General features: G+C 52.7%; 53 protein-coding genes, 2 tRNA genes and 1 pseudogene (1 of these 56 running past the window's edge). 22 read left to right on the top strand and 34 right to left on the bottom strand.

Annotated features, from left to right (window positions below; translation table 11 throughout):
* On the bottom strand, positions 1 to 1,044 hold the 5' portion of the coding sequence (gene trhO / locus ABD035_RS03270) for an oxygen-dependent tRNA uridine(34) hydroxylase TrhO (protein WP_212712247.1). 15 nt of this gene lie to the left of the window's left edge; only the first 1,044 of its 1,059 coding nucleotides appear in the window; it begins with the start codon at positions 1,042 to 1,044; the stop codon falls past the left edge of the window.
* A 235-nt stretch (positions 1,045 to 1,279) separates the two neighbouring features.
* Between trhO and ABD035_RS03265 the strand changes: the two genes are divergently transcribed.
* Both ABD035_RS03265 and ABD035_RS03260 read left to right on the top strand, forming a co-directional pair.
* Entirely contained in the window at positions 1,280 to 2,203 is a 924-nt protein-coding gene (locus ABD035_RS03265; protein ID WP_343868191.1) for a Kdo(2)-lipid IV(A) acyltransferase, read from the top strand.
* A gap of 123 nt (positions 2,204 to 2,326) precedes the next feature.
* Positions 2,327 to 2,722 (top strand): MysB family protein, encoded by a 396-nt coding sequence (locus ABD035_RS03260; protein WP_212712246.1) that lies wholly within the window; start codon positions 2,327 to 2,329, stop codon positions 2,720 to 2,722.
* A gap of 17 nt (positions 2,723 to 2,739) precedes the next feature.
* Here ABD035_RS03260 and ABD035_RS03255 read toward each other — a convergent pair whose 3' ends face one another.
* The 3 genes from ABD035_RS03255 to ABD035_RS03245 form a co-directional block, all read right to left on the bottom strand.
* Positions 2,740 to 2,967, bottom strand: coding sequence for a YceK/YidQ family lipoprotein (locus tag ABD035_RS03255; protein WP_212712245.1), 228 nt, complete (start codon positions 2,965 to 2,967; stop codon positions 2,740 to 2,742).
* 426 nt (positions 2,968 to 3,393) lie between these two features.
* Positions 3,394 to 5,946, bottom strand: coding sequence for a glucans biosynthesis glucosyltransferase MdoH (mdoH, locus tag ABD035_RS03250; protein WP_212712244.1), 2,553 nt, complete (start codon positions 5,944 to 5,946; stop codon positions 3,394 to 3,396).
* On the bottom strand, positions 5,939 to 7,474 hold the full coding sequence (locus tag ABD035_RS03245) for a glucan biosynthesis protein G (protein WP_343868189.1): 1,536 nt from the start codon (positions 7,472 to 7,474) through the stop codon (positions 5,939 to 5,941). Before ABD035_RS03245 ends, mdoH begins: the two co-directional genes overlap by 8 nt.
* 255 nt (positions 7,475 to 7,729) lie before the next feature.
* Here ABD035_RS03245 and mdoC point away from each other — a divergent pair, with 255 nt between their 5' ends.
* The 5 genes from mdoC (at position 7,730) to ABD035_RS03220 (ending at position 14,927) form a co-directional block, all read left to right on the top strand.
* Positions 7,730 to 8,845 (top strand): glucans biosynthesis protein MdoC, encoded by a 1,116-nt coding sequence (gene mdoC / locus ABD035_RS03240; RefSeq protein WP_343867669.1) that lies wholly within the window; start codon positions 7,730 to 7,732, stop codon positions 8,843 to 8,845.
* A 146-nt stretch (positions 8,846 to 8,991) separates the two neighbouring features.
* A complete protein-coding gene (locus tag ABD035_RS03235; RefSeq protein ID WP_343867667.1) occupies positions 8,992 to 10,500 on the top strand; it encodes a SulP family inorganic anion transporter in 1,509 nt (502 codons plus the stop codon).
* Positions 10,501 to 11,249: 749 nt separating this feature from the next.
* The gene (locus ABD035_RS03230) at positions 11,250 to 11,819 is read left to right on the top strand and encodes a sugar dehydrogenase complex small subunit (RefSeq protein WP_343867665.1); all 570 of its coding nucleotides are present in this window, start codon (positions 11,250 to 11,252) and stop codon (positions 11,817 to 11,819) included.
* A gap of 31 nt (positions 11,820 to 11,850) precedes the next feature.
* A complete protein-coding gene (locus ABD035_RS03225; protein WP_212712240.1) occupies positions 11,851 to 13,506 on the top strand; it encodes a GMC family oxidoreductase in 1,656 nt (551 codons plus the stop codon).
* A gap of 20 nt (positions 13,507 to 13,526) precedes the next feature.
* A complete protein-coding gene (locus ABD035_RS03220) occupies positions 13,527 to 14,927 on the top strand; it encodes a c-type cytochrome (protein ID WP_425579707.1) in 1,401 nt (466 codons plus the stop codon).
* A 38-nt stretch (positions 14,928 to 14,965) separates the two neighbouring features.
* On the opposite strand, the gene ABD035_RS03215 is transcribed toward ABD035_RS03220, so the two are convergent.
* From ABD035_RS03215 to ABD035_RS03200, 4 genes are all read right to left on the bottom strand, one after another.
* On the bottom strand, positions 14,966 to 15,520 hold the full coding sequence (locus ABD035_RS03215; protein ID WP_343867661.1) for a P-loop NTPase family protein: 555 nt from the start codon (positions 15,518 to 15,520) through the stop codon (positions 14,966 to 14,968).
* A gap of 294 nt (positions 15,521 to 15,814) precedes the next feature.
* Complete coding sequence (locus ABD035_RS03210) at positions 15,815 to 16,513, bottom strand: NADPH-dependent F420 reductase (RefSeq protein WP_343867659.1); 699 nt, start codon at positions 16,511 to 16,513, stop codon at positions 15,815 to 15,817.
* Between the two features lie 22 nt (positions 16,514 to 16,535).
* Positions 16,536 to 17,141, bottom strand: coding sequence for a cupin (locus ABD035_RS03205; protein WP_212712237.1), 606 nt, complete (start codon positions 17,139 to 17,141; stop codon positions 16,536 to 16,538).
* A 203-nt stretch (positions 17,142 to 17,344) separates the two neighbouring features.
* Entirely contained in the window at positions 17,345 to 18,511 is a 1,167-nt protein-coding gene (locus ABD035_RS03200) for an MFS transporter (RefSeq protein WP_343867657.1), read from the bottom strand.
* 125 nt (positions 18,512 to 18,636) lie between these two features.
* On the opposite strand from ABD035_RS03200, the gene ABD035_RS03195 reads away from it, so the two are divergent.
* Positions 18,637 to 20,064 (top strand): MFS transporter, encoded by a 1,428-nt coding sequence (locus tag ABD035_RS03195; RefSeq protein ID WP_343867655.1) that lies wholly within the window; start codon positions 18,637 to 18,639, stop codon positions 20,062 to 20,064.
* A 373-nt stretch (positions 20,065 to 20,437) separates the two neighbouring features.
* Here the strand turns inward: ABD035_RS03195 and ABD035_RS03190 are convergent, their stop codons facing one another.
* Together ABD035_RS03190 and ABD035_RS03185 are read right to left on the bottom strand one after the other, a co-directional pair.
* A complete protein-coding gene (locus ABD035_RS03190; protein ID WP_212712235.1) occupies positions 20,438 to 21,040 on the bottom strand; it encodes a 2OG-Fe(II) oxygenase in 603 nt (200 codons plus the stop codon).
* A 229-nt stretch (positions 21,041 to 21,269) separates the two neighbouring features.
* Positions 21,270 to 22,751, bottom strand: a complete 1,482-nt coding sequence (locus tag ABD035_RS03185; protein WP_343867652.1) for an NCS1 family nucleobase:cation symporter-1 — start codon at positions 22,749 to 22,751, stop codon at positions 21,270 to 21,272.
* Positions 22,752 to 22,886: 135 nt separating this feature from the next.
* Between ABD035_RS03185 and ABD035_RS03180 the strand changes: the two genes are divergently transcribed.
* The 7 genes from ABD035_RS03180 to ulaA all read left to right on the top strand — a co-directional run bounded on the left by ABD035_RS03180 (position 22,887) and on the right by ulaA (position 29,635).
* Positions 22,887 to 23,591 carry a GntR family transcriptional regulator gene (locus ABD035_RS03180; protein ID WP_343867650.1) on the top strand — a complete coding sequence of 235 codons (705 nt, stop codon included), beginning with the start codon at positions 22,887 to 22,889 and terminating at the stop codon, positions 23,589 to 23,591.
* A 17-nt stretch (positions 23,592 to 23,608) separates the two neighbouring features.
* A complete protein-coding gene (locus ABD035_RS03175) occupies positions 23,609 to 24,352 on the top strand; it encodes an aspartate/glutamate racemase family protein (RefSeq protein ID WP_343867648.1) in 744 nt (247 codons plus the stop codon).
* Between the two features lie 140 nt (positions 24,353 to 24,492).
* Positions 24,493 to 25,053, top strand: a complete 561-nt coding sequence (locus tag ABD035_RS03170; protein WP_425579700.1) for a DsbA family protein — start codon at positions 24,493 to 24,495, stop codon at positions 25,051 to 25,053.
* Between the two features lie 275 nt (positions 25,054 to 25,328).
* Positions 25,329 to 27,293, top strand: coding sequence for an FUSC family protein (locus tag ABD035_RS03165; protein WP_343867646.1), 1,965 nt, complete (start codon positions 25,329 to 25,331; stop codon positions 27,291 to 27,293).
* Between the two features lie 162 nt (positions 27,294 to 27,455).
* Complete coding sequence (locus ABD035_RS03160; protein ID WP_343867644.1) at positions 27,456 to 27,896, top strand: PTS sugar transporter subunit IIA; 441 nt, start codon at positions 27,456 to 27,458, stop codon at positions 27,894 to 27,896.
* A 71-nt stretch (positions 27,897 to 27,967) separates the two neighbouring features.
* A complete protein-coding gene (locus ABD035_RS03155) occupies positions 27,968 to 28,249 on the top strand; it encodes a PTS sugar transporter subunit IIB (RefSeq protein WP_212712228.1) in 282 nt (93 codons plus the stop codon).
* Positions 28,250 to 28,285: 36 nt separating this feature from the next.
* Positions 28,286 to 29,635: a PTS ascorbate transporter subunit IIC gene (gene ulaA / locus ABD035_RS03150; RefSeq protein ID WP_343867641.1), complete on the top strand. Its 1,350-nt coding sequence runs from the start codon at positions 28,286 to 28,288 to the stop codon at positions 29,633 to 29,635.
* 27 nt (positions 29,636 to 29,662) lie between these two features.
* Here the strand turns inward: ulaA and ABD035_RS03145 are convergent, their stop codons facing one another.
* Positions 29,663 to 29,812, bottom strand: coding sequence for a hypothetical protein (locus ABD035_RS03145; RefSeq protein ID WP_486388818.1), 150 nt, complete (start codon positions 29,810 to 29,812; stop codon positions 29,663 to 29,665).
* Positions 29,809 to 30,489, bottom strand: a complete 681-nt coding sequence (locus tag ABD035_RS03140) for an aldo/keto reductase (protein ID WP_343867637.1) — start codon at positions 30,487 to 30,489, stop codon at positions 29,809 to 29,811. Before ABD035_RS03140 ends, ABD035_RS03145 begins: the two co-directional genes overlap by 4 nt.
* A gap of 147 nt (positions 30,490 to 30,636) precedes the next feature.
* Between ABD035_RS03140 and ABD035_RS03135 the strand changes: the two genes are divergently transcribed.
* Positions 30,637 to 31,782, top strand: a complete 1,146-nt coding sequence (locus ABD035_RS03135; protein WP_343868183.1) for an iron-containing alcohol dehydrogenase — start codon at positions 30,637 to 30,639, stop codon at positions 31,780 to 31,782.
* An 11-nt stretch (positions 31,783 to 31,793) separates the two neighbouring features.
* Here ABD035_RS03135 and ABD035_RS03130 read toward each other — a convergent pair whose 3' ends face one another.
* From ABD035_RS03130 to ABD035_RS03120, 3 genes are read right to left on the bottom strand one after another with little or no spacing between them, the layout of a single operon-like run.
* Complete coding sequence (locus ABD035_RS03130; RefSeq protein WP_212712225.1) at positions 31,794 to 32,948, bottom strand: ABC transporter permease; 1,155 nt, start codon at positions 32,946 to 32,948, stop codon at positions 31,794 to 31,796.
* Positions 32,945 to 34,096 carry an ABC transporter permease gene (locus ABD035_RS03125; protein ID WP_343867635.1) on the bottom strand — a complete coding sequence of 384 codons (1,152 nt, stop codon included), beginning with the start codon at positions 34,094 to 34,096 and terminating at the stop codon, positions 32,945 to 32,947. Before ABD035_RS03125 ends, ABD035_RS03130 begins: the two co-directional genes overlap by 4 nt.
* Positions 34,081 to 35,049, bottom strand: a complete 969-nt coding sequence (locus ABD035_RS03120; RefSeq protein ID WP_212712223.1) for an HlyD family secretion protein — start codon at positions 35,047 to 35,049, stop codon at positions 34,081 to 34,083. The genes ABD035_RS03125 and ABD035_RS03120 overlap by 16 nt, the downstream gene beginning before the upstream one ends.
* A gap of 747 nt (positions 35,050 to 35,796) precedes the next feature.
* Between ABD035_RS03120 and ABD035_RS03115 the strand changes: the two genes are divergently transcribed.
* Complete coding sequence (locus ABD035_RS03115; protein ID WP_212712222.1) at positions 35,797 to 35,985, top strand: hypothetical protein; 189 nt, start codon at positions 35,797 to 35,799, stop codon at positions 35,983 to 35,985.
* A gap of 190 nt (positions 35,986 to 36,175) precedes the next feature.
* On the opposite strand, the gene ABD035_RS03110 is transcribed toward ABD035_RS03115, so the two are convergent.
* A complete protein-coding gene (locus ABD035_RS03110; RefSeq protein WP_343867631.1) occupies positions 36,176 to 36,883 on the bottom strand; it encodes an alpha/beta hydrolase in 708 nt (235 codons plus the stop codon).
* 36 nt (positions 36,884 to 36,919) lie between these two features.
* Positions 36,920 to 39,001, bottom strand: a complete 2,082-nt coding sequence (locus ABD035_RS03105) for an FUSC family protein (RefSeq protein ID WP_343867629.1) — start codon at positions 38,999 to 39,001, stop codon at positions 36,920 to 36,922.
* 940 nt (positions 39,002 to 39,941) lie between these two features.
* On the opposite strand from ABD035_RS03105, the gene ABD035_RS03100 reads away from it, so the two are divergent.
* Positions 39,942 to 40,277, top strand: a complete 336-nt coding sequence (locus tag ABD035_RS03100; protein ID WP_343867627.1) for a DMT family transporter — start codon at positions 39,942 to 39,944, stop codon at positions 40,275 to 40,277.
* A gap of 224 nt (positions 40,278 to 40,501) precedes the next feature.
* On the opposite strand, the gene ABD035_RS03095 is transcribed toward ABD035_RS03100, so the two are convergent.
* From ABD035_RS03095 to ABD035_RS03035, 13 genes are all read right to left on the bottom strand, one after another.
* Positions 40,502 to 41,107, bottom strand: coding sequence for a hypothetical protein (locus ABD035_RS03095; RefSeq protein WP_343867625.1), 606 nt, complete (start codon positions 41,105 to 41,107; stop codon positions 40,502 to 40,504).
* 15 nt (positions 41,108 to 41,122) lie between these two features.
* Positions 41,123 to 41,641: a hypothetical protein gene (locus ABD035_RS03090; RefSeq protein ID WP_343867623.1), complete on the bottom strand. Its 519-nt coding sequence runs from the start codon at positions 41,639 to 41,641 to the stop codon at positions 41,123 to 41,125.
* 80 nt (positions 41,642 to 41,721) lie between these two features.
* On the bottom strand, positions 41,722 to 43,137 hold the full coding sequence (gene pilV, locus ABD035_RS03085) for a shufflon system plasmid conjugative transfer pilus tip adhesin PilV (protein WP_343867621.1): 1,416 nt from the start codon (positions 43,135 to 43,137) through the stop codon (positions 41,722 to 41,724).
* A 13-nt stretch (positions 43,138 to 43,150) separates the two neighbouring features.
* Positions 43,151 to 43,762, bottom strand: a complete 612-nt coding sequence (locus tag ABD035_RS03080) for an A24 family peptidase (RefSeq protein WP_343867619.1) — start codon at positions 43,760 to 43,762, stop codon at positions 43,151 to 43,153.
* A complete protein-coding gene (locus ABD035_RS03075) occupies positions 43,759 to 44,226 on the bottom strand; it encodes a lytic transglycosylase domain-containing protein (RefSeq protein WP_343867617.1) in 468 nt (155 codons plus the stop codon). The genes ABD035_RS03080 and ABD035_RS03075 overlap by 4 nt, the downstream gene beginning before the upstream one ends.
* Before the next feature lie 4 nt (positions 44,227 to 44,230).
* Positions 44,231 to 44,812: a type 4 pilus major pilin gene (locus ABD035_RS03070; RefSeq protein WP_343867615.1), complete on the bottom strand. Its 582-nt coding sequence runs from the start codon at positions 44,810 to 44,812 to the stop codon at positions 44,231 to 44,233.
* 13 nt (positions 44,813 to 44,825) lie between these two features.
* The gene (locus ABD035_RS03065) at positions 44,826 to 45,908 is read right to left on the bottom strand and encodes a type II secretion system F family protein (RefSeq protein WP_343867613.1); all 1,083 of its coding nucleotides are present in this window, start codon (positions 45,906 to 45,908) and stop codon (positions 44,826 to 44,828) included.
* On the bottom strand, positions 45,905 to 47,398 hold the full coding sequence (locus ABD035_RS03060) for a GspE/PulE family protein (protein WP_343867611.1): 1,494 nt from the start codon (positions 47,396 to 47,398) through the stop codon (positions 45,905 to 45,907). The genes ABD035_RS03065 and ABD035_RS03060 overlap by 4 nt, the downstream gene beginning before the upstream one ends.
* Positions 47,391 to 47,891: a type IV pilus biogenesis protein PilP gene (pilP, locus tag ABD035_RS03055; protein ID WP_343867609.1), complete on the bottom strand. Its 501-nt coding sequence runs from the start codon at positions 47,889 to 47,891 to the stop codon at positions 47,391 to 47,393. The genes ABD035_RS03060 and pilP overlap by 8 nt, the downstream gene beginning before the upstream one ends.
* A 19-nt stretch (positions 47,892 to 47,910) precedes the next feature.
* Entirely contained in the window at positions 47,911 to 49,197 is a 1,287-nt protein-coding gene (pilO2, locus tag ABD035_RS03050) for a type 4b pilus protein PilO2 (protein WP_343867607.1), read from the bottom strand.
* Positions 49,197 to 50,819 (bottom strand): PilN family type IVB pilus formation outer membrane protein, encoded by a 1,623-nt coding sequence (gene pilN, locus ABD035_RS03045; protein ID WP_343867605.1) that lies wholly within the window; start codon positions 50,817 to 50,819, stop codon positions 49,197 to 49,199. Before pilN ends, pilO2 begins: the two co-directional genes overlap by 1 nt.
* 8 nt (positions 50,820 to 50,827) lie before the next feature.
* Positions 50,828 to 51,229, bottom strand: coding sequence for a type IV pilus biogenesis protein PilM (locus tag ABD035_RS03040; protein ID WP_212712207.1), 402 nt, complete (start codon positions 51,227 to 51,229; stop codon positions 50,828 to 50,830).
* 10 nt (positions 51,230 to 51,239) lie between these two features.
* Entirely contained in the window at positions 51,240 to 51,623 is a 384-nt protein-coding gene (locus ABD035_RS03035; RefSeq protein ID WP_343867600.1) for a toxin co-regulated pilus biosynthesis Q family protein, read from the bottom strand.
* 725 nt (positions 51,624 to 52,348) lie between these two features.
* Here ABD035_RS03035 and ABD035_RS17620 point away from each other — a divergent pair.
* Positions 52,349 to 52,756: a DUF4406 domain-containing protein gene (locus ABD035_RS17620; RefSeq protein ID WP_425579706.1), complete on the top strand. Its 408-nt coding sequence runs from the start codon at positions 52,349 to 52,351 to the stop codon at positions 52,754 to 52,756.
* On the opposite strand, the gene ABD035_RS03030 is transcribed toward ABD035_RS17620, so the two are convergent.
* Together ABD035_RS03030 and ABD035_RS03025 are read right to left on the bottom strand one after the other, a co-directional pair.
* Complete coding sequence (locus tag ABD035_RS03030) at positions 52,667 to 52,930, bottom strand: hypothetical protein (RefSeq protein ID WP_343867598.1); 264 nt, start codon at positions 52,928 to 52,930, stop codon at positions 52,667 to 52,669. The two genes, ABD035_RS17620 and ABD035_RS03030, sit on opposite strands and share 90 nt — an antisense overlap.
* Positions 52,899 to 53,375, bottom strand: a complete 477-nt coding sequence (locus tag ABD035_RS03025; RefSeq protein WP_343868181.1) for a DUF2778 domain-containing protein — start codon at positions 53,373 to 53,375, stop codon at positions 52,899 to 52,901. The genes ABD035_RS03030 and ABD035_RS03025 overlap by 32 nt, the downstream gene beginning before the upstream one ends.
* Before the next feature lie 276 nt (positions 53,376 to 53,651).
* Between ABD035_RS03025 and ABD035_RS03020 the strand changes: the two genes are divergently transcribed.
* The 3 genes and pseudogenes from ABD035_RS03020 (at position 53,652) to ABD035_RS03010 (ending at position 55,112) form a co-directional block, all read left to right on the top strand.
* Entirely contained in the window at positions 53,652 to 53,924 is a 273-nt protein-coding gene (locus ABD035_RS03020) for a hypothetical protein (RefSeq protein ID WP_343867596.1), read from the top strand.
* Between the two features lie 576 nt (positions 53,925 to 54,500).
* Positions 54,501 to 54,813 (top strand): annotated as a pseudogene (locus ABD035_RS03015) (type II toxin-antitoxin system RelE/ParE family toxin).
* Positions 54,813 to 55,112, top strand: a complete 300-nt coding sequence (locus tag ABD035_RS03010; protein ID WP_343867594.1) for a helix-turn-helix domain-containing protein — start codon at positions 54,813 to 54,815, stop codon at positions 55,110 to 55,112. The pseudogene ABD035_RS03015 and the gene ABD035_RS03010 overlap by 1 nt, the downstream one beginning before the upstream one ends.
* Before the next feature lie 569 nt (positions 55,113 to 55,681).
* On the opposite strand, the gene ABD035_RS03005 is transcribed toward ABD035_RS03010, so the two are convergent.
* Positions 55,682 to 55,768: transfer RNA gene (locus ABD035_RS03005), tRNA-Leu, on the bottom strand.
* 5 nt (positions 55,769 to 55,773) lie between these two features.
* Positions 55,774 to 55,847, bottom strand: a tRNA-Cys gene (locus ABD035_RS03000).
* Positions 55,848 to 57,671: the final 1,824 nt, after the last annotated feature.

Raw genomic sequence — 57,671 nt, 5'->3', positions numbered from 1 at the left:
TTTCACCGGCTGCGGGATGGTCATCCGTAACACGCCACGGGATTTATTAAAGATTTTGTTGCTGGTTTCACGGCCGGCACGGCGTAACCGCTGTTCTTCCGGCGGAAGCTGCGACTCTTCCATACACATCGGGCTGCAACAGCCATGATATTTTTCAGCACAGGCCGGACACTGGATAAATAGCAGGTGGCACCCGTCATTGATACAGTTCACATGAGTATCGCAGGACGTCCCGCACTGATGGCAATGCGCTAAAACATCGTCAGAGATCCGCTCGCCCATCCGTTCATCAAAGACGAAGTTTTTACCTTTAAAACGAACCGGTAAACCTTGCTCCCGTGCGCGACGGGTGTATTCGATGATCCCGCCTTCGATATGATAGACATTATCGAACCCACTGTGGCGCATCCAGGCACTGGCTTTTTCGCAGCGGATCCCGCCAGTGCAATACATCACAATTTTTTTGTCTTTCTGTTGCTCCAGCATTTCGACGGCCATCGGTAACTGGTCACGGAAGGTATCTGCAGGAATTTCCAGTGCATTGTCGAAGTGGCCGACTTCATACTCATAATGGTTACGCATATCCACGAAAACCGCATCCGGATCATCCAGCATCTGGTTGACCTCATCCGCTTTCAGATATTCGCCGACATCGGCGGCATCGAAGGTTTCATCTTCGATACCATCCGCCACAATGCGTTCCCGCACTTTAAGGCGTAACACCCAGAAGGATTTACCGTCATCATCCAGAGCAATATTCATGCGTAACTGATCCAGGGCCGGATCAAAATCATACAGTGCCTGCTTCATCGCTTCATAACGACTTTGCGGAACGCTGATTTGGGCATTAATCCCTTCACGGGCAACATAAATACGCCCGAAAACATTCATCGCTGTCAGCGTCTGGTACAGCTTATCGCGAAAGGCCTGCGGATCTTCAATTCGGAAATATTTATAAAATGAGACGGTGGTACGTGGCTCAGTTTCAGCGAGCATGCGCTCTTTGAGCTCTTTATTGGAAACAAGGTTGTGTAACACTGGCATGGTGTTCATTCCTGTGAGTTATACGAAATTCTGAAGGGGCAATATCATACCCGAATTATCCGCCCGGCAAAACGATAGCTCCGCAGTGTTTTCACTTTGCAGCATAAAAAGCAGAGTAAAATCACCGCAAACAGGATATAACATTTTAGATAATGTTAAAAAATGGCACAATAACAGGAAAATTGTAGAGAGGAACCTTCTCTGCCCGGGAAATGGAATGTGGGAAAACAATAAAATGACACAATTGCCTGAATTTAATCGCAGCCTTCTTCATCCCCGTTATTGGATCACATGGCTGGGTATCGGAATACTCTACCTGGTGGTTCTGTTGCCCTATCCGGTGCTTAATTTTCTGGGCACGAATCTGGGCCGGCTGTCGATGCGTTTTCTGAGAAGCCGCGTTGATATTGCACGTCGTAACCTTGAACTCTGTTTTCCTGACATGCCGGAGGCTGATCGTCAGGCGCTGTTAGTGCATAATTTTGAATCTGTCGGCATGGGACTGATGGAGACCGGTATGGCCTGGTTCTGGCCGGACTGGCGGATTAAAAAATGGTTTGCGGTGTCCGGACTTGAACATATAGATAAGGCGCTTCACGATAAGCGTGGCGTGTTACTGATCGGTATTCATTTTCTGACGCTTGAACTGGGTGCGCGTATTTTTGGGATCTACAACCCGGGTATCGGGGTTTACCGTCCTAATGATAACCGGCTGCTTGACTGGCTGCAGACCTACGGACGGATGCGCTCCAATAAATCGATGCTGGATCGTAAAGATATCAAAGGGATGATCCGTGCCCTGAAGAATAACGACATTATCTGGTATGCCCCGGATCATGATTACGGTCCGCGCGCCAGTGTGTTTGCCCCCCTGTTTGCCGTGGATAACGCGGCCACCACCCGTGGCAGCTATATGCTGATCCGCACCAGTCACCCTGCGGTGATCCCGTTTGTTCCGCGCCGTCTGCCCAACAGACGGGGGTATGAAATGGTGATTTTACCCGATGCCAGCGACAATATACCGCTGAGTGATGAGCTGGCGACGGCTGCCCGTATGAACCAGATCGTTGAAGAAGGTATTCTGCTGGCTCCCGACCAGTATATGTGGCTGCACCGCCGCTTTAAGACCCGCCCTGAAGGGGAACCTTCGCTCTACTAAGTGCCCACAGCCCCGGCGTTTTTTCTGTTCGCCGGGGCCAGTATTAATTTTTTCCCTCCCCTTTATCCCTGACTGATTTGATCTATGCTTTAGGTTCCTGCACACCTAACCGGAGCACTTATTATGGATCTTTACAGCACCTTGTCGGAAGCAATTGAAGCCGCCCGCGAAACATTTCTGGCAAACTTTCCGGACTCTGACAGCGAACCGGATATCCGGCAGTTTTCACTACAAAAATACGTGATGCAGGAAGGCGAAACCCGCTGGCAGGCAGAGTTTTCGGGTGAAGAAGAGACAGAAACCGGCGAATGTCTGCCATTGCTGTTCGACGAAGCGGCACAGTCCGTCTGGTCCGGGGATTTTGACCCGCAGGAGCTGCTGCAGGAGTGGTCAGAGGAAGATACGCTGCATGAATGGGACGATGGCGAATTCCAGCTAAGCCCGCCGACCGATACTGAAGAAGGGCTACGTGCTGCCGAAGAGTGGACGGATGATGACAGTGAAGCTGAACGCTGGTAACCCCGGCGTTACCTTACTTAGTCATAACTGCCGTGTTTGGCGTCCACCGGCAACAATAGCGTGTCGACGATGAGGGATAACGGCAGGTCAAGTACCGTCAGATAACGCCACGCCCCCTCACGCATATCCCACTGAACGCCGGGATAATACTGGTGACCGTTTCCCTGACCGGGAACCGTCCGGCTGATAATGCTGCCGCATCCCGTCAGCATTATCATGCTGACGGTTAAGATTAAAAATTTCATTATTTCTGTCACCTGTACACGTTAACGGACCGATGCCTGGTCTGGCCTGTTTTGGGCCCTTTTATGGAAAAGGAACCCGCCGTTTTTGCCCTGTTTTTATTAACTCCCTGCCGACGGTCAAAATCTCCCCTGAAACTGACCCTTCCGACCGGTTCTCTCTGACTACCCGGGGATTTTCGTGCCAGCAGATCTGTTGGCCTCCTCGCTTCGCCTGCGGACAGAATACTCACCTGCCGGCATCGGAGGCTACAAACATCGGTGGCCACAAAGTAATACGAATTAACGGCAATAACAGCCACTGTCTGTCTGTCTTCCTGTGTTGCCGCAGATTCCGGGCAGGGTTACCACGAGCGCCGGGAATTGCCGTGAGATAAAAAAACCTCCGTCATGATGAGGGAGGTTTTTCAGCAGGGTCGCAGTCAGCGGTTACCGTTGCGGCAACACCTCCGGGGAGAGTGCCATTTTCTGGTAACTGCTCAGCCACTGATGATATTTCTCACCGGACTGCCACAGACGACTATGCACACGGGCCAGCACGACCGGGTCACTGATTATCTGTAAACGTTGTTCACGTCCCAGTTTTTCAGGGGCCTCGCTCAGTGCCTGATCGACCTGACGGTCACGGGCATGGTCAAGTAACTGACTCTGTTTATGCCGTGACGTTGCCAGGGCTGTCGCCAGCGCATTGAAGGCCGGGTTAAACACCGCATGCATAAAGCCATCAGACAATGCGCGGCGATGGTTCAGTGTCAGATATTTATCCGTATCCACCAGTTCCTGTGGCGGCGCATATTCTTCCGGGATCAGGAACAGTTTTGCCCGCCGGGATTTCAGGCCCAGGGTAGCCCTGCTGGAGAATGCCGAGACAAAAGGCGACAGGATCAGCGAGAAGACGATCGGTGCCAGCCACCACAGGAAGTTGAGGTTCAGCCAGCCCATTCCGGTCGCCCAGACAATACCCAGTACCATCTGCATGCCATGGCGGGCAAAGGCTTCGCTCCACGGGGTCGCATCATCATCACGCTGTGGTGAGTTCCAGACGGCTTTCAGACCGAGGAAGGCACTGACGACGAAGACCGTATGGAAAAGCATACGGACCGGGGCCAGAAGTACCGAAAACAGCATTTCCAGCATCAGAGAAATAAAGACGCGGAAAGCTCCCCCGTAAGGTTTTGAGCCTTTACACCAGATTAAGATGACACTTAACAGCTTCGGTAAAAACAGCAACACCAGCGTGGTCGAGAACAGAGCGATGGCCAGTTCCGGACGCCACTGCGGCCAGACCGGGAACAACTGCCGGGGCTGCAGGAAGTACTGCGGTTCCATCAGGGTATGAACGACCTGAAGTGCCGTGGACAACGCCAGGAACATAAACCATAGCGGAGCCGACAGGTAGGACATCACCCCGGTCAGGAAGACGGCACGGTGTACCGGGTGCATCCCTTTCACCAGGAATAACCGGAAGTTCATCAGGTTACCGTGACACCAGCGACGGTCGCGTTTCAGCTCATCCAGCAGGTTAGGTGGCAGTTCTTCATAAGAACCGGGCAGATCATACGCAATCCACACGCCCCAGCCGGCACGACGCATCAGTGCCGCTTCCACAAAGTCATGGGAGAGGATGGAGCCGGCAAACGACCCTTCCCCTGGCAGCGGTGCCAGTGCGCAGTGCTCGATAAAGGGTTTCACGCGGATAATCGCATTGTGTCCCCAGTAATGGGATTCCCCCAGTTGCCAGAAGTGCAGACCTGCGGTAAAGAGCGGTCCGTACACACGGGTAGCAAACTGCTGACAACGGGCGTAGAGCGTATCCATCCCCGAGGCTTTCGGCGATGACTGAATGATGCCGGCATTCGGATTAGCGTCCATCATGCGGACAAGTCCGGTGAGACATTCACCGCTCATCACACTGTCGGCATCCAGTACCACCATATAGCTGTACTGGCTGCCCCAGCGACGGCAGAAATCATCGATGTTACCGCTTTTACGTTTTACGCGACGACGACGACGACGGTAGAAAATTTTTCCGGCGCCACCCACATCCCTGACCAGCTCCATCCAGGCTTTCTGTTCAGCGACCGCGATATCGGCATCATAACTGTCACTCAGAATGTAAACATCAAAGTGTTCTGCGTTACCGGTACGCACCACCGATTCCCAGGTTGCCCGCAGCCCCGCATAGACGCGCTCCACATCCTCATTACAGATAGGCATGATCAGTGCAGTACGGTGCTCCGGATTCAGGGGCTCATCACCGGTGGTGGAGTAAGAGATACTGTATTTATCTTTACCCATCATCAGCTGTACGAAGCCCATCAGTGCGGTCCAGAACCCGGCAGAAACCCAGCAGAAAAGGATAGCGAACAGGATCAGTATTCCGGTTTGCAGCACATAGGGCAGTAACTGCAGAACCGATTGCTGCCAGTTCTGGCTCATCAGCTCTGAAGGATCGATCAGCGCCCAGCCCTGGTAAGGCAGAATAGTTTTCATATACCAGGTCGCGACCACTGTCTGCGCAAGTGTCAGGAACAGCAGAATATAACGACGCACAGATCCGACAAAACGCCACTTTTCTTCGGCGATGCGGGCATCGATGCTTTCCTGATCACGCGGATGGTGTGCCTTCGAGCGACCCAGCAGCTTGTTCCACAACCGGGTCACCGGGTTGGTTTCCCACGCGTCCGGGTACATGCCGGCACGTTTCACCGGCGGCATCGCCTTCAGCGTGGTGCGCCCGAGGTCATCCTTTCCGAACTGTTTGCCTTCATCCAGCGCATCCGGCCAGGCCATCTCAATACGGGAAGAGACCGAGGTTAGAGGGGCATCATCCTCACGACTGCTGGCCGCAGTGTCGTGACCCAACTGGTGCTGGAAACCGGCAAAATCTGTTCCGGCGGATGCACGAAGCGTCGCCTGCTCCGCCGCGGGAAGCGGCAGAGCGTCGACATATTTTTCGGGGGTAAAAGTTGATTTATTCATTGGCTGGTAACTGATAGCTCCATGTTTCCGTCAACGTTTTATCGCCACTGACTAAAGCAGCGCGCATTTCGGTGGTCTTTTTCGGGTCTTTAACCCGCAGACGCAACACCAGGCGCCAGCCTTTGGTGACCGGATTGTACCGGACGCTTTGTTCCACCACCTCACCGTTGTCACCGATACTGACCTGAGGCGCGATCTGAGTATCCTGTGGCAGTTTACTCATGGCTTTGCCGGCAAAATCGACGATAAAGGCAATAGAGCCGTCCGGCTGACGCACCAGATTAGATTGTTTCACATCCCCGGCAGAGCGGAGTGTGTCGGCGACCCAGGCAACATTTGGTGAATGCAGCTGAGCTTCATCACGGGTAAAATGTAAGCGATAATTAAAGTCGGTTTCTTTACCTGGCTCAGGCATTTTTTCCGGAGACCAGAAAGCGACGATATTATCGTTGGTTTCATCATTGGTCGGAATTTCGACCAGCTCCACATGGCCCTTGCCCCAGTTCCCCAGCGGCTCTACCCAGCCACTCGGACGCTGATCATAACGGTCATCCAGGTCCTGATAATGGCTAAAGTCACGGTTACGTTGTAACAAACCAAAACCTTTCGGATTTTCAAGCGTATAAGTGCTGACTGCCAGACGTCTCGGATTATTCAGCGGACGCCAGATCCATTCACCGTTACCGTTATGAATAGAAAGACCATCTGAATCGTGTAACTCGTTACGGTAATTCAGGGTCGGCGACGGCTGGTTAGCCCCGAACAGGAACATACTGGTCAGCGGAGCGATACCCAGTTTCCCGACATTATCGCGCAGGAAAATTTTAGAATTAACATCTACGGTGCTTTCTTTACCCGGATACAGTACAAACCGGTACGCACCGGTCGCCCGCGGGGAATCCAGCAATGCGTAGATCACCAGCTGCTTATCCTGAGGTTTAGGACGCTGGATCCAGAATTCTTTAAAGCGCGGGAATTCCTCACCGGACGGTAATGCGGTATCAATAGCCAGACCCCGGGCGGACAGACCATAGACCTGCCCTGCCCCGATCACACGGAAATAGCTGGCACCCAGGAAACTGGTAATTTCATCTTCTTTATTTTTGCTGTTCAGCGGATAGAGCACTTTAAAACCGGCGAAGCCGAGGTTTTTGACCGAATCAGCATCATGCTGGATCGTGCCAAAGGTGAAATCATCCGGGCTGTATTTTATTTCACGCACAGAATTCGCCGTGACTTCATTTACTTTTACCGGAACATCAAAATACATCCCTTCAGGATAGAATTCGAGTTTGAAAGGGGTACGTAATTTTCCCCAGTAAGCTTTATCACGTTTGTACTGGATTTGCTGATAGTCAGCATATTTCAAATCACGGAATTGTGAGGGTAGATTACTTTTAGGCGCTTCATAACTTTGACCTGCCAGAGACTTTGCTTCTTTTGCAACATCATTAAGATCGAATGCCCAGCTATTGCTTGCATACATTGCCAGCATCACTGCGGCACTTGCCAGGTGCATTTTCATCAGCCCTGATTTTTTTTGTTCTTTATTGAGCACATCTCCCCCTTTCGTGCGTGTGCCTGAGAAATCGCTTTCATAGTAATGGATTCTTAAGGATTCTGACAGCGGCCCCGAAAGAATGTCAGCATTATCCTCCTGAAAAGCTTTTTTTCAGAATCTTTAACGAAACCCGTCAGGCTGCTTACATGTCTGATACAATTATAGTACGACTTTTCTTAGGCTTACTGCCGAAAAGTTCTAATTTATCAGATGAGTGCTTTTATGACCCCCGTAAAACCTGAACGTGAGTATTTTCTGGATTCCATCCGTGCGTGGCTGATGCTACTGGGTGTGCCATTCCATGTGTCTCTGATCTACTCCAGTCAGCAATGGACAGTGAACAGCGCAAATGCGTCACTCTGGCTGACCCTGTTTAACGAATTTATACACTCATTTCGCATGCAGGTGTTTTTCGTTATTTCAGGTTATTTTTCTTATATGCTCTACCTGCGTTATCAGCCCTTACGCTGGCTGAAAGTCCGTGCTGAGCGGGTCGGGATCCCTTTTCTGGCCGCCATTCCATTGATCACCTTGCCGCAGTTTTTCATGCTGAAAAATCTGTCGGCGAAATTTAGCGGCTGGCCGGAATACTCCGACTATCAGCGTTATAACACCCTGGTCTGGGAACTGATTTCACATTTATGGTTCCTTTTGGTGTTACTTCTGCTGACCGCCAGCGGAATGTTTATTTTTGCGGTGCTGAAAAAACACCAGCAACGGCTATCACAACTGACCCTGACCTGGCCACGTATTTTTGTGGCCCTGGCATGCTCGGTCGTGGTCTGGGGGCTGTTTCGTCGCCTGCTGCTGTGGCAGGCTCCGCAGTTACTGATGGACGGGCTGTTTAATATCGCGGTAATGCAGACCCTGTTTTATCTGCCGTTTTTTGTGCTCGGGGCCATTGCCTGGACAAACCCGGCAGCAAAAGCCCTGTTTGTCCGCCCTCACCCGGTGTTATGGACCGGGGCCGTCGTACTGTTTATCGCCTACCACTTTAACCAGCAATACAGCGCCGGAGATGGCTGGCTGTATGAACTGGATGCCCTGATTTCTACCGGGATGGGGCTGTGTATGCTGAATGTATGTTACAGCTGCGGTCACCGCTTTCTTAACCGTGCATCACCCCGCATTTCCTATCTGGTGAATGCATCGCTGTTTATTTACCTGGTGCACCATCCGCTGACGCTGATTTTTGGCCTGTTTGTCATGCCCCATATCCCGGGCGATACCACAGGCTTCTTCACCGGATTGCTGTTTGTGTTCGGGCTGTCGTTCCTGCTCTATGAAATCCACCGCCGTATTCCGGTATTGCGTTTCTTATTCTCGGGTAAAAAATAGAGCCTCTGTTGCCTGTCGGCCGCGCCGGCTGGCAGGTAACAGACTCCGTCAACTGTCACGTAACGATTTACCGTATGAGTCAATACCCTGTATAAAGACCTCCTGACATAAAAAATCACCTGCAACAAAGATAAAGAGCTTAACAAATGGATCAGGAATCACATTCTCACTCTGCGACACAACATGCCGTGGATCCCCCCGGCATATTATCTGTATTACGCCAGCCGGCGTTGCTGACCCGCGAATCACTGGCCGGTATTGTGACCGCACTCGCTTTAATCCCCGAAGTCATCTCTTTTTCTGTAGTAGCCGGAGTGGATCCGAAGGTTAGCCTGATAGCCTCTGTGGTGATCTGCCTGACCTTATCGGTGATCGGCGGTCGCCCGGCGATGGTAAGTGCAGCCGCTGGCTCGGTTGCCCTGGTGATTGGCCCGATGGTCCATCAGCACGGCATCGCCTATCTGCTGCCGATGGTAGTGCTGGCGGGGATACTGCAGATAATCTTCGGCCTTGCCGGGCTTTCCCGGATGATGCGTTATATTCCCCGTTCAGTGATGACCGGGTTTGTAAACGCATTAGGTATATTGATATTTTTTGCCCAGGTACCCCATGTCTGGAAGCAGTCACCGCTGGTGCTGCTGTTTTTTGTTCTGACACTGGGAATTGTGCTGCTGCTGCCGCGACTGACGACCAAAATACCGGCACCGCTGGTGGCTATAGTGATGATTACCGCGATTGCCTGGGGAATGGGGTATTCTCTGCCAAACGTCGGTGACGAAGGCCCGATGAGCAGCGGACTGCCTGGACTGACACTGTTGCAGGTGCCGCTGAATATGCAGACCTTGCAGATTATCTGGCCAACGGCAATCAGTGTCGCGCTGGTCGGACTGATTGAATCTCTGCTGACGGCAAAACTGGTGGACGACCTCACCGATACCCACTCGTCCAAACGAAAAGAAGCCACCGGACTTGGTGTCGCCAATATTCTGGCCGGTTTTTATGGCGGCATCGCCGGCTGCGCCATGATAGGTCAGACCGTGGTCAACGTGGAGTTAGGTAAGGCGCGCAGTCGCGTTTCCACTGTGGTGGCCGGGATAGTCTTGCTGTTGCTGGTCAGTGTCCTGAGTCAGGTGATGGCACACATCCCGATGGTGGTTCTGGCCGCCATTATGATGGTGGTTGCGGTGAAAACACTGAACTGGCATAGCGTGAAACCGGCCACATTACGGCGTATTCCCTTATCCGAGACATTGATTATGCTGGCCACTGTTGCCATCACGGTATGGAGCAGTAATCTGGCCCTGGGAGTAGTGAGTGGCGTGCTGCTGGCTATTTTGTGGTTTGCGCGACGTCTGAGTCATGTTATCACCGCCGACCGCCAACTGTCGGACGACAACAAAACCGCACACTACAAAATTCATGGCCCGTTATTCTTTGCCAGCAGTAATGATCTGTATGAGCATTTTGACTACGCGAATGATCCTGAACATGTGGAAATCGACTTGTCTGAAGCCATGATCCTCGACGCCTCTACCGTTGCGGCGCTGGATGCCATCGAACAACGTTACCAGCGTTATCACTCCCGGGTAACGATCACCGGCCTCGAAGGACAAAGTAAAGTTATCCATCAGCGACTGACCGGTAAGCTGGACTGACAAATATTCCCTCCCGGTGCCCTCACGGGCACCGCCCTTCAGACCTCTTCAGCATTCGTATCCCTGAGGTTGCCGTATAACTGAGCGGTTAGGGGGATCTCCTTTCACGATGAGGACGGGTTTACAGGCTACGCCCGCGCCGGACATCCTTATTTCACAGCGTATTTGCGCGGCGTTGTGACTCTGCTGCCCCATGACTCTCTGTTTCAAAATATTTACCGATATGCGCTCCCCCTTCCTCAGCACCTGTTGGTCTGTGTGGTCAGCGGATCCGTTTTACCGGCGTTGTAGCGGCAGTCATTTCCTGTTCCTGAATCGGGGGCCCTTCCGGGCCGAAGATCATCGGGTTTACAGGGCGATTTCCTTTGATACAAATCCACACATTTTTTCCGGAATTAGCCAGATTCCGGTCTAACATTAATAAGAATGCTCTGTTACGCGAGTCACTACACCCCGGGCAGTCCTCCGTGACCACAGGCAGAGGGAAGACGGTCTGTACCAGTGTTTACCGTTCACGAAGATCAGCACAATATTTCCTGCTGTTTTTCAGAAAGATATTTCCCTGACGGACGACTCTCTGCCGCAGGCTGACAACGCTTTTGCTGCCATACCGGTGTTAACAGGGGCTGGCACATTAACAAAAAGTGCGATCCCTGAGTGGCAGGACATTAATTTATTTAACATTTACGTTTCTTTTAGCTATAGAATGTGACTTTAATCACATGTAGCGTTACAGATGTGGAATATTTATGAAGCAAAATTTTGAGCCATTGTCGTCTGATACATCCGGGATTGGAACCGGTTCCAGTAGGAGGGAGTTTCTCCGTTCTGCGCTGATTATTTCTGCCGCCGGCCTTGCTGCCTCACTGCCATTACAGAGTTTCGCCGATAGCGTCATTCATGGCCGCGACGCGGCGCGGGATTTTATCCGCGTGTCGCAAACTATCACTGAACATAAGCATATCAGTCCCCAACTGGCCTCACGTTTTCTGGGGGCTTTCAGTCAGCGAGACCCGCAATTTAACAGCAAAATTGCCCGTCTGGCCGCAGTGATCCAGTCTCCAATGTCGGCCGCTGACTTTAAACAGCAAGCGGTTGCCGCCGGCTTGGGCAATTTTCTGCAGGACATTATCACTGCCTGGTACACCGGCACTATCGGCGATGACTACAAGGGCACCCTGGTCGCTTATAAAGACGCCCTGATGTATGCCACGGTCAGCGACGGACTGGTGGTTCCCACCTATTGCGGCAATGGCCCGCTATGGTGGACTGCCCCGGTACCGGACCCGCTTGATCCTGAATTAATCGATAACCTGTAATTGCACCCTGATAAAAAAAAGAACGCATACGATGAAAAAACCTGAATTTACTGCCGGCGGCGATGCCTCCGCAGATATTGTGATTGTGGGCTCCGGTATTGTTGGCGGAATGATTGCAGACAGATTAGTCAGCCAGGGATACTCGGTACTGGTACTGGAAGCCGGTTTACGGATTAGCCGTGCACAGGCGGTTGAAAACTGGCGAAATATGCCATTTGCTAACCGTGCAGGTTCGGATTTTCAGGGGCTGTATCCTCAGTCTCCGCTGGCCCCGGCTCCGCTCTACTTCCCGCCGAACAATTATGTCAATGTCACCGGGCCGAGTGCCGGTAGCTTCCAGCAGGGCTACCTGCGGACCGTCGGCGGTACCACCTGGCACTGGGCTGCATCCTGCTGGCGCCATATGCCCAGCGATTTCGTGATGCAGAGTAAGTATGGCGTCGGGCGCGACTGGGCGATAACGTATGATGAAATGGAACCCTGGTACTGTGAGGCAGAGTATGAGATTGGTGTGGCCGGCCCCAGCGATCCGGCGATGCAGTCCCCGCGTGAGCGCAGCAAACCCTATCCGATGGAAATGGTCCCCTTCGCCCACGGGGATGCCTATTTCGCCAGCGTCGTAAACCCGCACGGCTATAACCTGGTGCCGATCCCTCAGGGACGCAGCACCCGCCCGTGGGAAGGCCGACCGGTCTGCTGTGGTAATAACAACTGCCAGCCTATCTGCCCTATCGGTGCGATGTATAACGGTATCCATCATATTGAACGTGCCGAGCAGAAAGGCGCTGTCGTTCTGGCTGAATCGGTGGTGTATAAGATAGATACCGATGGCAATAACCGTGTGACGGCCGTCCACTGGCGCGATAACCAGGGCGCATCACACAAAGCGACAGGGAAAGCCTTCGCACTGGCCTGTAACGGTATCGAAACCCCACGCCTGCTTCTGCTGGCCGCCAATAAAGCCAACCCGAACGGGATTGCTAACAGCTCGGATATGGTGGGACGTAACATGATGGACCACTCCGGCTTTCACTGCAGCTTCCTGACCGAGGAACCGGTATGGCTGGGCCGTGGGCCTGCTCAGAGCAGTTGTATGGTCGGTCCGCGTGATGGCGATTTCCGCAGCCAGTATTCGGCTAACAAAATGATCCTGAATAATATTTCCCGCGTGGTGCCCGCCACCAAACAGGCTCTGGCGAAAGGTCTGGTCGGTAAAGCGCTGGATGAAGAAATTCGTTACCGCTCTATCCACGGGGTAGATATCTCAATCAGTCTGGAGCCGCTGCCGGACCCTGAAAACCGTCTGACACTCAGCAAGACACGTAACGATCCGCATGGCCTCGCCTGCCCGGATATCCATTACGACGTCGGCGATTATGTGCGTAAAGGCGCGACGGCAGCCCATGAGCAGTTAGAACACATCGGTTCACTGTTTAATGGTAAAGAGTTCAATATCACCACCAGTCTGAATGCGAATAACCATATTATGGGCGGAACCATTATGGGTAAATCGGCCAAAGACGCGGTGGTGGATGGTAACTGCCGTACCTTTGACCATGAGAATTTATGGCTGCCAGGCGGCGGTGCGATCCCGTCAGCCAGTGTGGTGAACAGTACCCTGAGTATGGCCGCATTAGGTCTGAAGGCCGCTCATGATATCTCTCTGCGCATGAAGGAGTTCGCATGAAACGTTCCTTCTCCGTCAAAATGAGTGCGCTGGCCTTAGTGTATGCCGGATGCCATCTGATGACAGCCAGCGCGGCCGATATTGACCAGTCACTGTTAACTCAGGGGCAGCAGGTGGCTACCGCCTCAGACTGTCAGGCCTGTCATACCGCCCCCGGCAGTAAAACCGCCTTCAGCGGGGGGTATGCCATCGCCTCACCGATGGGGGCCATCTACTCCACCAACATTACCCCGGATGTTGTTACCGGGATCGGTCATTATACCGAGGCGCAGTTCTCTGACGCGGTCAGACACGGTGTCCGGGCCGATGGGGCACAACTTTATCCGGCCATGCCTTATACCTCTTACCGGATGATGACCGACAGTGATTTACATGCCCTGTATTACTACTTTATGCATGGCGTAAAACCCGTCGACCAGAAAAACACCCCGACAACCCTGGCCTTTCCGTTCAATATCCGTTTCAGTATGAAAATCTGGAACCTGCTGTATGCCGGTAACAAAGATTATCAGCCAGATCCACAGAAGAGTGCGGAATGGAACCGTGGTAACTATCTGGTGAATGGCCTGGCGCACTGTGATACCTGCCATACGCCACGCGGTTTTATGATGAATGAGGTCAGCAGCCAGCCTCTGGCCGGTGCCCCCCTGGGCAGCTGGTATGCGCCGAATATCACCTCCGATAAAATCAGCGGGATCGGTGGCTGGAGCGATGACGAGATCGTGCAATACCTGAAGACCGGACGTGTTGCCGGGAAAAACCAGGCCGCAGGGGGGATGGCTGAAGCCGTGGAACACAGCCTGCAATACCTGCCGGACAGCGATCTGCATGCTATCGCCACCTACCTGAAACAGACACCACCGTTACGCACAGAGGGTGAGACGCAGGCCGCCTACAGCTATGGTTCCACGGCAGCCAACGTGGACAATGAAGTCCGCGGCAAGGCTCCCTACAACGCCCGCAATTCGGTGATCTCCGGCGCAGCCCTGTTCAGTGGTAACTGTGCCAGCTGCCACCAGCCGGACGGTGCCGGTAGTCAGAATCAGGCTTACCCGTCATTATTCCATAATACGGCGACCGGCATGATCCATCCGCAAAACCTGATCGCAACGATCCTTTACGGTGTTCAGCGGACGACCAACGGTCATGAGGTATTGATGCCGGGCTTCGGCTCTACCTCTTCTTATGTGGATCACCTGACCGACCAGCAGGTCGCCGACATCAGTAACTATGTCCTGCATAACTTTGGTAATCCTTCGGTCACCGTTCAGGCCGGTGATGTCGCCTGGGTTCGTAAAGGGGGGCATCCGCCTGCGCTGGTCTCATTGCAGCCTTATATGGTCCCTGCCATTGCCGTCGTTCTGGTGATCGTTATTCTGCTGATCATCGGCTTACGATTACGGCGTAACCGCCGCCACTAGTATCATCCTGTTTCGGGGGGCTAACGCCCCCCTCTTTTTTATCCCCTCGTCAGCTGCCATTGTTGCCGGCAGGCTGCGGTTTGCGCCGGTGAGGCGAGGTAAACTTTAGGTAGCGAACAATTCACATAGAGGGTGCGGTTTTGTACCCTCTTGCCTGGCGTCACAACCAGCAGATATTTCAGCATCTCTTTTGACAGCCTGTCCCGCAGCCCTGCGGGCAGGACATTCCCCGCACGATCCTTTTGTATCAGCGTCCGGTAAAAATAGCGTCTGAGCATGACCGGCATGGAAATATCCAACATAATCAGTCCGGTTGCCCGCGCGAGCCGGGCTTCAAGATAACGGGTATAATTTCCCTCCATTACCCAGCATTCCTGCTGTATTGCGGCCTCATGCAGCGCTAAAAACTCCGCTTCAGGACGCTCCTGCCAGCGGGTTCCCGGCCGGTGAAACAGCTGATCCAGATGTATGACCGGTGCGGCTGTTTTTTCTGCCAGCGCGAGGGCTAACGTGGATTTCCCGCTATTTGACGGCCCTAAAATACAGATACGTGGCCCAAGTTCAGTCAGAGGAAGAAAGGTATCGGTTGTCATTACTCACTCAGCAGCTATCCGGGGAAAATCGTTACACAGCGCCGCCGGCCAAAGAAGAGGAAGATGGCCTCCGGCTGCACCGTGCTTTACAGGCGCGACGGGCTGGCGTGCAGAGCCACTCAGATTACGTGAATACGCGTAACGGGTAAAGACGGATACCGTCACCGGCAGGCACTGGCGGAAACCGGTGAATTCAGGGGCTTCGCAGACGCCAGCGGGTCAACGGATAAAATCCTGTCCGCCCGGTCCCGGAGCGGACAGAAGGAGCCCCCGTAACGGGGGTGGGACGGAAGGCTATTGCGTCAGCTGCTGTTTCAGTTGCTGCTGAGTGAGATTACTCAAAAACAGACTGCTGCCTGGCTGGAACAAACGCGCTTTATCCAGATTGCCTGCGATGACCGGGTCAAAACCGGCTTTTTCCACCAGCTGTGAGACGGTATTCAGCGCCTGTTTATCATCTCCTGCCAGCGGGATGGCGAGTTTCGCGCCTGAGCGGTGTGCATCTGAACTGAGGGTATAGGCCGCTACCGAGTTAAAGCCACGCACCAGATGCGCCCCGGGGAATAATCCGGCACTGTAACGCCCTACCCCCTCTTTAAGCGCATCGTCGGCTACCTGCCCATCCCTGCCGGGATAAGGGTTGCTGACGTCCAGCACCACTTTACCCTTCACACTGGCACCAATACTCTTAGCCAGCGAAGGTAATGCGCCATACGGGACGGCCAGGACGATGATGCTGGCTTGCTGTGCCGTCTGTCCGACACTCGCCGCACTGGCCTGATGCCCCAGTTCAGCCACCTGCTGTTTCAGAGCCTCCGGATGACGCGAACTGAGGATCACCGGATAGCCGGCTTTACTCCAGAGTGTGGCGAGCGTACCGCCCATTTGCCCCGCACCGATAATACCAATGGACGGTAACGACGCCGCCCGGGCGGTGGCCAGAGAGGCAATGACTAACAGACCTGCACTCAGTAATGATTTAATTCCTGACACGGGACCTCCTGTGAAGATGACATTATGCCTGTTGCCAGAGTGACATTAAGGGTTGTGGCTGACCACTGACCGGGTCCTGATGAGGGTAAGGTAAGGTGGCTATCCGCTGACGCATCGCGGCTGTGGGGGCCGAGCGACAGATATCCCAGTGCTGGTCCGGCGGATAGGCCCCGATCACCAGAAAATCGTCACTACTGCCTAAATTGCAATGTCCGGTGCCGGCGGGTAGCAGGGCTACATCCCCGGCATGAACCGTCACGGTCTTCCCGCCCGGGCCACCCAGCATCAGCCGGGCCTCCCCGCCGACAAAGCCTAAAACCTCATGGGCAGTGCTGTGGTAATGATGGAAGTTAAATACCCCGGCAACCCACTGCGGCGGCCAGCCATTGTGCGTCAGCGCCTGTTCTGATTGCTGTGTCACATCACCGGACAGCGAGAGTGCCTGGCGGTAGAGAAGCACCGGCAGGTGCGGGTTATTCGGTACCCAGCCATTAGCAGACAACATAAAATGTTGCGGTGCCACCGGCGAGGCAGACTCGCCCCGTGCCGCCGCCGCAAGGATCAACGGCGAACTAACGGCTATCTGAGTCATTAAACGTAAAAAATCTCTTCGGGAATCGATCTGCATTTTTCCCCCGGGTTGATTTATCTCAGGACAATTCAGGTAAACACCTGAAGATGAAGTGTCGCAGTAACGTTGTCTGTTCCAGGTATAAAAGCCAGGGGACCTTTTGTAAACCCGGGGAATGGCACAGAGGGACGCCGGAGAGGGTAAAAAAGTGACAAAATATTTCACCGGTCAGGCCCCCTGAGGAGCCTGCCGGCAGAGGCTTAATCGCGGTGTTTCAGCAATAATGAGCACTGATAAACCACCAGCCCGAAGATACCGAGCGCCCCGCCCACCCAGGCGGTGGAGGTCCATCCCAGGCCGGCATTAATGATCATGCCACCAAAAAAAGCCCCCAGCGCATTAGCAATATTGAGTGCGGAATGGTTCATGGCCGCCGCCAGCGTCTGTGCCTTACCTGCGACATCCATCAGACGGATTTGCAGACACGGGATCAGTACCGAGGTTGTGCCGATCAGAAACGTCACCAGTAACCCGCTGGCAATATGGTGGGCCATCAGTGGAAACAGCGCCATCACGACCAGATTCCAGACCAGTGCCACGGTAATGGCTTTGGTCACACTCCAGTCCGATAAACGTCCGCCCGCCATCATGCCTGCGACCATACCCAGACCGAAAGCCGCCATGACCCAGGGGATCTCTTGCTGAGGCAATCCTGATTCATGGGTGAGGGTCGGGTTAATATAACTGAAGACCGCAAACATCCCGCTGAAACCGGCGGCTCCGGTCAGCAGACTCAGCAGAACGCGCGGGGTTTTCAGCGCCGTCAGTTCCTGTAAAGGATGTGCTGACGGGTCCCCCTTGCTGTAAGGAATGAAGCCGATAATCATCAGCACACTGATCACCGCGCAGATGCCCACAAACAGGAAGGCATAATGCCAGCTAAGATGATGCCCTACCCAGGCGGCAAGCGGAACACCCAGCAACGTCGCGATCGTAAGGCCGGTCATCATACGGCCAATGGCTTTTCCGCGCTGTTGCGCCGGAACCATGGAGGCCGCCACCAGTGAGGCGACACCAAAATACGCGCCGTGCGGCAGACCACTGATAAACCTCACTGCGATAAAACTGAGATAGCCCGGGGCAAAAGCACTGGCCAGGTTGCCGGCAGCGAAGAGAGTCATCAGGAAAATCAGTAAGCGCTGGCGTGATATTCTGGCGCCCAGGACCGCAATCAGCGGCGCACCGACCACGACCCCCAACGCATAGCTGGTAATCGCATTCCCGGCAGTCGTGACCGACCGGCCCAGCCCGTGAGCCACATCCGGTAACAGTCCCATAATGACAAACTCACCGGTACCGATAGCAAACCCCCCGAGAGCCATTGCCAGTAACGCGAGACCGACATGCAGGTTTTTTTGTTGATCCACGAACACTCCAATACATTTTATTAATATTTACTAAACATTTTTACATACATTCATCAGTAAGGAAAAACCTTACCTCCGCTATTATAGCCACACTTTTTGCCATCCTATGCAGGTCAGCCAGATTCATGTCAGAAACGCTTAATAAAAGAACGCAGTCCGTCTCCGGGGTAGCCCTGCTGGTCGCCGGCGCCTTTTTTATGGAGTTTCTGGATGGAACGGTGATCACGACGGCCCTGCCGTACATGGCCACCACGTTTGCCGTAGACGTCACCCGGCTCAATCTGGGGATCAGTGCCTACCTTCTGACGCTGGCGGTGCTGATTCCGGTCAGTGGCTGGATAGCCGACCGCTTCGGTGCCCGTAATGTTTTTTCGCTGGCATTGGTTATTTTTACTTTATCATCTGTGCTGTGCGGACTGGCAGACAGCCTGCCACTGTTTGTCGCCATGCGGATCCTGCAGGGGGTCGGTGGTGCCTTAATGGTGCCGGTGGGGAGACTGGCCGTCTTAAAAAATACGCCCAAACACCAGCTGATCACGGCCGTTGCCACCCTGACCTGGCCTGCATTGATCGCGCCGATCATCGGCCCACCGCTGGGCGGATTGATTACCACCTGGTTGAGCTGGCGCTGGATTTTCTTCCTGAATTTACCGCTGGGGTTCATCGCTTTTCTGCTGGCACGCAGGCTGATGAAAGCGCCGTTTGAACCGGAAAAAAGGCCCTTTGATATCCCCGGTTTTATGTTGTCAACCCTCTCGATGGTAGCTTTCGTCTGCAGTATGGAACTGGTCTCCTCATCATTGCCCTGGTATCTCCCTGCAGGGTTACTGCTGCTAAGTCTGTACGGATTCCGGCTGAGCTTCCGCCATATGAGGCGGGTTCCGTTTCCGATGATCGCGATGCAGGCACTGACCATTCCTACCTTCAGGGCGACGCTTGCCGGAGGCTTTCTGTTCAGGGCAGCGATTTCCGCCATCCCTTTTTTGCTGCCGTTACTGTTTCAGATGGGTTTTCATCTGAATGCCTTTCGTTCCGGATTACTGGTGCTGGCCGTCTTTGCCGGTAATCTGCTGATTAAACCGTTCACCACGCCCATCCTGCGAAAGTTCGGTTTTAAAACCGTACTGACGGTGAACGGTTTCCTGAATGTCGGCGGAATGCTGGCCTGCGCGTTTTTCACCCCGCAAACGCCTCACTGGGCGGTACTACTGGTACTGTTTACCGGCGGAATGTTCCGTTCTCTGCAGTTCACCGCCATCAATACCCTGGTATATTGTGATGTTCCAAAGGCACAGATGAGTCACGCCAATGCGCTGTTCAGCACCTCATCACAACTCTCTATGGGGGTGGGGATTACTTTTTCTGCGCTCTGCCTCTACCTGGCCGATAAGCTCAGCAGGACTTCGGCGTATCTTTCGCAGTTACCGGCCATCAGCTATCGTCTGGCCTTTGTTGCCCTGGCCCTGCTTTGCCTGGTCGCAATGGCGGATATTCTGTTACTGGATAAACAGGCGGGCAACCAGATAACAGGTAAAACAGACCGGCCGGGCTGAATTTCAGGAAACCGGGTATCGTTCGGAGGCAGGTCAGAGGGTCGATACCCACGACCGTACTTGACGTTCGCGAAATATCCATCGGTATTGAGCTTCCCCCACGGTCATCCGGCAGAAAAAGACTCTCAGACCCGGGCTTATCTTTCAGCCTGGCCATTCCGGCACAGAGGCCTGATCAGACAGGGGATGATGAGCTGCCCACGGATGCCGTCCGGGCATCATTTTCCCGTGACTGTCTTTCCGTACAGCGCCCGGCAGGGTGCTATCAGCGGGCAACCCGGCGGTATGCCTGCCGGCAGAACAGGTGCAGAGGAAGGCCTGCCGCTCACGCCGGGCGGATGCCCCGGCCTTCTCTTTATGCGGGTGACTGCGACTAACTGTAGTAGTAATCCCGTCCGTTATTCCGCATAAACCAGCCGGTTAATGCCATCCGTTCGGAATGAGTCGGTTTGACCTCGTGCAGGATCTGTTCAGACAGGAAGCAAATCATGCTGCCGGCGACCGGCTCTATCATGTGTTCCCCGTCAGGCAAATGCAGACAAAGTTGTCCCCCGTCCTGCGTCTGCCAGTTCTGATTAATATACACAATAAAAGTAATGGCCCGGCGCCGGTCGTTGGCGAAGCAGTCGTAGTGGGGTTTGTAATACGCCCCTTGCGGATAACGGGAAAAATGGCCTTCGAAATCATTCAGCCCCAGATAAAATTCCCGGTTCAGCAGTACACGCAGCTCTTCCACCAGCGCCAGATAACGCCGGATAGCAGGATCCTGTTCATTACTATCAATCCAGCTGATGCTGTCAGAACGGATCGACTCATTAATAATATTTTTTAAGCCATTACCAATGCCTGCCTGCAGGAAAGTCCGGCTGTGGCAAAGCGCAGCCAGTTCTGAAACCCACTGCGGGTCCAGAACATTTTGCTGGTAGTACCAGCCCTGGTCACAAACTTGTTGAATTAACGCCTGATAATCCGGCATAGCGCCCTGCCATCTCTCATACTAAACTGTGGCAGGAGTATACCGGAGTGATCCCCGGTCAACCACAGGATTCACTGACCGGGCGCACTTTGCTGCGGGACAGCTGCGGGGACAAAGAAAAAAACGGGGTGTCTGACAGCGGAACGCCCCCGGCCAGGCCCCGGGCCCTTTCGCACAAGCCGGGGCGGGTACTTCTCAGAAACCCCGTACAGACAGTTATCGCGGGGGTCTATTTTTTTGCTACCGCAGGAGAGATATGCCCCTCCACGACCGGTGCGGGCTGGCGCGAGATAACGGCATAGATGGCCGCTGCAATACCCACGCCGATAAACCAGCTAAAACTGGCCAGCGGATGTAACACCGGAATAAAGCTCATCAGCAGGCATAAAGCAACAGCGGGCACCAGCGCCAGAATGGCTTTCGGGTTAACGCCACGCGCATACCAATAACGGCCGGCAGGCGAGTCATTAAAGAGTTCATCGGTGTTAATCTGACTCTGGTTGACCCGGTAAAAGTCGCATAACAGGACACCGAAGATCGGGCCGATAAAAGAGCCCAGCACATCAAGGGTATAGTGGATAAGCTCCGGCGAATGAAACAGATTCCACGGGGTCAGCACCACAGATCCGACAGCGGCGATCATCCCTCCCATGCGGAAACTGATCTTCTGTGGTGAACAGTTTGAAAAATCGAACGCCGGCGAGACAAAGTTTGCCACGATATTAATGCCGATGGTCGCAATGATCATGGTCAGTAACGCGACCGCCATCGCCACCCCGCTTCCCACATTCGCCACCGTTTCGATAGGGTCTGTGATCATCCTGCCAAATAACGAATGAGTCCCCGAAACAATCACTACCGTAATAATAGAAAACAGCAGGAAATTAAACGGTAACCCCCAGCGGTTTCCACGACGGATATCGTCCATGCTGCCGGCATAGCGGGAAAAATCGCCAAAATTCAGTAACGGGCCGGAGAAATAGGAAACGACCAGTGCCACTGCTGACACCATCTGCCAGACCTGTTCACCGCCGGATAATTGCTTTTCAGTCAGTGTCAGCGAGATGCCCGAAAAACCGGTGCGGGAAATAATCCAGATAGCCAGGGAGAGCATCACGATGTATACCGCCGGGCCGGCAATATCGATAAACCGTTTGATAGCATTCATCCCATGCCAGAAAACCAGCGCCTGCAGCACCCACATCACGGCAAAACAGCCCCAGCCTAAGGCAGACAAACCGAGAAAATGCATCTTCGTCATCGGGGCCAGTGCAGGCCAGAATTTCAGCAGAACCAGCATCAGGGCATTGGATGCCAGCCAGGTCTGAATACCGTACCAGGCAAAGGCAATCAGCCCGCGGATCACCGACGGAATATTCGCGCCAAACACCCCAAAGGCCTGCCGGCAAACGACGGCAAAAGGAACGCCGCTCATCTGGCTGGGTTTAGCGACCAGATTGGCAAACCACTGGACAATACAGATGCCTGCCAGCAGACAGACCAGTACCTGCCATCCCGCCAGCCCGAGAGTAAAGAAACTGGCGGCGACCACATAACCGCCCATGCTGTGAACATCTGACATCCAGAAAGAAAAAATATTATACCAGTTCCAGTGCTGGTCTCTGACCGGTGCCAGATCATCGTTGGTCAGCCGCGGGCTATAGCCCGGCTTGCTGTGCCCCGTGAGGTGTGGTTCCTTTTTTTTCGGCATAGCTGAAGTCCCCTGTCGAGATACTGATAAGAAATGTCTCTGACAGCCTGCAGGATCCGGACCACTTTTATTTTTTGTATACAAAAACACAAAAAAAAGTATACCTTGTCAGAAGCAGTTACTCAGGAGATGACTATGTTAAACAGCACGCTTTACCGCGAAGGCACAGACGGGCAGGAGAAAGAGCAGCAGATCCGCGAGGCATTAATCAAAGCTATGGTGGAACATCAGCTACTCCCCGGCAGCAAACTGCCGGAAGAAGCGCTGGCTGAAGCCTTCGGTATCAGCCGGACCGGTATCCGGAAAGTCCTCACCCGCCTCGCTACGGTGCAAATGGTGAATATGACGCCCAAAAAAGGGGCATATGTGGCGAATCCTTCGGCGGAAGAATCCGCGATGATTTTTAAAAGCCGGATGCTGATTGAGCTGGGAAACCTTCCTGAAGTGATCCGCCGGTTGAATGAAAAAGATATTGCCGGGCTGGAGGAGATTCTGGCGCAAGAGCATCGTGCCAGTCATGACAGGGATATGGCCGCCGCTATCCGCTACTCGGCCCTGTTTCATACCCGTCTGCATGCGGTGGCCGGAAACACGGTGCTCAATGACATTATCACCAATCTGACATTACGTTCTTCGCTGGTGATTGCCGCCTGGGGAAGCCAGTGGCAACAGGGATGTAACGAGTCAGATCATCAGCAACTGCTGCATGCCCTGCGTGAAAAAGATCTGATGGCCCTGTCGGCACTGATGCAGCAACACTTCGGGAATATTACCGGCAGCCTGAATTTTAACCGCAAAAAATCCCCGACCCCGGATTTCCGTAAATTATTTTCCTGTTGATGCCGGAGAGACAAAACATGCCAGATTATTGTATACAATTAATTAATCCGAATACCTGTCAGACCATGACCGAAAAAATGGCCCGGGCAGCCCGCGAGGCCGCCCCGGCTGACACCCGGATCCTCGCGGTGAACCCACAGGCAGGGGTAGCGTCCATCGAAGGGCATTTCGATGAGGCGATTGCGGTCACGGGCGTGCTGCAACAGATAGCGGCGGGACGCCAGCAAGGGGTCGATGGTCATATCATCGCCTGTTTCGGTGACCCCGGACTGCGGGCTGCCAGAGAACTGGCCACGGCCCCGGTGGTCGGCATTGCGGAGGCGGCGATGCATATGGCCACCCTGGTGGCGACCAGGTTCAGTATTGTCACTACCCTGCCACGCACGGTGATCATCGCCAGACACCTGTTGCAACAATACGGATTCAGTGACCACTGCGCCTCCATCCGTACCATCGAACTCCCCGTGCTGACTCTGGAGCAACAGGAGGCTGTGGCTCTGGAAGAGATCCGCCGCCAGTGTCTTGAAGCCATCAGGCATGACCACTGTGGAGCGATTGTGCTGGGCTGCGGCGGCATGGCCGGTATTGCCCGTGAACTGACGCGGGAGACAGGTGTGCCGGTCATTGAGGGGGTCAGTGCCGCGGTCAGACTGGTGGGGTCCCTGGCCGCTCTGGGACTGACCACCAGCAAGCACGGGGATTTTGATTATCCCCTGAAAAAGCCGCTGACCGGCATCTTTGCCGGTATGAATCCTTTCTGAACCGTTCAGGTGCCGGAGGTTGCGTCAGGGCGATCGCCACTTTATGCTTAAGGTATCGATCACCGCCCTGATGATTGCAGGGCATGTTTGCAGTAAAGCAGACCGGCTTACCGCGTCTGTTCTGATAAATGAGGATCATCATGGTTGCGTCATCTGTCTCTGATAAAGCTCTGACCCTGGGTCATGGCCCGGCACTGCTGGAAGTTTTTCTGGAACCTACCTGCCCGTTCTCTGTCAGGGCCTTCAATAAGCTGAGCGGATTAGTCAGCCTGGCAGGCGAAGACCAGCTCTCCGTCAGGATCTATCTGCAGTCCCAGCCATGGCATATGTTTTCGGGCGTGATTGTCCGCTGTATTCTGGCGGCAAAAACGTTGCCGGAGGGGAACGCCGCCGCCCTGAAAATCATGCAGGCCGTCGGTGAACACCGTGAGGAATTCGAATTCGAGGATCACTGCCGTGGCCAGAATATGACCACCACGCCGCAGCAGATTATTGAACGTATCGAAAAATACAGCGGGATCCGCGTCAGCGAGGCCTTTGATAAACCGGAACTGCAGCAACTGATTAAGTGGCACTGCAAATATTCCCGTCAGAACGGTATTCATGTCTCGCCGACATTTATGATCAACGGCTTAATTCAGGCCGATATGGGCAGTGGCGAGGAAATCAGTCAGTGGGCGGAGAGGATCCGTAACGCGTGATAACGCCGCGGTGAATATTGCCGGTATTCACCGCCATTTTGCCCTTCTCCGGAAATACTTTCGCAAATTTTTTTTATTACTTTGATGCAAATCACACTTTTGTGTTTCTTCGCAAAGGCGTAAGATGGTGTTTATCACCCAATTCCTGTGTGGAAATATCCCGGATGCTCCGTTAATTCAAACACCCCCAGGGTTACCTGTTTTCAGGTGACAACAGACGACGTGTGCCCTAAAGGCAGCCTGCAATTATTTTAAATAACGATTTAATATAAAAAATGCATAATTCATTACTTTTCCGGCTTCGTTTTGCCTGCAAAACGACTTTTGCCCTTGTGATGGCGTTGGTCATGAGTTTTGTCCTGCAACTGGACACCCCGAAATGGTCGATGATGACAGTGGCAATCATTGCGGCATCCCCCGCTTTCGCCTCCGGCGGTGAACCGATGACCGGTGTGCTGAGATTCCGGGGCTTTCTGCGACTTATCGGTACCGCTATCGGCTCTGTCGGGGCGGTGGTGATTATCTGTGGCTTGTCACGGGCGCCGGTACTGATGCTACTGGCCTGCTGCGTCTGGGCCGGTGTTTTCTCCTGGGTGTATACCGTCGTTAAACAGGAAATTTCTTACGCCTTCGGTCTGGCCGGATACTCCGTCTTTATTATTCTGGTCACCGCCTGGCAGGACCCGCAGGCCGCCCCGCAGATCGCCATTTACCGGTCACTGGAAATATCACTCGGATTGCTGTGTATTATATTTTCAGATTTACTGTTTCTTCCCCGCAGTATTAAACCGCAGATACGACGGTTTATTGATGAATGCCCGCTGGCATTATTCCGGTTAATGAGTTGCTGCTTTACTGCCAGTAATGAACAGGAATTTGAAGAACGTTTTAAACTTATGCTGGAAGAATGCAAAAAATTTAATGCCATGCGTCAGGTATTAAAAATGGAATCAACTCATAATAATCCGTTACTGCATCAGCGGTTAAAAGGGATTAACGGTCTGATGTTTCATCTGTGTACTCTGACTTATGAAACCTGGCAATATTTTCAGCAACAACCCGAAAAGCGCAGTTCCAGCTGGTATCTGTTATTTAATCATCCTGTCACGGACAACACGGCCCTGGTACAGAAAATCCATCAGTTTACCCTGCTCATCCATCAGCTTCCTGCCGGCCATACGCCTTATGCACTCTCCTCCTGGATCAAAGGTCTGAAAGAGTTACGCATTCTTTGCACCGGCGTGCAGTCCAAAGTTCCGCTGCATGAAGTGGAAAAAGAGATCATCAGCCGTTATGCGATTAATGCCGCCGCCTCGGTACAGAAGTCACATGCACTGATCAACGGCCTGCGCACCTTTCTGACCGGGCTTGTGGGGTGTTGTCTGTGGCTGACCACCACTTCTTCTGCGATCACCGGATTCCTGATTATTTCGAGTATCGTCTCAACCCTGGCAATGCGGGCCGAAAACCCGCGCAAACTCGCCATGGATTTTATCTACGGCATGATTTACATCCTGCCGATCAGCCTCTTCTATTACCTGGTGGTGGTGCCGTCCACACAACAAAGTTTTCTGCTGCTGATCATTGCCATCAGTCTGCTGGTATTCTTTTTCTCCCTGTGCGTTCAATGGAAGATCCCTGGCAGCGCAGCGTCCCTGATGTTTATTTTTAACCTGATCCCGATCACTAACCCGGAAACGTTCAACTTTAATCACTATATGGATAGCGCACTGGGGCAGATCCTCGGCGCGGTCGTCACCCTGACCATTATCTGGCTGATCCCGGATTTAAGTAAGAGCACCCTGTCGACGGCCCTGCTACGTAATATTCTGACCACGTCACTGCAGACGCTGACGACGAACCCTAAACGCCGTAAAATCAGCCGTCTGAGTGCGTTATACGATGATTTGCTGCTGCTGATCACCATGGACAGCCGTAAGCTGATGCGCTACCGGCTGGGCATTAATCTGATCATTATTTACCGGCGGATTACCGCGCTGAATATTCCCAACCTGCAGACTCTCTCTGATTTTCACCAGCAAATCCGTGAGGCGGCCAATGATTTGTCTCATCAGCGGATGGCCATCCAACGGGAACGAGCCTACCTGAAACTTCAGCAACTACTCCATGAGTATCTGCTGGTGATCCGTATTCTGCCGGAGCCTGAAAAAATAACGGTGGTGGTCAACGACCTGCAAAAACTCCTCACACAATACCGGGGTGAATTGCTGAGCCGTTAACCGTCTGCCCCCGGCCCGGCGGGCGACCCACCCGCCGGACTCCTGTGAAAGACCCTCCCTGAATTGTGAAATTCATCACAACATTTAACCTCGCCGTTATATATGCTGACATACTGATTTTAAAGGTTTTTCCCTGCGACTCTCCTGTTAATAAGGGGTTTTATGTTATCTGATTATCTGAATAATGACCGAATCCGCGTTTGTGACCGGCTGGATAACTGGCAACAAGCCATTGAGCTGGCAGGAGAGCCGCTGCTCCGTGAAGGGGTGATTAGCCGCCGCTATATTGAGGAAATTATTGCTGAACACCGGCGTACCGGCCCTTATTATGTGCTGGCGCCGGGTGTCGCCATGCCACACAGTCGCCCCGAAAACGGATCCCACGGTATCGGCCTGTCCCTGCTGGTCGTGAAAGACGGTGTGGCGTTCGGCAGTGACGGGAACGATCCTGTCCGGCTCATCTTCCTGCTGGCGGCCAAAGATGCCGACAGCCATATTTCCCTGATTTCCTCGCTGGCAGAACTGCTGGACGATGAGGACAATATTGCGCAACTGGCCAGTGGTGACCCGGACGTTCTGCATTCATTAATCCGTCGTTATTAACCTGACCTTGCAATGGCGCTGCCGTTATCCGGCCCGAACAGGCGTCCGTCCACTGAACAGAGGGTATGAGAATGAAAATTTATGCAGTCTGTGGTCATGGCTTAGGCAGCAGTTTCATGCTGGAAAAAAACATCCGCACCGTCATGGAAAAACTGGGTAAAGCGGCCGAGGTCAGCCATACGGATTTAGCCTCGGTCAGTACTGACCTGGCGGATATTTTCGTGCTCGGTCAGGATCTCGCCCCGGGTATGCACGGTAAAGTGGATCCGCACAAAATCATCGTTCTGAAGAGTATTATCTCCAAAGCCGAACTTGAAGAAAAACTGGGGCAGTGGCTGACGGATCACGCCTGATCCCTGCAGACATCTTCTGTAATGACCTTCGGGAGTATGACTATGGCATCGGTGCTCGCTTTTTTCCTCGATATTCTTAAAGTCCCGGCCATTCTGGTGGGGCTGATTGCTTTCATCGGCTTATGTGCGCGTAAGAAAAGTCCCGACCTTATTATTCAGGGGACCATTAAAACGATCCTGGGCTTTCTGGTATTAAGCGGCGGTGCCATGCTGCTGGTATCAACCCTGGGGCCACTGGGAGAAATGTTTGAACACGCCTTCAATATGCAGGGGGTGATCCCTAATAATGAAGCCATTGTGTCGCTTTCTATGGCGCACTACGGGGAAAGTACCGCGTATATCATGGCGTTTGGCATGGTGGCTAATATTTTTCTGGCGCGGTTCAATCGTCTGAAATATATCTACCTCTCCGGGCATGTCTCTTTCTATATGGCCTGCATGCTGGCGGTGATCCTGAGTATTGCCGGGTTTAGCGGGGTCTCTCTGGTGATTTGCGGGTCGCTGGTGATGGGGATTTTTATGGTGACCTTCCCTGCGATGGCACAACCTGTGATGAGGAAAATTACCGGAGAGGATGAGGTCGCACTGGCCCATACCGGAACCATCGGTTATATCCTCGCGGCAGGGATAGGCCGGCTGGTCGGTAAAAATTCCCCGTCAACCGAAGATCTGACGCTGCCCAAAAATCTCGGCTTTTTGCGTGACAGTACCATCTCCATCTCACTGACCATGATGATCATCTATATTATCCTCTGCCTCTGTTCCGGGGGAGAGTATGTCCGGGAGAACATCAGCCAGGGACAGAACATCATTATCTTCTCTGTCCTGATGGGGATCACTTTTGCCGCCGGAGTTTACATCATCCTCTCCGGGGTTCGTCTGATCCTGTCTGAAATCATCCCGGCCTTTCAGGGGTTTTCTGAAAAGCTGGTCCCGGATGCGCGGCCTGCCCTGGATTGCCCGATTGTCTATCCCTATGCCCCGAATGCCGTACTGATAGGCTTCGTCTCCAGTTTTGCCGGCGGACTGGCCGGACTGCTACTGCTGGGCCAGCTTAACTGGGTACTGATCTTACCGGGCGTGGTGCCACACTTCTTTACCGGTGCCACCGCCGGTGTCTTTGGCAATGCGACCGGTGGACGGCGCGGAGCCGTTGCAGGTGCCTTTGCCAACGGATTACTGATCACCTTCCTGCCCGCCATTCTGATCCCGCTTCTCGGTCAGGTAGGGCTGGAAAATACCACATTCTCCGACTCGGATTATGGCGTGGTCGGTATCGTGCTCGGTCAGGCCATTCGCTGGATTTCCCATGAGATGATCATCGCCGTGCTGGTCGCTATCTACGTGGTGATGATCGGATATCACCAGTTAAATCGTCAACGATAGCCCGTCTGGCGGCCTTTTATCTGGCGGCTATTGCTGACGTGAAAGTGGCTGACGGATAACCGGTGGCGGAAACACGCCGTTAATCGCCGCGAGATCGGCCGCCGTCAGCGCCAGGGTTTTCGCCCTGGCGAGCCGCCCGGGGTGTACCGGACTGTCGGCTTCGATAATTGCGGTCATCCCGGGCTGCCGGAGGATCCAGGCCAGTGCGATTTCTGCCGGCTGACAGCGATGGTCACGGGCAATAATCTCCAGCACCGGCGCGCTAAGCAGCGGATCCCCTGCTCCCCCGAAAGGGGATATGCCATCAAATGAATACCGGCCTGACGGCATTGGTCCAGTAAACGGTATTCAGGACCGCGCGCAGCACAGTGATACATCACCTTGTTGATACGGCAGTTTTCACCGCCCGGCAGCGCAAGCAGTTGTTTAATATCCCGGACATCAAAGTCCGCAACGCCCCAGCCCCCGATCAACCCTTCCTGGCGGAGTCTTTCGAGGCTGCGGACCGCGGATGCCAGCAGGCCGGGATAGCGGCGGTGCAGAATATAAAAATCAATATGATCCGTTTGTAGTCGCTTCAGAGAAGCCTGACAAAAACGCCGGGATAACCAGCGATTAGCTGCGCCTGACACCACTTCCGACACCAGACAGACCTCCTGCCGGCGCGTTGCCATCACTTTACCGGTCATCCGCTCCGCCCGGCCTTGACCGTACAAGGCAGAGGTATCAATGGTGGTGATCCCGCAATCTATCGCGCGATGCAGTGCCGTCATAGCCTGCTTTTCCGGGTAACGCCCGTCGCCTGCCGCTTTCGTGCCAGCGGCCAGCGCGGAAAAAGTCAGTGATTTCTTCATTCGACTCCGCATCCGTTATCACCTGGCCTGTGACCGGGATCGATTAAATAAAATATTCCGGTCTCAGCCGCGTCTTCCGTCAGGCTGACACTGGCAATTCCGTGAGTGCTGCACGACACTTCTGATTTAACCCGGGAGTCATCCGTGATGCGGCAAACCCATCTCTTCTGTAATCAGCATACAATTTTCGGGCCAGGTTGCCTCAGTCAGCTGAAAACGCTGCTATTGGCAGCGCCCCTGCCGACACTGGTTTTTATTAACCGGTCGTTTGCTGCCGGTGAATACTGGCCATTACTGCAGTCAGAAACCGGTGACCTGATTGCCGGGGTGATCACCGTCAGCCATGAAGCCTCCCCGCAGGAGCTTGATGAGTGGGTACAAAAATGGCGCAACCTAGCCAAAAGAGTGCTGGCGATAGGCGGGGGCAGTGTGCTGGATGCCGCGAAAGCGTTCAGTACTCTCTGCCGCCATCCTCTGCCGGCGATCCGTTATCTGGAAAAAGTGGGTGATACGCCGTTAAGCGGAGAGCGTCTGCCACTGATTGCCGTCCCCACCACGGCAGGCACAGGCAGCGAAGTTACGATGAACGCGGTGGTGACCGATCAACACCACTATCGCGTAAAGGCCTCATTACGCCATCCGGCGCTGGTCCCGGATATTGCGCTGCTGGACCCGCAATTGCTGAACAATACCCCTGCCACGATCCTGGCCAGCTGCGCGATCGATGCCTTCACCCATTTATTCGAAGCCTGGCTTTCTTCAGAAAGCAGCGTCTTTAGTCGCAGTTTTTCACTGCAGGGGATGCAACTCTTCGTGGCGGCCTGGCCCGCACTGACACAGCCGGATGAACAGGGAGAATGCGCCAGAGAAAAAATGATGATGGCTTCCTGGCTGGGAGGCCTCAGCCTCAGTATGGCAGGGCTTGGGGTGATCCATGGTCTGGCCGGTGAGACGGGTGCATTGATGCCCTGGCATCACGGAGAAGTGTGTGGCCGGTTATTACTGCCGTTTCTTGGTCTGTGTGAACAGATAAAAGACCCCCGTCAGCAGCGCCTGCTGGACGAGTTGTGGCAGGGGCTTTTCCCTGACCGTCCGCCGGAGAATACGGCACGGCAACTGGCGGACTGGTTGCGGGAGATGGCCCCTTACGATCTGTGGCAGTCGCCGCCTGCCCTGCCTGTGGCTCGGTGCCACGAAATCCTCAGCAAGGCGGGCAGCAAGAATTCCCTGATAAAATACAGCCCGCAACAGATGTTGTTTATGTTGTCGGAGAGCTGGCCGTTGGAAGGCTAGCCTCCGGCCCATTACCCGGCGTTATCCCCCGGTTTCAGGCGGAAAAAGCTGAGGAACGCCTGCCGACGCTGACGGTTCCGGAAGGTGTTAATCAGAAATTCCAGCAGATTGAATAACAGGCAAAGTAACAACAACACCACCACATCGGGCAGTGCATTTTTCCAGGAAAGCCCCATCTGGTTGACCCCTGCGATGGCTTTCACTGCCCAGGTCGAGGGGAGCAGATCAGAGAGTAATCTGACGCCCCAGGGCATCGCCTGGACAGGCCAGATGGTCCCTGAAATGTAAAAGACCGGCATGGTCATAAAGGATAAGGTCAGATAAACGATTTCCACACGCCGGATACATTCCGTCAGCAAATTTCCGAGACTGATCACCGCCAGCAGGAAAGGAAAAGTCAGCAACACTATTTCGGCCATGCTGGCCGTTTGCCGGTAACCCAATACCCATGGCCAGAGAACAAACAGGACTATCGACAGAAAGAGCCAGATAGGCAGTAACGCGGAATATGCCCCCAGAATAACCGGCATCGACGGTTTACCGCTGGCACTGATGGTCAGATTAACCCGTACGCTGGCGATTAACAGGGAGTGTTGTAATAACATCACCAGCAACCCGGGAAAGATAATGGCCGCAAAGCTGATACCGGGGTTAAACAGTGGCTGTATTTCGGCTTTGATGGGCGTTAACAGCACACTGGCTTCCGGGGAGGTAAAACCGTGGCTCAGGAGAATTTCATTATTATAATGGGCGAGCATCTGCTGGTAAGCGGCGATCACATCCTGCTCTATCTGCCCGTTCGGCAAACGGTTGGTCGCATCTCCGAATACCGGGATAGACACGGATTCCCCGGCCAGCATTTTCTGTTCCAGATCGACCGGCATAATGATGATAGCAAATAACTTACGCCAGCCCAGGTCACGTCTGGCGGTTTGCAGATCCGCGTAGTTGATCATCTCAATCTTGGAAGTGGCATCCAGATTACGGATCAGTAAGCGGCTGGCGGTACTATGATCCTGGTCCACCACCGCCACCGGCAGATTCCAGACGGTACGGTTCGCATACACCAGACTCATAACACACAATGAGATCAGCAAGATTCCCCACATCGGCCGTTGCAGCATGCCGGTCAGGACTTTGCGGAACGTCTGAAAAAATACGGTCATGTCATCGCCTCTTGTGCGCGAAGGCGGGCCGGTAATCGTTTCCGGACCAGCAAACCTACCACCAGCGGGTAAGCCAGTAATAAGGCACAGACACTGGCCACCGGTTGCGCCGGGACCTGACGCAGGAACAGATCGAACATGGCATACAAAGCATGGGTCAGCGGTTCCAGGTTAGAAATAATCTGAGCCGGTAATGGCATGGATAATTCCGGCACCGCCAGCCCCGAAAATGTCATGGCAATACTCACCAGCAATGCCATCAGCGTATAGGCGGTAATGGCTGAGCGGGTAAAAGTGAACAGAAACACCGCAAGACTCTGCGCTGCCATAATGTAGAAAAAAGCGACACAGTACATATAGAACGCATTCCCCACCACCCTGGCATCTGAAGCCCAGACCAGTAAGGCAATCTGCGCCATCAGTACCGTGGTATAGATAAGCGTATAGGGAGCCATCTTTCCCAGTAACGACAAGGTGAAAGAATTAGAGTAAACCAGCGGCTTACTGCGGGATAACACATAGATCATGCAGGCGACGACAAATAACTGCATCAGATGGATAGTGGCAGCGAACTGCTGATAATAAATATAGCTGCCACTGGCATTAAACAGGCTTTGGTAGGTTAAGGATACCTGAGCCAGCGTCGGGACCTGCTTGCCAATTTTAGCCGCCATAATATTGCGATACTGGCTGTTCAGGGTCGTCATCAGACCGGAGAAGTCCTGGGTGGAATACAGCCCTGAGGCATAAAACAGCGCGTTGTAATAAAAAACCACCTGTGGCTGGCGTCCGGCCAGGACATCGGCCTCGAAATCTGCCGGGATATAGACGATACCGTAATCTTGCGCGGTCCGTAATTTCTGTTCCGCCTGTTCAAGGCCGCCCGGCCACTCAGTGAGTGAGGCATGAGGACTGGCGTCCAGGTCGCGGATGATTTGCCGTGACAACTCACTGTGGTCATTATCCACCACCGCGACCGGTAAATTCAGCAGGGTTCCGGCCGAGAAGTTACTGCTCAGTAACCAGAACAGTAACAACGGGAAGATCCAGGTCAGCCAGTGGATCATTGGCCGTCTGAAGGCATTTCTCAGCTCGCGGTTAAATGCCTGGCGGAAACAACGACGTCCGTATTTTACTTCCATTGCCATAATGCACTCATTCCCTGTCGCAACCCATTCACAGGCTGTAAAGGCCGCAGGCGCACTTCAAATGTTTTTAAATCAAAATCGCCTGTCGCCCGCGTTGCACTTTTGGTCGAAAAGTCTCCCAGCGGCGCAATATAATGCACTTCAGCTTTTATTCTTGCGTTATTTAATGCCGGAACCCGCAGCTCAATGATGTCGCCTTTTCTGACATGCGCGAGAATATCCTCACGCAGATTAAACACAAAATAGGCATCCGGCAGACGCACCAGGGTCAGCAACGGACTGTAAGCCGTCAGCAGGTCACCGACCTCCGCCGGGATAGGGCCGACCTCACCATCCACCGGCGCTCTGACCACCAGGTCATCCGTCTGCGCTTTAATTTCCAGTAGTTGCTGTTCTGCCTCATCCAGCTGGGCGGCATAAATTTCCCGCTGCTGAACACGATCGCCATGCAATCCTTCATCCAGATTGGCCTGTGCACTTTGCATGGACTGCAACGCGGTATTGCGGGCATTACGCGCATCGTCCAGTGCCTGAGCAGAAATATAGCCTTTCGCGGCAATCTTCAGTTGCCGGTTATATTCGTCACGGGCATTCTGGTAGTCCGATGTGGCTGACGCCAGCACGGCACGAAGATTACGGATACTTTCTTCACGGGTGCCGCTGAGAGAGAGATCCAGCTGGGCTTTTGCCTGATCGCGGGCCGCTTCGGCTGCTTTCAGCTGGGCGATAAGTTCGGGAGCTTCCAGTTTCATCAGTACTTCGCCGGCCCGGACATCATCGCCGCGCTGGGCTTCACGTTCAATGACGCGGCCCTTCGCTTTAGATGTCACAATCACTTCCGGCGCATCCACTTCGCCCTGTAATAACAGCCCCTGATTCTGGGCCCGAAAGAAAACGGCCAGCGAAACGACCGCAATCATCAGCAATACGGTCAGTATTATTTTTTTATTCATGCAAACTGCTCCAGTGCACAGTAAGAGTGTTCCATCATCGCTAACCACAATTTTGACATAAAAAAAGCATAGAGCATTGATTCAGGTTATGCCCGGACTCATACCCGCAATCTATCTGCCGGTAAGCTCTCTGCATTAATCAGGCTAACGCCATAGTTTAGTGAACGTCTCATCGGGCGCTGCCAATCATTGATTAGGGCTGCGTTAATAAACATCGTCCGCATCGCTGATGAGCTGATGCTGACAACACCACCGGCTTTCTGACTCCCCATTGTCCCGTGATGTGCCAGGGAAATACCGGTGAAACCATGGCCGCGTACTCTGCCCGTCCCGGCATCCCCGCGGCGACAGGGAATAGAGTCACCCTCACCCGCCGCTGCCCGGAAAAGAACGCCCCCTGCACCGGCCGGCAACCCCGGCCACCGCCGCCGCAGAAAGACTGTGCCCGGTAATCCCCGTATACGCTCTCATCTGTGCCTGCGGCTGTTCCTGCGCGGCCGGAGTTTTCAGGGCGAAACTCCCTGCGCTGAATTGCCAGTCTTAGCAGGGTACGTGGCGGCCGGAAAGCCTCCCCCGAACAGGCGGGATACCGCCACTGGCCCGGGATGCGAAATAAAAAGTGACAATTCCATATCTCTGCGAACGAGATCACCTATCGAATTGATACAGATTTCCGGATTCACCCACGCAGGCGTAAAGCTTATTATTTGACCTGAATCTAATCTGCCTGCGGAGTTTAACCACACTATGTTTTCTTTGAATCGTTTTAACAGTAAAGAACTGGCACTGGCTTACGTTAACGGTCAGCAACAATCCCTGTCACCGGCGGAATTTCTTCAGGCCGTCACCCGGGCTGAAGCTGAATTCAGCCAGTTGCTTAATGCCAGCTGCCGCCCTGCCGGTATTACCCGCCCGGCGTACTCCTTCGAGGGCTAAGTGTGCGCGCCGGAGACTGCCCCCTCAGATTTTGCCGGCAGTACAAATGACCCGAGGCCATACTGCGGAACCGTCTTTGCCCCGGCAGAGATGTCCCGCAGGGCTACCGTAACCGGCCCTCGTCACCGCGAATACCGGGTCTCCTGCCGGTCGCTGCACGGCCTTCCCCCCTCTTCACGTCCTGCTCTTCTTACTGAAACTCCTGTGTGAAAAGCCATTGCCTGAAGTCCTTAATTTCATCCAGGCTCATGGTATGCCCCATGCCCGGATACGTTTTAAAGGTAATGTCCGGCGTTATACCGCTCAGCTGACTCACCGCCTGTCTGGCCTGTCGCAACGGGATCCTTTGATCCGATTCCCCGTGGCCGATAAAAAAATGCAACTGACTGACCTGCTGGCGCGGAATATTGCTTAACGAAAAATTCGCCGGCAAATGTCCGCTGAAAACCGCCACGCCGTGGAATAACTGCGGATACATCAGTGCGACCTTATAGGTCATCACCGCTCCCTGGCTGAATCCCCCCAGATAGGTATGGCTGGCGGAGACGTGATATTGCTGTTGTAAGGTCTTCACCGTCGAAACCACCGCATCACTGCTGCTTTGCTGATCGGCGGCAACCTGCGTCTGTTTGTCTGAATTGCGATACCACTGATAACTGTCTCCGGCGACAGGGAGCGGTGCCCGCAGTGAAACCACAATCATGTTACCCGGCACAATCACCGGGAAGTCGTTGAAATCCTGTTCATTCGCGCCATAACCATGCATCATCAGCAGCATCGATTGCGGTTTATCCTGCCGGACAGCCGGCATAAATAAATAGGTCAGTTCACTTGCCCGGACCGCAGGGTGTATCAGGAAGATACAAAATACGCCGATCACTGCCAGTACTTTTCTCACTCTTATTCCTCTTATGCTGCTTTTTCCGGTAAAAATTTAACGGTCATCCCCCGGAAACCAGGATTTTCCTGCCCCGGTATTCCAGCGGATCCGTGGAAACAGGGATAACCGGATGTTGAACAAAAAATACAAGGGCATAAATAACTGCGGATTATTTTTCGCCATCGGCTCCATGACGGATAACAACGTTTCCAGTTCATGCAGCAGCCTGCTGCCGGGTTGTTCATGGATATTTTTTAATCGCCTCTTCAGGTATAAGCTGATCTCATAAAGCAACGCGTCTGTCTCAAGTCCGTTTAAACGGAGGACTTCCGGATCACGGGCATAGAAGTCAAAGACATTTGCTCCCAGCCATACTTCAGTGATCAGGTTATTTTCAACGGTCAGCGTGTTTCCCGGGTCGGCTTTATTCCTTGGCAGGATAACGTTGATTCTGTCCAGCATTCGCTGAACGAACTGCTGGCGCTGCAATAATGACGCTTTATGCAGACGGATATCATTGAGAAGCTGTAACAATTCTTTAATGCCCGCCCGCAGGGCTCTTTTCGCGGTCCATGAAGGACGTTTGTTGCGGATCATCAGTGTCACCACCAGCGAAATGACAATCCCGACAAAGGTGGAAATCGCGGCGTTGACGGTCGCAAATGGATTGGGGGCAAAATCATGGGTCAGGCCGATATAGGCGGGGAGCTGTGTGGCGATAATCAGCCCGATAAAGTTGGTGGCCGGGTTAGCAATAATCAGCCCCATCAGAAACAGTGCCGGTAACAGACAAATGATCATCGCTTCAAAGGTGATTGCGCCTGGCAGGATCACCATGGAATAAAAAATGCTGATGGCGATAGCAATGGCGATACCTTTCAGAAACACCCGCATTCCGCCGATCGGGCTGTCGTGGGTTGCAAAAAACGAACAGGTTACGGCGGCGATCATTGCCGCATTGTAGCCACTTTTCCAGCCCGAGCCGATCCAGAACAGGCAGGCAATAAAGGTCGCGGCAAAGGCCGTAAAGGCAGACAACGAGATCATGCCGTGGTCGAAATAACGTTGCCGGTGCCCTGCAGGAGAAGATTTACCGCGTCTGCGAAGCCGCGAAATCCTGACTTCCACCCCATGGTACGCACTCAGAATACGCACAAAGTTCTGTAACCGACGGGTCAGCCCCAGAAACAACAAACACTCTTCGGTGCCCCGGCTACCGGAATGAAAATTTTCTGTGATCTTCTGCTGTGTCTCTTCCAGTAACGCATTAATTGAAACCACATCCTCCGTGCTGGCCGGTTGTTCCAGCCAGTCAAGAAACCGGCCCATGCAATGCGTCATCAGTTCAGGCAGCCGGATATTTTCTGCAGACAGCAGACTCAGACGTTTTTCTATCGCCGTCAGGGTCGGAACCAGATAAGAGAGGTGCTGATACTGCGCCGACACCAGACGTACCAGCCGCTTCACCTGATCGGGTTCGTAGGCACAGTGAGTCATCAGCACTTCCACACTCACGGGGTAATTCGCCATCTGGACCAGGATCTGTTCCCGTTCGGGCATTTCTGCCGATCGGGCTTGCTGGCTGAGCAATGAGGCACAGACTTTTTTTGCCTGCTGATACCAGTTATCGACACTGTTCTGTAGCAGCGATTTCATACTCACCGGAAAAATCAGCACATGCACCAGACTACTGCAGAGGATGCCCAGTGCCACCTCTTCAATACGGGAGATCACGGTATAGGTAATGGCTGACGGTGTCGTCACGTCCGGGAACCCCATAATCGCCGCACTGTATCCGGCCAGCATAAAAATATAACTTTTCGGTGTCCGATCATGTAAGGACAGATAAAGACATAGCGCAACCCAGGCGGAGACCGTAAAACTGAACAAAACCGGTGACATCACCGTGGCCGGATAAATGACGAAAATAAAAATTCCGCCCAGTACGGTGCCCAGCAGCCTGAAAAATGATTTTGATACCGTGGAGGCGGAGTAAATCTGTGACACGACATACACCGTGGTGAGTGACCAGGTCGGTTTTTCCAGATTAAGTTCTAATGCCAGATAAAACGCCAGGAATGCCGCCAGCGCCGTTTTCAACGAAAAGACAATCGCACTTTTTGTTAAATAATTCATAGGTTACAGTCAGTTATAAGACTTTTGCTGAGACTGATGGCGAGTATAGTACACCCGGTGATCTGCTCACGACTAAAATTGTAACAGGCCCGGACGCCCCCGGCTCAGGGGTCACTGGCAGAATGAACAGGCAGCATCTTTAAGCTCACAGAGTCCGGAGAGCGGGCTGAGTGGGTAAGCTGACCTCCCTGACCGTTTCCCTTGACACTGCCCCCCGGGTTTATCGCGCGGCAGTCGGGGGAAAAGGCCGGAGGTGATACCGCAGACCCGGCAGGTTGAACGGTCTTCCGGGTGGTCCGCAGGCTTTGCCCATCAGACCCGGGGGTGACAAAGGCTGAAAACAGACCGGCCGTATCCCACTGTATCCCTGCCTGTCATCCGTACCGCCCGAAGACTCTCACAGTTTATCGTGTACATTATTCCCGGTGATGCCCTTTACGGGTGTTGTCCTTGTCCTGCTCAGCCCGAACTACCGCAGCAGGTTTCTTTTTTTCAGGCATGGCTTATTTAATCCGGCTCTTAGGGTGGCCGTGGTCACCGGACAGATAAATGTCTCTGTGCAGGAAATTCTGCCTTCGCTCCGGCGGTTATTCAGCAACGATGGAGTCACGGGAATACGTCATTCATATTTTTATGCCCGAAGCACTGACAGGAGGCAGGGGTCGGGTTCTTATTACGGCCAGACCCGCGCTTAAGATCCTGTGAACTCCCGGGCTTACTCAAACGAGGTGACGGGCCATAAGTGCGCCGGATGCGCCTCATGCCGGGCAATCTGTAATTTTCAGCCCGGAAAAGGTACAATTTGCCGGACTTATCGACAGACCCTTGCAGATTAAACAACGTATTATCGATCTGCCCCCGGTTATTGCGTCACTCCGGGGCACCTCCTCTACTACAGCCCGTAAGGCTGACCCGGGACCTGCATTTTAAGGACGACATTATGTTAAAAACATGGCTGATTCTTTTTGTCTCTATCGTCGCCGAAACATTTGCGACTTCTATGATCAAATCCTCAGAAGGCTTTACCCGTCTGCTCCCCTCACTGGCAGTCATCGCCGGTTATATTATTTCTTTTGCGGGATTATCTCAGGTGGTGCGGGTTATGAATGTCGGGGTAGCTTATGCTATCTGGGCCGGGGTGGGCATCTGCCTGGTCTCACTGATTTCCTGGGTGTTTTTCCGGCAGACGCTGGACCTGGCAGCGATTATCGGCATCCTGCTGATAGTAATGGGGGTAGTGGTTATCCAGCTATTTTCCAAATCCGTCACCCATTGACCGGGCGTCAGTGACGGGTCCCTTTGCGGCGGGGAAATAATGGCCGAAGCATTCGGACTTTGGTCATACCGCCATTTTCTTTGCTCCTCCGGGAAATCAGTCTTACCGGTGACATTGAAGATATTCTCTGGCCGGGTCAGCTGACCGTGCGACGATGACGTGATGCGATAACCCGCAAGTAAAAAACCACCCCGACAGGGGGTGGTTAATTTCAGCGATGCCGATTATTTATGGACGTAATAGCTCGCATAACGTGATTGCTCGATATTAGCCGTCCAGCGTCCTGCTACAACACTATTATCCCAGCCATACCAGTTTAATGCCGGCGTAGAAGCAATTCCCATAGAACACTTGGTGGTCGGGTTGTGAACGTATCCCCCGCGATAACTTCCCTGAGTCCAGCGACGAACCACCACCTGAATAGGTTGCGCGTAATAACCAGGCTCAACACTGATATTCCAGTTATAGTTAGTGCTGAAACTCTGCTGATGACTATAGTTCGCGCTCACTGAGACCAGACTCAACGCTCCCCCGATCACCGGAATTTTATTCAGGTTCAGGCCGACTGTGCCGCCCCACTGATAGCCGGTGGTTTTCGTCTGCCCCCAGATATAGGTACAGCTGGTTACCCCGCCGGATCCTTTCGGGCACAGGTAGATAGGTCCGCGCCAGATCCAGTCTTCCCAGGTGGTACGTGACTGAGTCTGTGCAAAGGCGGCAGATTTGCCGGTTAATATAACATTCTCGGTATGGCCCACCAGACAGGTGCTCGCAAAACCGTTCGACAGCGGAAGCAGTGCCGCTAACAACGTTAGTGAAATCTTTTTCATTGTCTGTCCCCTGAATTATTGGAAGATCTGATCCGGCGTATTGTCTGAATTCACAGCGGATGTTGTTTTCTCATCCGAGAATAGCTCTGTGGAATACTGCCCGGAGCTCAGATCCACCGGGGTCATCAGATAGCCATCACCTTCAGGTGACGTTTTAAACATCACCGCATCAGACTGAACCGAAGAGCCCAGCACCGCTCCTGCCAGGGCTGCCGCTTTTTTACCGCCGGCACTGCCATCAAAAATGACTTCTTTTCCCTGAGTTAATGCCTGAGTCACGGTCGTTTTTAAAGACGCGTCAGCACTGAGTGAATCACCTAATAATAAAATATCGTAGTCACTGGCACTGCCGGCGGTATATTTCGTTTTGAAATAATTCAAAACACCGCCATCACTATCGCCTAATGCATAATAGGTCGGTGTAGTAACTGTGGTTACCGGTTCCTGATCGGCCGAAGTATCTGCTGCCATAACATTGGCAGCAAAGAATCCTGCCAGCGGGAAAGCCAGAATGCTTTTCATCATTTTATTCATTACAGACTCCATAGTTATAATTTAATTAAGGAATACACACGTTTTTTATGATTAATCTACCTCCTGAGTGTTGTGAGTGATTACTGATAAGCAGAAACAGAAAACTGTCCATATCCGCAGCCATATATCTGCCCCGGCCGGGAAACCACGGAATAATTAGCTCCCGGCGGAATAGCAAATAAAACAGACGTTGAGGGTGTAATATTTTTACCCTGACTACTATTATGCGCGACCATAATTCCGTTAACGGTGGCGCTTAAATCTGCAAAATTATAACAATAGCCGTCCCCCGCACTCCGGCTCAGTGAAGAATTGCCGCCGGTCACTGACATCCACACCAGTTCTCCGGTGCCGTTGAGCCCCTGATAACTTCCGGTTTTGCCGCCGAGACTGGAAAGCTGAACCGACTTTTTCATATATCCGGTCCACTGGCCGTTGTAGCAAAATAATATGCCCGAATTCCCGCCACCGGCGATCAAGCCGTCCTCACTACAGGCGGAGTTCAGTGAGGCGGTGCCCTGAACATCCAGATATTCACGGGTGGTCATACGGCCATCGGAAGATATCTTCCCGCCTTTGATCTCCCCGCCGGTTTCAATCCCTTTGTCCTTCCAGACTTTTACCCACTGGTCATCATCCATATAAAAGCCGCCATTATGGGTACTGTTAATCCATCCCTTATCACCGCGGGTCACCAGTGATCCGGTGACAGTACGGATATCGGTTTCACCGGTGATCGTGCCATCACTCCACAGCCCGGCTTTGGCTGATACGCTATCTGCGGCCAGACCACCGCTGAGCGACACATTTTTCCCTGTGATCTCGCCCGCATTACGAATGCTGTGCTGAGTCAGATCCATATCGGCATGCATCTGATTCAGTTCCGGATGGCCCGGCACCGTATAGCGATAAAGGCGGTCACTTTCACTGAATACACTCTGCATCGTGTCGGCGGAGAATAGCGTGACCAGATGCCCGCGGGCCGCCGGAATGCCAGACTCCGTGGTATTCAGTTTCCAGCTGCCATCCACCCCGGTCGCCTGATTATCTTCACTGATATACCCTGACTCTCCGTGCATCAGTCGTGCGATATAACGCATCCCTTTTTCACTGAGAACAGTGCCCTGCCGGGAAAGTAATAACCCTGTTATGTTTTTATCCGTCAGGTTATCCAGAGTAAAATACGCGGTATAGCTTTGTCCCTCGTTATTAATAAGCGAGATATTTTTATCCAGATACCCTTTTTGCCGGAGTTGCTCTGCATCGATCGCAATAAATTTCTCTGCCAGCAAATGTTTCTGTAATTCACCATAATTATCTTTCAGGTAACGCTCAGCCGCACCGGAAAACATGTCAGTTTCTCTGGCGGTGACTGTCCATTCCTGCAGTTGTAAATAGTCACTGTATCTTTGATACCCTATCGGCGCTGCAATTAATATTAACGCCAGTACCAGGCTCAGAGAAAACAGCGTATCTCCGCGATGTATATTTCCCATAGGTGCACTATTGTTAAATTAACCTGGCAACATCCGTTACCTGACAGAGTAAGAACGCCACATAAAAATAAGGGGCATACGGCAATGTTTTTTTATTTATTATCAGTGCATGACAAAACAATAATAAAAAACCCACGCCGGATACCAGACAAATGACTTGCCAATGCATCCAGAAACTCAATGCACTGATAAAATACACATCCCCCTGACCTACCGAGGTTCCGCAGGTCCTCAGCGAAATCTTTTCTACTCCCCGGAATAATAAAAACAGAATACTCCAGGTAATTATACCGGTAATAATGGCGGCACTGCCCTTTATCAGAAAGAGTATCAATGCACCGGTCACTGTAAAACTAAGAGTAAAGCGCCAGGGCAGCCAGAAATTGCTGATATCAATCACGGTGAATAAAATTCCCCATAACAGAAACGCTGCCAGTACCACAGGCTGTCCGGACATGCCTGGCACCCACAGTGCCAGAGCAAAAGCCGCTGTGGCCAGCAGAATAATTGCCACAGGCACTGGCTTGCCCGGGGTATTCCCCTGATGATCACCGATAAACTGACAGGCCTGCCTGACCATCAGCATTCCGGCGACCATAAACAGCACTATCTTGTCTGCCATCATCCTGCCTTCCGCTGCGAATACATCATATAAGCCAGGTAAACCTTATGGATATAACGGCGGCGTGCCTGATCCCGGCCCTGCAGAAAACCGGTGTTGTAGGTGGCCAGACAGGCCCAGTTATTTCCGCAATAGCTCAGATGACGGGCCAGGATCCCTGCGCCTGTATCGATATTCAGACAAGGGTTCCGTAATAAATCCGTGGCCTGTTGTATACGGTGTTCACGGATCAATGCCGCGATATGGGTCGAATTAATCTGCATCAGTCCGTAGTCCCTGCTGGTGACCCGCCCCTGAGTGTCACGGTTCAGGCCGATTGTCCCCGCCTTTCCCTGACTTTCCACCTGACTGATGGCCCGGAGCAGGTCTGCATTCAGATGGTAATGACGGGCTGCCTGCTCAAAACAATCTGCCGCCCGGCCCTGCCACGCGATCAGCAGCAGTAAACAAAGAAATCCGCGGTTCATCGTGTCAGTTCGCACTGAAAAATTCGAGCCGGTTGTTATCCTTACCGTCCCCGGCGGACTGACAATCAGCGGCTGCCTCACCCGCCCCCTGACTGCTGCTATAGCGATGGCCGTTGATACTGATGTGATCAATCAGGCTGGTGCTGGCCAGTTTGGTGGCAAGCGTGGTACAGGCCTCCGACGGGACCCCCTCATAACGCAGTATGAATCCGCTGTTGCTGCCTTCTCCCTCTACGTTATCCGGAACCAGGGTGACATTTTTACCCCAGACATTACTGAGGATGGCCTGGCCGGAGTTTTTATCTCCGCGGATGCTCATATTCCCCGGCGCGCCGCCGAAGCGGATCAGCGCCCCGGTCATTTCACGGTCGGAAGCAAACTGGTAGCTCCCTCCGACTTTCAGCATATTACGGGTATTGGTGATCAGTTCACTGATATTGCCCATTTCTGTGCTGGTATCATTACGGCTGAATAAACCTCCCCCGACACTGATCCCAATCACCAGCACGATGAGCGAAATGGTGATCCAGATACCGGCTTCAAACAGGGAGATAGCTCCGCGGTGTATGGGTGTTGCTGTCGTCATGAGTTTCCTCGGGTCATTGATGAACAGAAATCAGGTTATTCAGATCCTGCGTGGAGAGCAGGATCAGTACCATGTAGCCGGCATTCAGACTCAGGCAGACATAGCCGGCCATCGTCGCGGTTTGCTTAATCCGCTGTACGGTTTTTTGCAGCCAGTCATTCGCGAAATTCTCAATAATATTTTCTGCATTGTCCGCCGCGGTCAGTACCCGCAGCTTTTTTACGGTTTCCGCCGAAGGAAAGGCATATCCGGTAGCAAACAGAGCCGCCCCCAGATGCTTCCCCTGCCAGACATGCTGCAGCGTGGCCTCCAGCCGTTCATACAGCCAGGGCGAGGCGCGTTGCATTAACTGGTTGATGCTCTGTTCCGTTTTCACCTGAGCACGGAGCAGTGCCGAGATATTCAGCAGGAAACTCACCCCCTGGATGTCGCGGTAAAGCTTCCACGGCAGCAGGTGATCCAGCAGGTGGCAGCGCACACGCCCGGTCAGATTAGGCAGTGACCAGAGTGTCCAGCCCGTCAGCACGAGGGCACCGACAGAGATCAGGAACAGGTGTCCACTGAGTCCGCGGGAAATCACGGCCAGCGCCTGCAGCGAGCCCTGCCACTGGTCTTCACTGACCAGAACCGCCAGTCGCGGAAGAAAGCGATGACTGACCAGCTGTACCATAAACAGACAAGAAACCAGTAACAGACAAGGATATGCCAGTGCGGCACTGCAGGCTGAACGCATCTCTTTTGTGGCCCGGGCAATGGTCATGGCGCGCCGGATAGCGGCAGCAAGATCCCCGTCACTGACCCCTGCACTGAGCAGTAAGAGCTCCTGTTCCGGCACCCAGCCACATAGCCCTTTATCCAGTGACATCCCGCAGGTCAGGGCCGCAGCAATATCCTGCAGACAATAGACCCGCGGGCTGTTGGCCGAACGATCGCTGATGATCAGCGTGCTGATGGCATCGGCCAGTTTGAACTGGTTTTCCAGCAGGAAGGCCAGGTCATCATACAAACTGATCCGGTCATTCCCTGAGAAGGTCCTCAATGCCAGCTGGCGGCTGAGAGATTCACTGTATTCACGCCAGGTCCGTTTTTCTGTCATGCCTGCCCCCTTACCGGCGGCTGCATCAGGTCATCTTCATCCAGCGGACTGATCAAATCGGCCTCCAGCGGGTCGGCCACCCCCTGATGAAGGTAATTTTTCAGGTGAGCCGTCCGGGTAATGCCGTTCAGGGTCTCCAGCCAGTATCTGCGGGCAGCGATTTTCCCCTCATGCCGGTACAGCTCCATAAACCGGGCGTCAGGGCGGATCACTTCGGCAATCATCTTCCGGCCTACCGTGCCATGGAAACATTCTGAACATCCGGACGGATGCCGGAAGCAGAGTTTTTCCGCCTCACAGTGCCGCGTCAGAAAGTCCCGCTGTTCCGCTGACATGGAAGGTAACTTTTGCTGCCAGCTCAGCTTGCAGGAGGGGCACAGTACAGGGACCAGTCGCTGGGCAATCAGGCCAATCACTAACTGCGCGTCGGCAATTTCCGGCAACGGGATTTGCAGGGTATCGGTCAGACGATCCAGAATACCGATGGCATCGTTTGCATGCAGTGTGGTCTGCACCAGATGCCCGGACTTCGCCGCACTGAGTGCGGCACGGACCGAGTTAGTGTCGCGGATCTCACCGATGATCATGGCATCCGGATCCAGACGCAGCGCCGATGAAATGCCTCTCGACCAGGCCTGGCTCAGCGCTTCAGGGTCGGTACGGTCAGCGATCACCGGCGTCTGAACCGCTCCCGGGATCATCCCTTCCGGAGGATCTTCTATCGTGAACAGCCGTTTACTGTGTAACGTCTGTTCAAGGTAACAGCGGCTGAAACAGCGCAGAGAGGTGCTCTTTCCTGAGCCTGTCGGGCCGGAAATAATGATGATCCCTTCAGGGCGGGTCAGCATACGGTTGATCTGCTGCTGCTGTACCGGCAGAAAACCCAGCTGGTCCGGGGTCGGGAGTGATCCGCTGTCATCCGGCAATACGCGCATAACCACATATAGCCCGAATTCTGCGGGGGTATGTGCGTAGCGTGCACCGAAAATCCCCAGTTGCCGGACAAATTCACTGCGCAGCCTGCCATCCTGTGCACGATTCGCATTAAAGCTTTTTTCCGTCACATCACACATAGACAAGACGATGGTCGCCGCCAGTTGCATACCCTCTTCGCGCTCCAGTTGCGCGATGGTGCGCAGCTGGCCGTGGATACGTAACTGCACCAGAGTGACCTCCTGATAGCCGATCAGCAGATGGATATCGGAAGCTCCGAGCGTCACGGCCTGCCGGAAATAACGGATCACTCTGGACTGTTGCTCAGAGCGGCTGATATCGGTAGTGACCTGATCACTCTGTTGCTCATTCTGTAACTGACGTAACTCATCGAGCTGGACAGGCGCAAACCTGGCCCGGGGGCTTTGCCGAAGTATGCCGGCCAGCACCGAGGCCGTCAGCGGGTCATGCCGGTGAGCTTCTGAGAAGTAAACCGTGAGCTCCTCCGCAGAACGGTCAATATGGATATACGCCGAACTGTCCTGACGATTAATCATCACTGCCCCCGATAAAGGCGAGGTTCTTCGGCGAGCCATAGCCGTTACTGACCCTGACCTCGCGGGGCGTGATCGCGATAATGCGATACCGGTTGCCGGGCAGGACCGTGTTTTCAGCCACCGTCACTCTTTTTCCGTCCGGCATCTGCAACTGTGCATTGAGATGCCGGCGATTACCCCAGATCTGGATGACCGCTGGCAGAGTGGCCTCTCCCGGGTCAGTAATTTCTGCCGGCGTACTGACGGGGGCCGGAGCATCGGCCGCCTCACCGGACATCCCCGTTAATGGATGACCTGCAGGGACGGCTGGATCTGCTGCCGGCTGAGGCTCGGCGGTTTGCCGGTATTTATCCAGCTCATTCCGCGCGCGGACACTTTCCAGCCGGGCCTGGTCGAACAGGGTTTCTTCCTGGATCTTTTCCAGTGAGCCGAGGGTAAATCCATCCTCCTGACTTCCGGCCACGGCCCTCAGGCTGCAGATCAACAAAAGCAACAGGTGACTTCTCCTGAAATTACTGCTTTTCATATAAGCGTCCCTCCAGCGTAAAAAGTAACCGGCCCGCGGTTCTGCTGATGTCAAGGCGGATAAAGCCAAGGTTTTGCGCCTGCATAACCGGTCCGGTGAGTAATAAACGCGGACTCAGTGGGGTTACCAGAGTAAATGTCCGGACAGTAAATCGACCCGATTCGATGCCTGCGGCATCCGAAAGTTGTAATTCACTGTGCGTCTGTTGTGCCAGACTCACCAGAGAGGTTAAGGGCACAGACGCTGAGGTCTTACGGTCAGTGCCCTGGCGCAGGGTAAAGGGTAAAAATATCTCTGCTTCATCTCCTGCCCCGGGCAGATTGAACCGGTAAGGTAGCCCGGACAGACCATGCTCCTGCAACTGACGGGAGAAATCATCGACCGTTCCGGCACGCTGCAGGCTATATTTCGCCGTTATTCCGGCGGGATCCGCCGTACAGCTCACATGGCTTAATCCCCAGCCGGCAATCACCATCGGTAAACCACCGGTACGCTGCTGGCAGACAGACAGCACGTCACTGAGTGCAGGCTGACGGGACCAGGGTAGAGCCGTCTCTGCCGCCGACCCTTGCTGCTGTTTTAGTAACAGATAGCGCTGGGCGGCTTCGATACGTTGTTGCTGCTGATAGTTATTCCACCACATCACGGCTGAGAGGATCGCCGCTCCGATCACCACCAGCGCGCCGGCCAGTCTGAGCCGGGAACGGTTATCCGTTGCCTTCAGCCGGTATTTCCGGGCCAGCGGGGGGGAATGTTGTAATAACTCATCCAGCGTCAGACCGGCGAAAGACTGTTTTTTTTCTACCGCACCGTTTACTGACGGGCTGTCACTGCGAAATTCCTTCCACTGGGTCTCTGAACGGTTCAGTAATAAAAACTGCCGCACATAATGCCGGGTTTCCTCACGGGTACCGGGAAAGTCGCTGAACGGCGATAACCCGTGACCTTCTTTGGCGACAAACCAGTAAAGTCCCTCCTCCAGCCGGCAGATGGCATAGCTGTCCGGTGGCATTTTCTGCAGCGCCATCAGGGCCAGCGGATAACGTTTTACCCGTCCCTGCTCTGCCGGCGGCAGTCCGACGCACCCCAGCAGGCATCCGGGATCACTCCGGCGTTCATTGGTCAGGACAACATGGAAAGTCTGCTGACCCGCAGGTAAGCGCTGGCGGATCTTCCTGCGGCCTCTGACCGGCAGATAGCGCCATTCCAGTCCGGCTACCAGCTGGCGACCACCTTGCCGGATGCAGTAAGGGGGATTCTGTTGCATTGCCATTATCCCATCAGCACCGGAGTGATCAGGATCACCAGTGCAGACTTGCCCCGGCTGCCGCCATCCCCCCCGCCGAGCAGGAAGAAATGAGAATGATCCACGCCCTGATGATCATCACTGTTACTCACCGACTGATAACCACTTAACACCAGCGTCTGTCCGGATTTCATCAATACCCGCTGAGTGAAAATTTTCATCCGGGTTTTCATCAGTTCAATCGACGCATTCTGACTGGTAAATGTTCTGAAGGTCGGGTCATCGGACATATTGATGGCAAACTGCAACTGCATACGGGTTGAGTCAGGCATCAGATACGGCAGGATCGTCATATTCAGACCGGTGGTAATGGTGGACTTACTGATACTGCTGGAGGAGCCGACATTGGCGGTATTTTCGGTGCTGGTATCAGAGGCATAGTCCTGCTGCAACGCCACCTGTACAGGAACCGCGGAAAGGTTGGTCGTCATACTGGAAAGCTGAGTCACCACCGTCAGATGCGTTTGTTCTGCCAGCGCTTTGACTAGTGCCGTGCTGCCCTGCCCTTTTCCATCCAGAATTGAGATGCCGCTGCTCATCATTTCACTGGCGGCATCCGCATAAGGTGAGGTCAGCGATAACCCCAGATTGGTGTTGTTAAACACCGCTTTCCAGTCGATACCCAGCTGGTCGTTATCTTTGTTATCTATGCTGTAGACCTGCACATTCAGAACGACCTGGCGGTTCAGTTGGGTATTCCGATCATCGATATATCGCGCCACTTCACTCAGCACACGCGGAGTATCCCGGACCGTCAGTTCTCCGTTCGTCAGCTCCATCCTGCCTTTACCCGGTGTCAGCATCATAGAGATGGTGCTGGAAATATCATGATAAAGTCCGGACTTTATTTCCATAGTGGTCGCCTGAGAGGTGGTTCCTGAATTTTTATCACCATTGTCAGACGCGTTTTGCCCGCCGGCGACCCCGTTGGTATTCTGGTTTTGTGATGAGGTCGTGCCGCTGACCGTGCGGGAATAAAAACTGGCATTATTATCCATAAATAACACCGGGAAGGTTTTGGTGGTCATATAGGAAATAATTACCCTGTGGTCCTGGTATTCCCAGCTCAGTCCCTGACGTGCAGTAATATCATCCAGCAAACCGGAAACCGGCCCCTGCCAGAAAAGATGATTCAGTGATGCCCCGGAGGAAACGCTATTCACCGGCGCGCCGTTTCCCGGTAAAGGGTCATTCATTGAGGGATCCTGACCGCTGAATCCTGAACTATTTTCCTGCTGGCTGAGTGCATCCTGAGTCACATTTACAGGAATTTGACACTGAGAGGTAATCAGTGACGCAATGGCTTGCAGGCTGATATTCCCCGGATGGTTGAGTGTCATATTACAGAATGGCAGTTCACCATGGCCGTCCTGAGAAGAATGGCTGACAGGCTCCGGATTAATCCATTGGGAATTTTCATTAACGACATAGGGATGTGCTTTATTAAATGGCATCATGGCATCCGCCTGTGATGTCAGTTGATTATTTTCTTTTTCTATCTCATTAATTCTCTGCCAGCTACTGCACCCTGATAGCTGAATAAATAACAACGATAACAGGCTCAGCGTAGTCTTTTTATTGAATTTCATAAACCATCTTATTCCTGGTAATAATAGAGAATACTGCCGTCAGTGATGTCATCAGGTATTTCTATATTTTCGGCAGTACCGTCCATGTCATACAGGCGGTGATCCCGTAAAATATAAAATAACCGGCTATGTTCACTAACCTTCATCAGACACCCCGCCAGTCCCGGCTTTTCAGTCGTCCAGAGATAATGCTGTTTCTCCCGTCGTTCAAAATGTAACGGGATTTCAGCCGGTCCGGTGCTGACAGGCTGAGTGTGGTCAGAGTGCTGCCACTCTGCGGCTTTGTTCAGAAAAAACATCGCCTCGCGCTGGCAGTTTTCATCGTTAATTTGCTGTTGTGTCTGTGCCTCAGGGAACAGGCCCGCAAACAATAATCCCCCGATAAAAAATGACAGTAACCAGTAATACATAAGACAGCCCTCAACGGGTATCGATGACCACCAGACATTGGTTTCTATAAATATGTGCGTACAGCGGAATACGGGCCACTGAATATAAATCAATTATTTTTGTGATGGCTGTCAGATAATCACCATGGAAAATAAGGGGCGCATCAACCTGATAATTGACTTGAGTTTCCCAGATCATTTGCCAGTGATAAATTCCGGTAACATCGCATCCGGTAGTGGCTGACCATTGCTGCAAGCCCTGCTTTAGCGTTGTGCCTGCAGATATTTCATAAACCTGCGGTGCACGGTTTTCCGGTGAATGTTCAGTCGGGGGTGACAGAAAACCTTCTGCTGCCAGCCCTTGCCTGGAAAATATAAATAACACCACCAGCCAAAATAAATTTTTCCTGGTCACCTATTATTTTCTCTTACCGGTAGATTTATTAAATAGCACTAAATGCTAACGAATAAGATTAATCATAAAGAGATGAATTTACTTAGGCAAACAAAAATTTACGCAATCTTTACTACAGGCATAAATTAAGTGATTTATACTAATATACTGCAGATTATCACACCAATTCAGAGATAAGGATCGAAAAATAATTCATATGTAAAATTTAATACTTTGTTAGCCCTCTAACGGTTCCTTCCGGGATAAATTGCAATCAAAGTATATTTACGCTCTATTAAATCATCTTTATGACATTTGCATGACAATCCCTGGAATAATACACCCCCCACCATTTAAAATAATGATCGATGTGATTAACAATTATCATCAAAAAAAATAGCGATAAATCCGCTAAAAGCAGGATCATATTCCATGGAATATCTTAATTTTGATGATTCCTTATTGTTATCAGGGATATGATGTAATTCCGGTAAGCACCGGATAGCGATTATTTATTCAGAGAAGGGTTTTCTTTAAGGAATAGATATTTTTTTTCAGTGAGTCGGGGAAAATAGAGATTTATATTTCTGACCTGATGTAGCAGGGAAATAACAGCCGATAATATCCCTGAACCATTAATCAGCCGGATTAAGATCTGTCAGTGACGCAGCTAAACTCTGGTTCAATGCGATGTGGTGTCCCTGCAATGCCAAAAACAGGAGGCGGGCCGAAATCCGTAACGAGTTCTGTGCCGCAGTGGCCAAAAGGCTGCAATAGAGGACAATGGCGATGAGTTCCATTGCGCAGCGAAGCAACTGGACGATCCGGATTTTATTGTCCTTAATGCTGCTGTCTTCCCGGATGAGCTGCAGCACGGCCAGTCTATAAAAATGACGCAGGCTATGCCGGAACAGGCCGATGCCATCTATCTGCTGAATGAGTGGGAGACAAGTAAAGGAACAAGAGCTGAGGCTGATGTTTTACGGCCAGTCGCTGGATGCCGTCAAAGGCATCATTACCCTGCAGCAGTGACAGCGGCCGGATGGTTTACCGTAAACCGGGAGTCAGCCCGGTTTGTTCATCCTTTTTTCCAGGCAGCGCACAACCCACTTATAGCCCGCTACCGCCAGTACCAGATTCGCCAGAAATGTTGACAGTAGAATAAACCCTTCCGGATCATCATCCCCGAACAGCGTTGCGGCCTTACGCCATATCGATAACTGCTCGTTGCTGATCTCACCCCCTGACTGAAGCAACCAGCAGAAAACCGCAAACAGTCCGGTGAAGATAAGTAGCTTAAAGCCGACCGGAACACGCTTTGCTTCCATTCGCTACCACCTCAATAGTTCCGTAGGATCGTAATCCGTTGTGTAACGTGATGGGGCTTGTGGCCAGCAGTGACTGGCGTACCCGAAGAAAGTCCGTCCGGTTCACAAAGGTTATGCATCCCTCAGACACGCCCTTCGGGCCTCGCGGGTGTAACCTGAAATTACCCCGCCTCACGCCATTGATGAAAGTGTAATCATCAATTGTACCGTCATCCCGGTAAAGCGCGAACCATTCCCCCTTGATGACCGGATAGAGCGTAACCCAGGAATAAAAATCGTGGAGGTCGGTGCGAATCACACCCTTCCAGCCGCCTGTCGGGCGATCCACAATATGATATCTGCCCGGTGGAAGCGGGCCTGCTTTGGGTACGTCAACACAGCCGGTCTGATTCCTGAATTCTCCAGACCCGGAATAGGCCGGAAAGGCTCCGACCCCGTGCAACATGAGCTGAGATACTGATTCGTTGTTAATGATAAATCTTCCCTCTAACGCCATTTTCATCCTCCTGACTGGCTCTTCATTAACGGTATCCGCGTTATGTGAACAGCCCTCTCTGTATAACAGAAAGCAGTCTGTTTAGCAGTCTGTTTGACTGAAAATGATTGCCTGAAACTCATTTTTGTGATCCAATTATTCTTAATCTGCTTCACCGAAATTTGCTGATGGCTCAAGCCCCGCCCTGTGCGGGGCTTTTTCGTTTTAATTCCCGGAGATTTATCCATGACCAACAATGCCAAACCCGGCGAGTACACCGCTTACAAAAAACAGGCGCCGGATGCAGCGGAATTGACGGCCCTGTTACAGGAAGCTGTCAGCGCTGAAGAAGAGATGCGTGCCGCCGTCGACGTTACCAATAGGCCGCACCACTGTGCGGTGAGCAGAGAATTGACCTCAAGCTTCTTATGCACATCTGACCGTCAAGGGGAAACCGTAATATCTGACCTGATCCGTATCGTTCACACCGGTAAGTCGTTCCCCGGCTGGAACGATTAGACATACCGCGATGTGCTGTCACGATACTTCAGCAAGCGCTCAGCGCGTGACTACTCAATCACCGACCAGGAAAGATAGTGCTGTACATGCGCACCCGGGGCTTCGCGGCGTCCTCACGTGGTCGCCGCCCTCTCCTGGCTGACGGTCGTGAGGCCATGCAGGAAGAGGCACAGCGTCCGTGGGAATAGCTATCGGCGAGGAAAATACCCGTCAACTGGTTAAACATGTCGGGGCGCAGAAGTCAGTTAAATAATATTATGAAGTGATATTATGATAGTGGCGCAGAAGTGCTTATTTTTGTTCATTTGAATCGGTGGTGCCCGGGGCGGGACTTGAACCCGCACAGCCTTACAACGGGGGGTTTTAAAAACTACGATGCTGCTTTTAAAATTATAACCTTATGAATTTAATGAACTAATAAACTGTCTATGACTACGTCATTTAGCTTTTTACTTATTTTTACCGCCATTTTTTTAACTCTTCTTTCAGCTCTGTTTCCATACCCGAATGTACGCCATTGACTTACAGTTGAGAGGTGGTATTACCTCCAAAACCATACGCCAATGACGTACACTTATGTTATTTATTGAACCCCCTGTATTCACCGAAGATGTAAAGGAACTACTGAACGATGATGAATATTGTGAGTTTCAGCAGTTCATGGCAGACAATCCTGCCCGGGGAGACGTCATTCAAAATACAGGCGGCCTGCGGAAAGTCCGCTGGGCGGCCAAAGGCAAAGGCAAACGTGGCGGGGTCCGGGTGATTTACTACTATAAAGTATCCGAATCGCAGATCAGACTTCTGCTCATCTATAAAAAAAGGCGTCATGGATGATTTATCTGAGGAAGAAAAACGTCTGTTAAGGGCGTTGAATGAGGGTTGGTAATGGACAAAAAACTATTTGAGCGTCTGACAGAAAGCATGACGCTGATGAATGAAATCATCGAGGGTTCCCGTGATCCATCCCGTGAAACAACGGTTATGGCAGTTAAGGTCAGGGCTATCAGAACGGCCACCGGTCTTTCACAGAGTGGGTTCGCCAAACTGATTTCAGTCAATGTCGACACATTAAAGAACTGGGAACAGGGCCGACGCGAACCCACCGGACCGGCAAAAGCATTGCTCAGAGCGATAGAACGCGATCCCCTCCATGTTATTCCGGCGCTTTCTCCCGACACTCTCTAACTGCAGAACCAGCCTGAGCGCTGGTTTTTTATCATTATCGATCTTCTCTATGTTAAAAAATTAAATTTCTTCCGGTGCTGATTTTGAGTCAGCCATCGGAAAACCATCCCCTCCTGAAAACATCCTCTATCATCATGATTTAGATGAATAAAATAGTTCGGTAAAACCCTCATAAAACGCAACAGAAACCGTCACGCATAGTAAATTTCGGGAGTTATAAAACACTATTGTGATGCTTTCAGATCGTCACACTGTGATGTTTTGTGATGGTTTTATGTTTTTTAAGGGAGCGATCTCTGCCCATAAAAATTCTGAACTTGCTGCAGCATATGACCAGAAATTTCAATTGTCGCAGTGAAAGCAGAGACAGAGACAGAGACAGAGACAGAGACAGAGACAGAGACAGAGACAGAGACAGAGACAGAGACAGAGACAGAGACAGAGACAGAGACAGAGACAGAGACAGAGGACCGAATGGTGAATGGAAGGAAAAGCAGAAAACAAAAAACCGCCTGACGGCGGTTAAACGACATTGCACATAAGTGCTTATTTTTGTTCATTTTAATCGGTGGTGCCCGGGGCGGGACTTGAACCCGCACAGCCTTACAGCCGAGGGATTTTAAATCCCTTGTGTCTACCGATTTCACCACCCGGGCAAATCTGGAGGCGCGTCCCGGAGTCGAACCGAGGTAGGCGGATTTGCAATCCGCTGCATGGCCACTCTGCCAACGCGCCTTTAATTCTTTGAATTACAACATCTTAAAATATGCTGCTCTTCTGATTCTTTGTTAATTCCGGTGGAAAACACCTGCTTAACTTATTGATTCCGAAAGACTTAATATCTCTTTCGTCTCCGGAATGGCGGCTATTATGGACTGGTTCCCCGCCCTTGGCAAGAGCTATCCCCTATTTTTTCCAATAAAACCGACCGAATGACTGAAAATTCAGCAAACTGTTCAGTCAGCGAACACAATTACGCTAAGATGTTTAAATTATCATCACTAACAGACTGATTTAAATGAATAAAAATTCAAATATTCCGTCTGCATTGCCTTGATGCACTCTGATTCCGGACGGTAAATCCGCTTCCCCGTTTGGCTTTACTTCCCTGCTCTGCGGAGGATAACCAGTGCACCGGACAAAGAAGCCTGTCTGTGAAAATCTGCCGCGTATATTCAGTGCGTTACGGAGATCTGTTCCGTCAGTTCTGCAAGATATAACTTTTTATCCCACTGAGCCAATGAAAGCACCTTAACCCGTGCCGCCTTAACACGGAACAGAACGTCATTGCCGGACCCGGCAGTGCTGCACTTTAGCCCTTCGGACCGCGTATACGGGCAGCAGTCAGATAGTCAGATAGTCAGATAAGAGCATAACGAGGTTCCGTCAATCGCCCTCTTCAAAAAGCGCCGAGTGTAAACGAGTAGTGAAGCGCTACTGCCAGGGCCACCGATGAGTCTATGTGAGCTGACCCGGCAAAGATAATACGTGCATGGGTTCCCACAGATAACGCTTCATACAGTATAAATTCAGCGCTGAAGTGCTGCGGCCGGGCCACCGATGGATCTATGTGAGCTGATCCGGCAAAGATAATATATGGATGTGCTCCCACTGATAGCGCTTCATACAGTAAAAATTCAGCGGTGAAGTGCTGCTGCCCGGGCCACCAGTGAGTCTATGTGAGCTGACCCGGCAAAGATAATACGTGCATGGGTTCCCACAGATAACACTTCATACAGTAAAAATTCAGCGGTGAAGTGCTGCTGCCCGGGTGACCAGTGAGTCTATGTGAGCTGACCCGGCAGGGATAATATATGGATGTACTCCCACAGATAGCGCTTCATACAATAAAAATTCAGCGGTGAAGTGCTGCTGCCGGGAGGACAGATTGAAAAGTGTTCCGGTCCGGAAATGATAACAGGCCGGCAAGCAGATATGTCGCTGCATATTTCCCTTTCCGGATGCCTTAAGCTGAAAAGTTAATCTCTGCCCTCTGCACTCAAATCATAAGGAGAATGCCGGTACGTACGTTTGATGGGTTTTTCGGTGAACAGCCGGCGTTACTGAGATGAGCGAGCGCCCACGGCTTCTGAAATATTCTGCCATGACCGGAGACCCTACCAGCGTCATTCAGGATGGACTCAACGCGGAACACTCCGTGAATGAGGTTATATATATACCGGTGCCACTCTCCGCAGGTCTTCCGGGGGACTGACTGGCTGTTGAGCCGCTGTGAGGTGTGCTTAGGATGGTACGGGCGGTTAAGTCACCACCAGAAGTTCGCGGCTAAACCGCTGACTAAGGTGACCAGTGGGCCGGGGTCATGTGGTCATGTGGTCATGTGGTCATGCGGTCATGCGGTCATGCGGTCATGCGGTCATGCGGTCATGCGGTCATGCGGTCATGCGGTGACAGAGTACAAAAGTAAAAGACCACCTTCTTAGAAGGTGGCTTTTGAGAATGCCCCCTGTAAGGGGGGCTACTTTCACCCTCCGCTTACTACTCTAGCAATTCCATCTGTTGTTCATGTGTTTGTTCCGTTTTCTCCTGATGCCGCAC

This window comes from Tatumella terrea (assembly GCF_039523755.1).
Lineage (GTDB): Bacteria > Pseudomonadota > Gammaproteobacteria > Enterobacterales > Enterobacteriaceae > Tatumella > Tatumella terrea.
The sequence above is the reverse complement of the archived record's forward strand: the minus strand, read 5'-3'. Positions and strand labels throughout refer to the sequence as shown.

Bases quoted from the DNA above. Each gene is read 5' to 3' on its own strand.
- ABD035_RS03170 (WP_425579700.1), top strand. From the start codon at position 24,493: ATGGTTGCGTCATCTGTCTCTGATAAAGCTCTGACCCTGGGTCATGGC.
- ABD035_RS03165 (WP_343867646.1), top strand. From the start codon at position 25,329: ATGCATAATTCATTACTTTTCCGGCTTCGTTTTGCCTGCAAAACGACT.
- ABD035_RS03265 (WP_343868191.1), top strand. From the start codon at position 1,280: ATGACACAATTGCCTGAATTTAATCGCAGCCTTCTTCATCCCCGTTAT.
- ABD035_RS03080 (WP_343867619.1), bottom strand. From the start codon at position 43,762: ATGATGGCAGACAAGATAGTGCTGTTTATGGTCGCCGGAATGCTGATG.
- ABD035_RS03075 (WP_343867617.1), bottom strand. From the start codon at position 44,226: ATGAACCGCGGATTTCTTTGTTTACTGCTGCTGATCGCGTGGCAGGGC.
- ABD035_RS03100 (WP_343867627.1), top strand. From the start codon at position 39,942: ATGTTAAAAACATGGCTGATTCTTTTTGTCTCTATCGTCGCCGAAACA.
- ABD035_RS03180 (WP_343867650.1), top strand. From the start codon at position 22,887: ATGTTAAACAGCACGCTTTACCGCGAAGGCACAGACGGGCAGGAGAAA.
- ABD035_RS03020 (WP_343867596.1), top strand. From the start codon at position 53,652: ATGACCAACAATGCCAAACCCGGCGAGTACACCGCTTACAAAAAACAG.
- ABD035_RS03090 (WP_343867623.1), bottom strand. From the start codon at position 41,641: ATGAATAAAATGATGAAAAGCATTCTGGCTTTCCCGCTGGCAGGATTC.
- ABD035_RS03065 (WP_343867613.1), bottom strand. From the start codon at position 45,908: ATGACAGAAAAACGGACCTGGCGTGAATACAGTGAATCTCTCAGCCGC.
- ABD035_RS03155 (WP_212712228.1), top strand. From the start codon at position 27,968: ATGAAAATTTATGCAGTCTGTGGTCATGGCTTAGGCAGCAGTTTCATG.
- ABD035_RS03125 (WP_343867635.1), bottom strand. From the start codon at position 34,096: ATGGCAATGGAAGTAAAATACGGACGTCGTTGTTTCCGCCAGGCATTT.
- ABD035_RS03160 (WP_343867644.1), top strand. From the start codon at position 27,456: ATGTTATCTGATTATCTGAATAATGACCGAATCCGCGTTTGTGACCGG.
- ABD035_RS03205 (WP_212712237.1), bottom strand. From the start codon at position 17,141: ATGCAGATCGATTCCCGAAGAGATTTTTTACGTTTAATGACTCAGATA.
- ABD035_RS03220 (WP_425579707.1), top strand. From the start codon at position 13,527: ATGAGTGCGCTGGCCTTAGTGTATGCCGGATGCCATCTGATGACAGCC.
- pilV (WP_343867621.1), bottom strand. From the start codon at position 43,137: ATGGGAAATATACATCGCGGAGATACGCTGTTTTCTCTGAGCCTGGTA.
- ABD035_RS03070 (WP_343867615.1), bottom strand. From the start codon at position 44,812: ATGACGACAGCAACACCCATACACCGCGGAGCTATCTCCCTGTTTGAA.
- ABD035_RS03190 (WP_212712235.1), bottom strand. From the start codon at position 21,040: ATGCCGGATTATCAGGCGTTAATTCAACAAGTTTGTGACCAGGGCTGG.
- ABD035_RS03010 (WP_343867594.1), top strand. From the start codon at position 54,813: ATGGACAAAAAACTATTTGAGCGTCTGACAGAAAGCATGACGCTGATG.
- ABD035_RS03060 (WP_343867611.1), bottom strand. From the start codon at position 47,398: ATGATTAATCGTCAGGACAGTTCGGCGTATATCCATATTGACCGTTCT.
- ulaA (WP_343867641.1), top strand. From the start codon at position 28,286: ATGACTATGGCATCGGTGCTCGCTTTTTTCCTCGATATTCTTAAAGTC.
- ABD035_RS03140 (WP_343867637.1), bottom strand. From the start codon at position 30,489: ATGAAGAAATCACTGACTTTTTCCGCGCTGGCCGCTGGCACGAAAGCG.
- ABD035_RS03115 (WP_212712222.1), top strand. From the start codon at position 35,797: ATGTTTTCTTTGAATCGTTTTAACAGTAAAGAACTGGCACTGGCTTAC.
- ABD035_RS03130 (WP_212712225.1), bottom strand. From the start codon at position 32,948: ATGACCGTATTTTTTCAGACGTTCCGCAAAGTCCTGACCGGCATGCTG.
- pilO2 (WP_343867607.1), bottom strand. From the start codon at position 49,197: ATGGCAATGCAACAGAATCCCCCTTACTGCATCCGGCAAGGTGGTCGC.
- ABD035_RS03225 (WP_212712240.1), top strand. From the start codon at position 11,851: ATGAAAAAACCTGAATTTACTGCCGGCGGCGATGCCTCCGCAGATATT.
- ABD035_RS03185 (WP_343867652.1), bottom strand. From the start codon at position 22,751: ATGCCGAAAAAAAAGGAACCACACCTCACGGGGCACAGCAAGCCGGGC.
- ABD035_RS03195 (WP_343867655.1), top strand. From the start codon at position 18,637: ATGTCAGAAACGCTTAATAAAAGAACGCAGTCCGTCTCCGGGGTAGCC.
- ABD035_RS03260 (WP_212712246.1), top strand. From the start codon at position 2,327: ATGGATCTTTACAGCACCTTGTCGGAAGCAATTGAAGCCGCCCGCGAA.
- mdoH (WP_212712244.1), bottom strand. From the start codon at position 5,946: ATGAATAAATCAACTTTTACCCCCGAAAAATATGTCGACGCTCTGCCG.
- ABD035_RS03120 (WP_212712223.1), bottom strand. From the start codon at position 35,049: ATGAATAAAAAAATAATACTGACCGTATTGCTGATGATTGCGGTCGTT.
- ABD035_RS03025 (WP_343868181.1), bottom strand. From the start codon at position 53,375: ATGTTGCACGGGGTCGGAGCCTTTCCGGCCTATTCCGGGTCTGGAGAA.
- ABD035_RS03030 (WP_343867598.1), bottom strand. From the start codon at position 52,930: ATGGAAGCAAAGCGTGTTCCGGTCGGCTTTAAGCTACTTATCTTCACC.
- ABD035_RS03255 (WP_212712245.1), bottom strand. From the start codon at position 2,967: ATGAAATTTTTAATCTTAACCGTCAGCATGATAATGCTGACGGGATGC.
- pilN (WP_343867605.1), bottom strand. From the start codon at position 50,819: ATGAAATTCAATAAAAAGACTACGCTGAGCCTGTTATCGTTGTTATTT.
- ABD035_RS03105 (WP_343867629.1), bottom strand. From the start codon at position 39,001: ATGAATTATTTAACAAAAAGTGCGATTGTCTTTTCGTTGAAAACGGCG.
- ABD035_RS03145 (WP_486388818.1), bottom strand. From the start codon at position 29,812: ATGACCGCAATTATCGAAGCCGACAGTCCGGTACACCCCGGGCGGCTC.
- ABD035_RS03135 (WP_343868183.1), top strand. From the start codon at position 30,637: ATGCGGCAAACCCATCTCTTCTGTAATCAGCATACAATTTTCGGGCCA.
- mdoC (WP_343867669.1), top strand. From the start codon at position 7,730: ATGACCCCCGTAAAACCTGAACGTGAGTATTTTCTGGATTCCATCCGT.
- ABD035_RS03215 (WP_343867661.1), bottom strand. From the start codon at position 15,520: ATGACAACCGATACCTTTCTTCCTCTGACTGAACTTGGGCCACGTATC.
- ABD035_RS03095 (WP_343867625.1), bottom strand. From the start codon at position 41,107: ATGAAAAAGATTTCACTAACGTTGTTAGCGGCACTGCTTCCGCTGTCG.
- ABD035_RS03230 (WP_343867665.1), top strand. From the start codon at position 11,250: ATGAAGCAAAATTTTGAGCCATTGTCGTCTGATACATCCGGGATTGGA.
- ABD035_RS03175 (WP_343867648.1), top strand. From the start codon at position 23,609: ATGCCAGATTATTGTATACAATTAATTAATCCGAATACCTGTCAGACC.
- ABD035_RS03040 (WP_212712207.1), bottom strand. From the start codon at position 51,229: ATGTATTACTGGTTACTGTCATTTTTTATCGGGGGATTATTGTTTGCG.
- ABD035_RS03235 (WP_343867667.1), top strand. From the start codon at position 8,992: ATGGATCAGGAATCACATTCTCACTCTGCGACACAACATGCCGTGGAT.